Annotated in this window: 25 protein-coding genes (1 of these 25 only partly in view); 5 read left to right on the top strand and 20 right to left on the bottom strand. The window is 38.7% G+C overall.

The genetic code is table 11. The features are described 5' to 3' along the window. Positions 1-44 precede the first annotated feature (44 nt). The 17 genes from Q0W26_RS00320 to Q0W26_RS00240 all read right to left on the bottom strand — a co-directional run bounded on the left by Q0W26_RS00320 (position 45) and on the right by Q0W26_RS00240 (position 51691). Positions 45-12800, bottom strand: coding sequence for an Ig-like domain repeat protein (locus tag Q0W26_RS00320; protein WP_298521339.1), 12756 nt, complete (start codon positions 12798-12800; stop codon positions 45-47). Between the two features lie 438 nt (positions 12801-13238). After that, the gene (locus Q0W26_RS00315) at positions 13239-29468 is read right to left on the bottom strand and encodes an Ig-like domain repeat protein (RefSeq protein WP_298521338.1); all 16230 of its coding nucleotides are present in this window, start codon (positions 29466-29468) and stop codon (positions 13239-13241) included. A gap of 259 nt (positions 29469-29727) precedes the next feature. Continuing rightward, the gene (locus Q0W26_RS00310; RefSeq protein ID WP_298521337.1) at positions 29728-39306 is read right to left on the bottom strand and encodes an Ig-like domain repeat protein; all 9579 of its coding nucleotides are present in this window, start codon (positions 39304-39306) and stop codon (positions 29728-29730) included. Positions 39307-39616: 310 nt separating this feature from the next. After that, on the bottom strand, positions 39617-40198 hold the full coding sequence (locus Q0W26_RS00305; RefSeq protein ID WP_298521336.1) for a 30S ribosomal protein S3ae: 582 nt from the start codon (positions 40196-40198) through the stop codon (positions 39617-39619). Between the two features lie 444 nt (positions 40199-40642). Beyond that, positions 40643-42055, bottom strand: a complete 1413-nt coding sequence (locus Q0W26_RS00300; protein ID WP_298521335.1) for a glutamate--cysteine ligase — start codon at positions 42053-42055, stop codon at positions 40643-40645. Then, entirely contained in the window at positions 42056-43468 is a 1413-nt protein-coding gene (locus Q0W26_RS00295; RefSeq protein WP_298521334.1) for a hypothetical protein, read from the bottom strand. It lies immediately after the preceding gene. Between the two features lie 2 nt (positions 43469-43470). Continuing rightward, positions 43471-44256, bottom strand: a complete 786-nt coding sequence (locus Q0W26_RS00290) for a class II glutamine amidotransferase (protein WP_298521333.1) — start codon at positions 44254-44256, stop codon at positions 43471-43473. Between the two features lie 104 nt (positions 44257-44360). Next, positions 44361-44681, bottom strand: coding sequence for a NifB/NifX family molybdenum-iron cluster-binding protein (locus tag Q0W26_RS00285; protein WP_298521331.1), 321 nt, complete (start codon positions 44679-44681; stop codon positions 44361-44363). Position 44682: 1 nt separating this feature from the next. Next, on the bottom strand, positions 44683-45252 hold the full coding sequence (locus Q0W26_RS00280; RefSeq protein WP_298521330.1) for a flavodoxin family protein: 570 nt from the start codon (positions 45250-45252) through the stop codon (positions 44683-44685). A gap of 7 nt (positions 45253-45259) precedes the next feature. After that, the gene (locus Q0W26_RS00275) at positions 45260-45583 is read right to left on the bottom strand and encodes a hypothetical protein (RefSeq protein ID WP_298521329.1); all 324 of its coding nucleotides are present in this window, start codon (positions 45581-45583) and stop codon (positions 45260-45262) included. A 40-nt stretch (positions 45584-45623) separates the two neighbouring features. Next, positions 45624-46382 carry an S-methyl-5'-thioadenosine phosphorylase gene (gene mtnP, locus Q0W26_RS00270; RefSeq protein ID WP_298521328.1) on the bottom strand — a complete coding sequence of 253 codons (759 nt, stop codon included), beginning with the start codon at positions 46380-46382 and terminating at the stop codon, positions 45624-45626. A gap of 6 nt (positions 46383-46388) precedes the next feature. Beyond that, complete coding sequence (locus Q0W26_RS00265; protein WP_298521327.1) at positions 46389-47837, bottom strand: RtcB family protein; 1449 nt, start codon at positions 47835-47837, stop codon at positions 46389-46391. Between the two features lie 113 nt (positions 47838-47950). After that, on the bottom strand, positions 47951-48391 hold the full coding sequence (locus Q0W26_RS00260) for a hypothetical protein (RefSeq protein WP_298521326.1): 441 nt from the start codon (positions 48389-48391) through the stop codon (positions 47951-47953). Positions 48392-48688: 297 nt separating this feature from the next. Next, positions 48689-49009 carry a hypothetical protein gene (locus Q0W26_RS00255; RefSeq protein WP_298521325.1) on the bottom strand — a complete coding sequence of 107 codons (321 nt, stop codon included), beginning with the start codon at positions 49007-49009 and terminating at the stop codon, positions 48689-48691. Between the two features lie 32 nt (positions 49010-49041). Further along, positions 49042-49455 carry an archease gene (locus tag Q0W26_RS00250; RefSeq protein WP_298521324.1) on the bottom strand — a complete coding sequence of 138 codons (414 nt, stop codon included), beginning with the start codon at positions 49453-49455 and terminating at the stop codon, positions 49042-49044. Positions 49456-49828: 373 nt separating this feature from the next. Continuing rightward, positions 49829-50938: an ORC1-type DNA replication protein gene (locus tag Q0W26_RS00245; protein WP_298521323.1), complete on the bottom strand. Its 1110-nt coding sequence runs from the start codon at positions 50936-50938 to the stop codon at positions 49829-49831. Positions 50939-50971: 33 nt separating this feature from the next. Then, complete coding sequence (locus tag Q0W26_RS00240) at positions 50972-51691, bottom strand: 6-hydroxymethylpterin diphosphokinase MptE-like protein (RefSeq protein ID WP_298521322.1); 720 nt, start codon at positions 51689-51691, stop codon at positions 50972-50974. A 218-nt stretch (positions 51692-51909) separates the two neighbouring features. Between Q0W26_RS00240 and Q0W26_RS00235 the strand changes: the two genes are divergently transcribed. After that, entirely contained in the window at positions 51910-52845 is a 936-nt protein-coding gene (locus tag Q0W26_RS00235; protein WP_298521321.1) for a hypothetical protein, read from the top strand. A 5-nt stretch (positions 52846-52850) separates the two neighbouring features. On the opposite strand, the gene Q0W26_RS00230 is transcribed toward Q0W26_RS00235, so the two are convergent. After that, on the bottom strand, positions 52851-53498 hold the full coding sequence (locus Q0W26_RS00230; RefSeq protein WP_298521320.1) for a YitT family protein: 648 nt from the start codon (positions 53496-53498) through the stop codon (positions 52851-52853). A gap of 273 nt (positions 53499-53771) precedes the next feature. Here Q0W26_RS00230 and Q0W26_RS00225 point away from each other — a divergent pair, with 273 nt between their 5' ends. Beyond that, the gene (locus Q0W26_RS00225; RefSeq protein ID WP_298521318.1) at positions 53772-54914 is read left to right on the top strand and encodes an alanine--glyoxylate aminotransferase family protein; all 1143 of its coding nucleotides are present in this window, start codon (positions 53772-53774) and stop codon (positions 54912-54914) included. A gap of 329 nt (positions 54915-55243) precedes the next feature. Here Q0W26_RS00225 and Q0W26_RS00220 read toward each other — a convergent pair whose 3' ends face one another. Then, positions 55244-55525: a hypothetical protein gene (locus Q0W26_RS00220; protein ID WP_298521316.1), complete on the bottom strand. Its 282-nt coding sequence runs from the start codon at positions 55523-55525 to the stop codon at positions 55244-55246. Positions 55526-55748: 223 nt separating this feature from the next. Here Q0W26_RS00220 and Q0W26_RS00215 point away from each other — a divergent pair, with 223 nt between their 5' ends. The 3 genes from Q0W26_RS00215 to Q0W26_RS00205 are packed head-to-tail and all read left to right on the top strand — an operon-like array spanning position 55749 to position 57005. Beyond that, positions 55749-56168 carry a GerW family sporulation protein gene (locus Q0W26_RS00215; protein WP_298521314.1) on the top strand — a complete coding sequence of 140 codons (420 nt, stop codon included), beginning with the start codon at positions 55749-55751 and terminating at the stop codon, positions 56166-56168. Between the two features lie 29 nt (positions 56169-56197). After that, positions 56198-56758: a DUF2953 domain-containing protein gene (locus tag Q0W26_RS00210; RefSeq protein ID WP_298521312.1), complete on the top strand. Its 561-nt coding sequence runs from the start codon at positions 56198-56200 to the stop codon at positions 56756-56758. Next, a complete protein-coding gene (locus tag Q0W26_RS00205; RefSeq protein WP_298521311.1) occupies positions 56751-57005 on the top strand; it encodes a hypothetical protein in 255 nt (84 codons plus the stop codon). The genes Q0W26_RS00210 and Q0W26_RS00205 overlap by 8 nt, the downstream gene beginning before the upstream one ends. Here the strand turns inward: Q0W26_RS00205 and Q0W26_RS00200 are convergent. Further along, a protein-coding gene (locus Q0W26_RS00200) for a thiamine pyrophosphate-binding protein (RefSeq protein ID WP_298521310.1) crosses the window boundary here: on the bottom strand, positions 57002-57671 show its 3' end. It continues 863 nt past the right edge of the window; only the last 670 of its 1533 coding nucleotides appear in the window; the start codon falls outside the window, past its right edge; its stop codon occupies positions 57002-57004. The genes Q0W26_RS00205 and Q0W26_RS00200 overlap by 4 nt on opposite strands.

Here is a 57671-nt window from a genome sequence, read left to right as displayed (position 1 = left end):
AAAATTATATTGTAAATTTATACAATATATTTTTTTGAAAAATCTTATTTTTTGAATCTTCTGATTTGAGAAGATCCTGCTGCAAGTAAAACCAATAACAGTACTAAAATAGGATTACCAGTTTCATATTGACCTAATGTGACATCATCCCTAGCTTGAGACTTTTTAGCAGGAGTAGTCTTTTTAACAGGAGTTTCATCTAACTCTTCATCACCGTCAGTGTCAATATCCGGTTCATCATCAATTTCAGTGTCATTTTCTTCGGTTTCATTTTCAATTGGAGTTTCGACTTCAGACACTTTGAAGCTGACTGTATTGTTGCTTGGCAGGTATTTGTCATTTCCGCCGTAGTATACTTTAGCGATGTATTCGCCAGCTGGAAGACCATGGACAACAACTTTAGCTACACCATCGTTGATTTCAGTGGTAGTGTAGTTTGTACCTTCGATTTCAATGGTAACTGTTCCGGTTGCATCTTTTGGAACTGTGACTTCAATGACTTCATCATCTCCAACATCAATGTCATTTCCTGTTGCATTTACAGTTGAAGGAAGTTTGTAAACTGTGAACTGACCGACTGTGCTGTTATTTGCGTATACTTCATTACCTGAGTAATTTACATTGACTGTTTTATCTCCGGCGGTTAATCCTTCAACTACAAAGGTAGCTGTACCTTGGATAATTTCAGTAGTTGAGTATTTTACGCCATCGATTTCAATGGTAACTGTTCCGGTTGCATTATTTGGAACTGTTACGACAACAGTTTCATTTTCACCTACGTAAATGTCATGTGCTTTCACGCTTATTGGAGTGTCAACCACTGGAGGATCAGCAATTGGAGTTACGTCTTCAGGAGTTTCATCTGTGGTTTTGTTTTTGGTAGCGTCTCCAAAGGATTTTGCATCAATGACATCGTCATCTTCATAAGGAACCAGATTTACAGGCTCATCTGATGGAACATTGATAGGTTCGGTTTCATTATCCTGTGCCTGTACATTGGATGGTCCGTCTTCGTGGATAATTTCCGGAGGCACATATTGAGTAACTGTAAATGTAGTGTCGTTTACTGATGGCAGGTATTTGTCATCACCATTATATCTTGCAGACACTATGTATTCTCCTTCAGGAAGACCGGATATTACTAAAACACCATTTCCGCCACTGATTGCAACATTGTATTTTTCTCCTTCTGAGTATACTGCTGCCAATACTCCTTCAGCCAGATTGAAGTTGAATACTTCACCGTCAATCACTAAAGTTACGTTTCCGACTGCATCAGTTGGGACTTTTAAGTGGATGTTTTCAAGTTCTCCAACATAAATGTCTTCTGCAATTGGAATTACAAATGATGGAACTTTTGATACATGGAATAAAGTTGAATTGTAGCTTGCCAGGTATTTGTCATCACCTACATAGGTTAAGTTGACAGGATAGGTTCCGTTGAGCATGCGAGGAATTTCAACAGATCCGACACCATCGGTAACGTTTGCATAGTAGGTTACGCCATCGATGTCAATCAGTACCTGTCCGGTTGCATCGTCGATTGTTTTTACAATGACAACTACATTATCACCGACATAAACATCATCAATTTCAGCACTTACGGTTGAATTGTGTTTTGATACTGTGAATCTGTCTGTGACGTTTCTTGGCAGGTATTCATCATCGCCGTCATAGTATGCAACAACTGTCTTGCCTCCTGCATTCAGGTTTTCAACCACGAATCTTACAACATTTTCATCAACTTCCACCGGCTCATAGACATATCCATTGATTTCAATTAATACATTTCCGCTTGCACCATTTGGTAGAGTTACATTAATGAATTCAGTATCTCCAACGTAAATGTCATATGCCTCGAAGGTTATGATAATGTCGGATTTAGGAATTGTGACAGTGCCGTCAGCTGTTGCATTGTTGTAATTTTCATCACCGGAATAGATTGCGGTAATGTTGTGAACTCCAGGAGTTACATTGTCAAGTGTGATTACTGCAGTGCCGTTGATTATTTCACCAGTGAAGTTTTTGCCTTCAACAGTGATTGTGACATTACCGGTTGCATTATCGCCAACAACAACCACTACGGTTCCGTTTCCTTGATCAACAACAACAATGTCAGGAGTTGTTTTGACCTTTTCGACATTGAATCCGGAGATTGTGTAATTTGCAGTGTAGTTGTCATCACCAGGATATTCGACGATCACTGTTTTTGGACCTTCAGTGAGGTTTTCGACAATTACAGTAGCAGTTCCGTTGATTACTTCAGTAACGTACTGTTTTCTGTCAATGGTTACAGTCACATTACCTGTAGCGTTTTCAGGAATGTTAATGACTACAACAGCATTTTCACCGACTTTGATGTCATCCACACTGACTTCTATTGGAGTGTCAAGTTTGGAAGTTTCATTAATAATAATGGTTTCATTGACAATGACTGTCTCGTTGACAACTGTCTGGTTGATGACTACAGTCTCATTGACAACTACAGTCTGGTTAACGACAACAGTTTCATTGACAACTACAGTCTGGTTGATGACTACAGTCTCATTCACGACTACTGTTTCATTGACAATTACTGTCTCGTTAACGATTATTATTGGAACGACTTCATCCGGAATGGTTATTGTTGCATTTGCGGTTGCATCTGTGTGATTTTCATCTCCGGAATATACTACGGTAATGTTGTGAACTCCGGTAGTCACGTTTTCAACGGTTATTTTGGTTGTGCCGTTGATTACTTCACCTGTGAAGTTTTTGCCTTCAACAGTGATTGTGACATTACCTGTTGCATTATCGCCGACAATTACAACAACTGTATTGTTTCCTTGATCAACAACAATAAGTTCTGTTTCGATTGGAGATACTACAAATATTGTGAAGTTTTCGCTTGCTTCGTATTTTCTGTCTCCTTGATAGTCGACATTGACTGTGTAGTTTCCAACTTTGAGATTTGGAACAGCAAGAAGTCCTTTGCCGTTTGCTACATAAACATCGTAATTTTTGCCGTCGACATTAACGGTCACATAACCTGTTGCATCATTTGGAACATTGATTTCAATTATTTCCTTATCACCGACGGTTATGTTTTCTGCTATTGCAGATACGCTTGAAGGGACTTTAGATACAATGAATGTGCCGTTTGCCTGTGCTTTATTGTATTTGTCATCACCAACGTATGTTGCGATTACAGTGTATGAGCCGCTGTCAAGGCCGGTTATGTCTAAAGTTCCTTTGCCGTCAGCAATATTTACATAATATCCTTTGCCGTCAACATCCACTAAAACAGGTCTTGTGACATCTTCAGGTGCTGTGATGCTGATTTTTTCAACATCTCCAACATTGATATCAGTGCCTTCCACAGTTATAGTCAAATCATATTTTGATACTGTGAAATTAGCGGTTGTTGAGTTGAATACATATTTATTGTCACCGTCGTAGGTTGCTACAACGGTTTTGTCTCCATAGATTAAGTCTGATACATAGAATATGGCGTTTCCGCCGTAAGTTTTATTAGTGTATGATTTGCCATCTATTTCAATGGTTACATTTTCTTTTACGTCTTCAGGCACGTTAACAGTTACTTTTACAACATCTCCAACTTTAGCGTCATTTACATCAATGTAAATTGGAGTGTCCCATTTGGATACGTAATAATTGGTTGTGACATTCTTGTCAGCATATTTGCCGTCAGTGAATGTTGCCACAACAACGTATTTGCCTGAGATGTCTTTGACTACATTCAAATCTGCTACACCATTGTTGACTGTTGCGTTTCCAGCCCATGTTCCATTTACATAGATTGCTACTTCTCCTTTAGCGTCAGCAGGAACATTTACAACAATAGTGGAGTTGAGTCCGACTTTAGTGTCATCTGCTGTCACGTTCATGCCGTAGCATCCGAACTTGTGGACATTTACTGCATCTCTAGTTGAAGTTGAAGCGTTGGTGTAGTTTCTGTCACCTGCATAGTAAGCGTAAACTGTGTAGTTTCCGGCATCCATCTGGTCAATGAGGATTCTTGCTATGCCGTTGTTGATTTGACCGGAATAAACCTTATCGTTGACAGTAATGTCAATTGATCCAGTAGTTCCAGGAGTGATGTAAACAACGACGAGTGCATTTCTTGCTGCATTGACTTCAACTGACTCTATGCTGATTTCAGGAGATATCTTTTTAACTTCAAACACACCGGATGTATTATTTGAGTTGTATCTATCATCTCCAGAATAGAATGCATATACTGTGTAGTTGTCAACTGCCAAATTATCAACTAGGCAGTCCACTGTACCATTAAATACTGGCAATTTGATTTCTTTAATTGCTCCACTTTCGTTAACGACATTAACAGTGATGAATCCAGTTGCATCGTCATTTACGTTTACTGTAATATGAGCTGTCTGTTTGTAATAGATGTTTTCAACGACAATGTCTATCGGAGTATCTATTGGGGAGACTTCGAATTCTGCATCTGCCTCACCGACAGTGTAGTTGTCGTATTCATCACCGTAATATTTGATATGCACTGAGTAAATTCCAGCAGCAAGGCCATTGAATGACACATCCGCTTTTCCACCGTTGAATTTTGAGATTTGAATTGAATATTCAGTGAAGTTTCCGGTTAAGACAACATAACCTGTTGCATTTGCTGGAATTTCAATGTGGATGTTTTCAGTTTGGCCGACGTCGATGTTTTGACCTGTCACATTAACGATTGGAGTTCTTTGACCTACATTAAATGTTGCAACTGATCTGTTTCCGTTGTGGTTTCTATCTCCATCATAGAAAGCCCAAACCTCTTTTTCTCCTATGGTTAAATCAGGAATTACAAATCTTGCAACACCGTCAATGACTGCTTCAGAGTATATCGCTCCATTTATGTCAATGGTAATGTTTCCAACTGCATCAGTCATTGTTCTGCCGTTTGCATCTTTGACTGTGACGTTGAGATATTCGCTGTCCCATACTTTGATGTCATGAGGCTCAATGACTACAGATGTGTTTACCGGAATGACTCTGAATGTTGCTTGTGCTGAAGCAGGGTTGTAGAATTTGTTTCCGTTGTAGATTACTTCAACCGGATAGGTTCCTACTTCAAGGTCAAATACGTTCCATACTGCTTTTCCATTGTACTCTTGGTAATGTCCAACGCTTGCTTGACCTTGTGAACCGTAACCGGTGTCTTTAAGTTCAACGGTTTCATTTTTACCATTTACGAAGATTGTTACATTACCTGTTGCTTTTACGAATGTCTGAATGTCTTCGTAGTTGCCGTAGATGATGTCATGGACTTTGATGTCTACGGTTCTGTTGAGTTTGTATACTTCGAAAATGGTTTCATTAGTACTTTCATAATAATATTTGTTTCCGGAGAAGTGTGCTGTGATTGTGTAAACTCCAGGGTCCAAGTCTTTGAGGTCGTAGGATACGCTGCCGTCTAGAAGTATCCTGGTGTTTTTGGCAATGCCTGCGATTGTGGCATTTACTTCTCCAGTTGTATTAACATAAATATATGCGATTCCTTTTTCAAGGAATGTGAAGTTTTGAGGAACAATTATAATTGGTATGTGAGCTTTTGTGACTGTGAAAGTTCCTTTTGTGGAATTTCCATTGTATTTTTTGTCTCCAGGATATATTACTTCCACCGCATAGTCTCCAGGTTCGAGGCCTGTGACATTAAGTTTTGCTACGCCGTTTACTATTGGAACGTTTTCAAATACTCTTAATGTATCGTTTATTTTGATTGTTACGTTTTCGGTAGCGTCGGCGAACTGCATGGTCACGTTAAGCTGCTCTTTTTCGTTGTATGCTATATCAGCGGTTTGAACATCCAAAGTGATGTTGTATTTTGAAACTGTGAATGTGGTTGTGTTCACTGCACTGTACCAGTAGTCGTCACCTGAGTAATTACCCCATACATTGTATGTTCCAGCTATATCAAATATTGGAATTTGGATGCTTCTTTCACCATTGGTTAAGTTAATATAATATTGGGTGCCGTTTACTTTTAGATATACGATTCCAGTTGCGTTTTCCGGAAGGGTTACCCAAATGTATCCATGATCATATACGAAGATGTCATTGGCATGCACTACAAAGTAAGGGTCATGTTTTGTAACTATGAAACTTGAGGTGTTGCTTACAGGTTTGAAGTTGGAATCGCCCTGGTAGAATGCAACGACGTGATGTGTGCCTGCAAGTAAGCCTTCTCTGTTGATTTGTATTTTGCCGTCAACTAACTCGTAGTCTCCAATGTATTTGCTGTCAAGGTATACTGAAACAATACCGGTCACCTTATTTGATGGGAATACAGTAATGTTTATAGGTTCTATTTCGCCCACTTTAATGTCAACTGTATCTACAATGATTGAATCGTCGACTTCACGCACTTTGTATGAAGAGGTGTTCTCTTCAGGCAGGAAGTCATCATCACCGTTGTATCTGACATAAACATCATAGATTCCGGTTGGACATTTAGGAACGATTACTGTAGCAGTAGCGAATCTGCTTCCTTCTTCATGAGTCAGTTCCACATTGTCTGCGAAAAGGTTGCCGTCAATCCACAGGGAGATGTTTCCTGTAGGTGCAACCATTATTGATTTGTCCTGTGCAACGACGGTAATGTTTATTACCTCATCGTCAAGACAGTCGATATCTACAGTCTCAATGAAGACGAATGTAAGGTTTGCGCCTTCAACATGTACAAGATAAGTGTAATAGTCATCTCCAGGATGCTGTATCTTAAGTTTCAATGAAGCCTTGTCGACATCGAGATCATCGTAATATAGTGAGATTTTACCTTCAGAATCTGTTTTCAGCACTTCTCTTGCGACTTCCTTATTGTTGGTTCCGTAAAGGGTTACGTCAACAGTTTGGTAAACTTCATAGTCAGTTTGGTATAATTTGTCAGGGTCCTGTGGAATACCATCGATTTTTTGTGGAGCTACAGCAGCATTGCCTGTATTTTTAACTCCGTTGACTCCTAAATAGTATACGTTAGTGAAGTATACGTTATTTTCGCCGTCATTGTATATTGCGTTGATGATATTGTCGTTACCTCTGAAGTAAGCATCCAAAGTAATGATTTTTTTGTCTTCATCGACATTCAATGATAAAGGATCGAAGCGGTTTGATTTAGCCCTGTTGTCGAAGAATTTTGAATCAATGATGTCCATTCTAGGAGCGGATTCATCGACATACATTGCTGAACCGTTGTCTGCCTTATTGTATCTGAATACTGAATTGTCGATTGCTTTACCGTTAACCCAGTAGATTGCTCCACCTAATTCTGCAGTGTTGTTCATGAATGTTGAATCAGCTACCTCGCTTGAGGATGAATTCCAGTATAATGCTCCACCTAAAGCGTCACTGCCTTTAGCTGCGTTGCTGGTGAACTTGGAATTGGATATCAATCCGTTTTGACCTGCTGATACAGTCTTGTTGTACTGCACATTGGTTTTAGGTACAGTGTAGGTTGCGGTTTGAGTAATGTTGTTCCAGTATACTGCTCCACCCATATTAGCTTCGTTTTCTGTGAATGTTGAGTCTGATATTAAACCGTTGGTACCAGTCCAATAAGCTGCACCACCGTTTTGAGCAGTGTTTCTGGTGAATGTGGAATTGTATACAATACCGTTTTCACCATGAACAACAAAGGTTTTTGGATAATTGAATTTAACGTCCATGTATTCTACTCCACCTTCCCAGTATAATGCACCACCGTCTGTTGCATCATTGCCTGTGAATGTGGAATTTGCGATTGTACCGTTGGTAGCTTGCCAGTAGACAGCTCCACCACGGACCGCATTGTTGTCTGTGAATATTGAATTGGAAACTACACCGTCGATACCTAAATATTTGGTGCTGTGTGCTGAGGCAGGGTCGGTATTCTTGTAGTTCATACCACCGTTCCAGTAGATTGCTCCACCTTCAAGAGCGCTACAGTTGATGAATGTGCTGTTGTCAACTGTAATCTTGTTGTCTCTTGCAAATATTGCTCCACCTTTACCTCTTACTTGTATTTCGACTTTTGGATCGTCTTCAGCAACTGAATTGATGAAAGTACATCCTATAATTTTATTGTTGACAGTCACTGCGTCTTTCATTATGACTGATCCACCGAATTTAGCTTTGTTTCCAATGAAAGTTGAATTGATGAACTGTGAATCTGACATTTGATTGGATAATGCTCCACCTGCATAACCTGCAGTGTTATTGATGAATTTACAATCAGTTAAAGTGATATTTCTACCTTTTCCACCAGTATCACCTATGTAGAAACCTCCACCGTCTTTTACTGCGGTGTTGTTTATGAATGTACAGTTTTGCATTACACTGTTGTATGACCTGTACCAGTCCATACCTCCACCGTGTTTTCCTGCGTAGTTGCTGTCAAAGATTGTGTCTTTTACAAGACCACCAGGAGTTGATGCTCCACCTGCACTCCAGTAAACAGCTCCACCTAGAGAGTTGTCATAGGTATTTGCTCTGTTTTTGGTGAAATTACATCCTATGATTGAGTCTCCACCGTGACCACCGTTCCAGTAGACAGCTCCACCTTTACCGTTAGCTGTATTAGCAACAAATGATGAGTATTGTACTGTAGCGTTTATACCGTCAATGTATAGTGCTCCACCAATTGCTTTGTCATCTCCTCCAAAGCCTGAAGTAACTTTGTTGGTTGTGAACTGGGAACGGTTGATTGTTGTATTTGTACCTGAAACTCTCACTGCACCACCTGAGATTACAGCAGTGTTTTGGTCGAATATACAATCTTCGATATTGGTGTTTTGAGCTTCAACAACAACAGGTTTGCCGTTTACTACATCATCATATTTTGAAATGTATATTGCACCTGCAGAGTGGTCTGCATGGTTGGATGTGAATTTGGAATCTGCAATGTGGGTATTCTTACCTGCTACGTAAATAGCTCCACCGTATCTTTTTGATGTGGAATCTGCAAATTCTGATCCTGAAATGTATGTTCCGTCACCTGCAACATAAATTGCTCCACCGCCGGAATAACCGGTTGCACCTTCTGAGTGACATGAAACGAATGTGTCATCTGAGATTTTGGTGTTGCTTCCTGCAACGTAAATTGCCCCACCGCTGGTATCGGATATGATGTCTGAGAAGTGGGAATTTCTGATTGCTGCATTGTCACCGGTTACATAGATTGCTCCACCCGCTGTGGAATTGCTGTTGGTGAAATTGGAATCTTCGATTGTAGTGTTTTCACCTACAATATTGATTGCACCACCTACACCGTCATTTTCAGTATTGGTTTCGGTGAAAGTAGCGTCTTTGACTGTTGTACGTACTCCATGCACGTAAATTGCCCCACCGTTTTGGGCTGAGTAACTTGATGAGATATCTACGTTTTCTATTTTTGTATCGTTTCCTTCAATGTAGATTGCCCCACCGTCATAAGCGTGAGTGTCTTCGAATTCTGATTCGCTTACGGTAGCTGAAGCGCCTTCAATGTAAATTGCTCCACCTTCACGGGCATTTGCATTGTTGAATTTGGATTTTTCTACAGTGGTATTTACTCCTGCCACGAAAATGGCTCCACCATCACCATCATTTACTGCTGCGCAGTTTATGAATGTGGAATCTTCGATATCTGCGTTGGTACCCCTTACATATATTGCACCGCCGTTTCCTGCAATGTCATCATCACCTGCATTACAGTTTGTAAAGTCAGCAGATATGAATGCGTTTGTACCGTTTACATAAATTGCTCCACCATCGTATTTGGATGATGAATCATTGATGTCTGAAGCCACTACTTTAGCGTTGGCTCCTTGTATGAATATTGCACCACCGTAATCGGCAGCTGATTTTGTGAAACTTGAATCTGAAATTGTGGTATCTGTACCGTTAATGTATATTGCACCACCGGTAAATGCTGAGTGGTTTTCAAATGTTGATGTGGAAATTACTGCTTTTGCACCGTTTACATATATAGCTCCACCATAATTATCCTCATCTGAGTAATCCATGAGGCTGTTTGATTTAAACTCGGAATCGGATATGCCTACATAATCACCTTGGATGTAGATTGCTCCACCGTCAACACTGATGCATGAATCGAATTTTGCGTTTGTTATTGTGGTGTTGTCACCTTCAATGTAGATTGCACCACCTGCACCGTTTTGAGAGGATGCTGCACAGTTGGTGAACTGTGAGTCTTTAATGGAAGTGACGTAACCGTCAATGTAGATTGCACCACCGTCATTGCTGAGTGCTGCACAGTTTTCGAAAGTTGAATTGGAAATGTCTGTGAATATTCCACCTGAAATGTAGATTGCTCCACCGTCATCAAATGCATAGCAGTCAGTCATTTGTGACTCTTTTACTTTGGAGTATCCTCCTTTAATGGAGATTACACCACCTTCACGTGCATGACAGTCAGTGAAATCTGATTCGCTTACTACTGCATCATGACCTGCAATGTAGATTGCTCCACCGCTGGCACCGGTTTCACCTTCAGTTGCATAGGTGTTGTGGAATGTGGATTTTTCAACATTTGCGTCGTTTCCTTCAATGTAGATTGCTCCACCGAATGAATCCATTCCTGCACTACAGTTTTCGAAAGTGGATGCAGTGATGTTTGAATTATCACCGCCGACATAGATTGCACCACCTGAACCGTTGCCTGCATTCAATCCTAATGCATGTGCATTGTTGATGTTAGCTGAAATGAGTGCATTGTTACCTGCAACATAGATTGCTCCACCATCACAATCTGATGTTGATGATGTGATGTTACAGTCAAGAACTTTTGCATCTCTACCTGTTCTGTAACCTCCGATGTAGATTGCACCACCATATTCAGCATGAGCTTCATCGAATGTTGAATCTAAAACGTTTGCGGAGTCACCTGCAATGTAGATTGCTCCACCTTTACCGTCATCCGCTTTTGTGAATTTGAAGTCTGAGTCTTTGATGAGAGTGTTGAATCCTCCAACGAAAACGGCACCACCGTCACCGCCATTTGCGGTTGAGTTGAGGAATGTTGATCCTGTGATTTGGGTGTTGACACCATTTACATAAATTGCTGCACCGCTTCCTATATTTTTCGCATCACCTGCGGTACAGTTTATGAAGTTTGCAGAAATTACTGTATTTGGACCATTTACATATACCCCACCAGCCTCAAAACTTAATGAGTTTGTAATGTTTGATTGGGTAATGTGAGCATCATGACCTTCAATGCAAATTGCTGAACCACCCATAGCTTTACAGTCATTGATAGTGCAGCCTGTAATGACGGTATCATTACCGATAATGTATAGAGCACCTCCACCATGGGTAGCACTACAATCATCAAAACTAGTATCGATTATATCAACATTATTACCGGTAACGAATAATGCACCACCATCAATCTTGGAGACATCCCTGCTTTCATCAATGCTGACACTGGAATGACTGAAGCTTGACTGTGTTACTGTTACATTGGAACCGGTAAGACATATAGTACCACCACGACTACTGGATTTACCCTCACTTGTACCTTTATTATTGATACATGTAATATTATGAATTATACCTCTTTGACCTTCCCAGTATATTGCACCACCATCGTCACCAGCAGCATTATTTATAAATTTACTATTGTATAATTTACCATCATCACCTTCTACATATATACAACCACCATCAAAGGCAGCTTTATTATTTGTGAATATGGTATTATTAATTATAGCAGAGTCACCTTCGACATATATTACACCACTATTATTGTTAGCAGTACAATTACTAAAGGTACAATTATCAACTATAGTATTATCACCTATAATGTATATTGCACCACCATTATGAGCTGCACTACAATCATTGAATGTGGTATCGATGATGTCAACATTATCTCCAGTAATGAATAGTGCACCACCATCTACCTTGAATGGATCTTTACCATCATCCATCCAAGCAGAACATGAGGTGAAACTGGATTTAGATATGGTAACATCTGAACCGGTAAGACATATAGTACCACCACGAGTACTTGAAGTACTACCATCAGGTTTATCGATACTTATACCTTTATTACCAATACAGGTAATATTGTATATAGTACCATTACTACCCATCCAGTTAATTGCACCACCGTCATCACCGGCAACATTGCTCATGAATGTAGTGTTGAATATTCCTACATTGGCACCATTGACATATACTGCACCACCATCATTATCGGCAGTATTGCTAGTGAATGTTGAATCTGCAATTATAAAGTTATATTCAGAAACAGATGAAGTTGAGGTCATTGAGGAAGTGGTAGCTATGTATATTGCACCACCATTATTAGAAGCAGAATTGTTGATGAAGTTTGAATTGAATATCTCTACATTGTCACCAGTAGTCAAACTGATTGCAGCACCATCACTACCTTTAGCATTAACTAAGTTAATGTTTTTAAGCACTACATGTGAATTTCCACTTATAGTGAATATTGATGCTTGGTTTGCACCGTCTATTGTGTATCCTGCACCATCAATAACAATGTCCTTATTAATGGAAATTCCATTGGATACTATGCTGTCGCCACTAGTGTATGTGTAATTTTTATCCAAGGTAACGCTTCCGCCTGCACCCTGAATCTTCTCATTCAATTGTATAAATGTTCCCGCCGTGTCGGTCAGGAGATCTTCTTGGGTGCTGTCAACTTGTACAATATCCTGATTCGCAGATGCTGTGAGATTAACCTCATCAATATGATTGGTTGCTGATACAGCTGAAACTGCTGAAAGGGATATTATGAACAAGCACAGCACAATAAATATCTGCTTTTTATTCATAATAATAACCTCATTTTTTTATAAGTATGACTTCATCGTTTCAAAATCGGCATACTGATTTAATTATTAGATTAAACAAGTATATATCTTTTCCTATTCACAATTTTAGCCTGAATATTAAAATTTATTTAAAAATGGAAATAAAAATTAAACAGTAATTCAAAAAGATACTGTATAAAACTGAATATTTACACAAATTGAGTTGAATAATAAATAAAATTTAATTTGTATATATAGAAACTAAACAAAAACCCTCTAAAAATGCTCCGATTACACATTCAGATAAACTAGTATACCAGTAAACGATGAATGGAAAACAGAATCCTAAAAATATAAACAATGTTCAATGAAAGAAATATTATACCTAAAAAAAAATTAGAAAAATTGAAAAAAATATGAATCTAAAATGAATGGATTTAAGAATTATTGAAGATGAAATCATCTTCTGAATCTTCTTGCATAAATGCAACATAATGACATGATAACAACAACTAACATGCCTATAGGATTGCCTGTTGCATACATTGTATTCGGCACTTCAACTTTGAAGAACTGACCATGTTCACTTTCATTTTTATGGTCACCTTTAGGAGTGACTTTGATTGTGCCTGTGGTATTTGTTGGAAGATACTTGTCATCACCTGAGTAGAACACCTTAATGTTATGTTTTCCTTCTTTAAGGCCAGGTATCACAAATACTGCCTGACCGTCCTTGATTTTTGAGGTGAAACGTTTGCCTTCGATTTCAATAGTAATATAGCCGGTTGCATCATCCGGAACTGTCACTATGATTACTCCATCTTTTCCATAAGTGACGTCAAATGCATCCACATCAATCGGAGGAGTCATCTTAAGGACATTGAATGATGTTGCGTTTTCGCTTGGAAGATAGTACATATTGCCGTTATACCATACTGTGACGTTTTGATCTCCTGCAATGAGGCCGGAAATTGTCACTGTAGCTTCACCGTCCTCAAGAGGAACTGTGTAGTTTTTGCCATCGACATTGACTGTTACGTTTCCGGATACTCCTCTAGGTCCGACAATAACATGGACAACTGCATCCTCGCCTACATAGATGTCATCGACATTGACTGCAACGTTTGTTTGAATCAGGTCTCTTACATGGAATACGTCAGAGGTCTCTGCACTTGTGAAGTTTTCATTTCCAGGATAGCGTGCGTATGCAGGATATGTTCCGACAGGCAGGTTGATTATTTTCCATGTTGCGTTTCCTTTGTATGCTCCATTGGCGGCTGCGGCCAATACATCTGTTGTTACTGTACCGTTTTCAAGTGGAATTTCAACGGTTATTCCGTTTACTGTTACGAATACAGATCCAGGAGCATTAACTGTTACGTTTAGGACTTCAATTTCCCATACCCAGATGTCTTCAACCTCGATTGTGATAATTGGGGTTGCACGGGCAACACCGAATTTGCCGTCTGTTGAATTTGGCAGGAATTTGCCGTCTCCACCATATGCCACATGGACATCATAGCTTCCAGCGCCAAGATCGCTTACCTGAAGTTCAACCATTCCGTTTCTGATTGGAACATTATCATATGTTCTGTTGCCGACTGTTATGTTTACTGCACCTGTGGCTTTTGTAGGCAGTTTGACTGTGAGTATTTCATCTTCACCATATGTAATGTCATAGGTGTTGAGGTCAAGTGAAGTGTAGTAGTTTTCGACAACAACATCTTCTGAAACGTACCTGTTGTTTGTAAGGTTTGTGTCGTTTTCTTTTGAAGCTGCATCGACTGAATTTTCAACAACACCGATTCTTGTGATTTGGACTGTCAGTGTCAGTGTTGCAGATGTGCCGTTTGCAAGCCTGCCTACATACCAAATGTTTGCGGCAACGTCATAGCTTCCTTGACTTGCACCATATTTAACGAAGCCTACACTATTTGACAGGTGTTCTGTGACAATTACCTCTGTTGCATCGCTTGGCCCATCATTTTCAACGACAATTGTGTAGGAAATAATCTCATTGAATTTGGCTTCGGTGACGTTTGCTGTCTTGATGACTTTAACGTCAACTACAGGCAATGAGGTAATGTTGTCGCTTGAAGCCCTGTTGTTGGATTTGTTTGTATCGATTCCGTCATAGGTTACGTTTGCTGAATTGGAAACTGTGCCGTCTCCAATCACTTGGGCAATGATTTTCAATGTTGCTTTTGATTGGTTGACCATTTTTCCAATGTTCCAGACTTTGCCGTCATAGCTTCCTGCACTGGCTTTATAATCGATTAATTTTAGGTTTGATTCAAGGACTTCACTGACATTAACACCTGCAGCATCACAAGGACCGTTATTGACGACTTCAATTGTGAATTCTACGAGGTCGGATACATTGACAAGGGTCGCATTTGCAATTTTTGTGATTTTAAGGTCAGTTATGGATACTGAAGTAATGTTGTCGATTGAAGCGTTGTTGTTTGATTTGTTGGTATCGTATTCGTTGCTTGTTACGTTTACATCATTTGTGATTATGCCTGCAGATATGACTTCAGCAAAAATTGTCAAAGTTGCACTAGATTTATCGTTTAGTATACCTATGTTCCACATTTTACCGTCATAACTTCCAACAGTTGCAATGTAGTTTATGAGTTTGAGATTTGAATTGAGAACCTCACTGACATTTACGTCTGTAGCATCGCAAGGACCGTTGTTTGTAACGGTCACAGTGAATCTTATGCGGTCGGTTACGTTGATGACACCAGATACATTAGATGTTTTTGTGACTTTCAAATCAACACTTGGCAAAGCGGTGATGTTGGTAACATTAGCATGATTGCCTGATGTATCGTTGTCGTATTCGTTTCCTGTGACGTTGACGGCATTGGAAATGTCACCATATGCAATTACTTCAGCGATTATTGTCAGATAAGCATAAGTGTTGCTTTCCATATCACCTATTGTCCAGACTCTTCCATCATAATCACCGAGAGTTGCATCATATGATTTCAGTTTAAGGTGTGAGTCTAAAACTTCACTGACATTTACTCCGGTCGCATCACATGGACCGATGTTGTGGACAGTTATTGTGAATTCAATAATGTCATACATGTCAACATAGCCTGATACGTTGGAGGATTTAGTGATTTGCAAATCAGTGATTTTAAGTGCAGTAATGTTTGTAATGTTAGCATGATCGTTTGATGTATTTGTATCGTTTTCGCTGCAGGTTACAGTTACCTCATTTGTGATGTTTCCTTCAGATATCACTTTTGCAACGATTGTTAATGTGGCGGTTGAATTCCTGTTGAGATTGCCTATCACCCAAGTGTAACCGTCATATGTGCCTACAGTCGCATTGTATGAAATCATTGACAGATAGTAGCTTAAACCTTCGCTGACAAGAACGTTTGTAGCATTGCAAGGACCTGCATTTGAAACTTTAATTGTAAACTCGATAATGTCATTGACACTGACTATTGGTGTAGCGTTGGTTTCTTTTGTGATTGAAACGTCAACAAATGCATATGCAGTAAGGTTAGTAATGTTTGCATGATCGTTTGATGTGTTTGTATCGTTTTCTGAGTATGTTACTGTCACTTCATTGGAGATGATTCCGGTTGAGATGACCTCAGCAACGATTGTGAGTGTAGCGTTTGCTCCGCTTTCAAGGTTGCCTATCACCCATGTGTAGCCGTCATATGTGCCGACAGTGGCATTGTATGATACAAGTGAGAGGTGATAATCAAGACCTTCACTTACAAGGACGTTTGTAGCATTGCAAGGACCAGCATTTGAAACTTTGACAGTGAATTCAATTATATCAGTCACTGAAACGATTGGAGTTGCATTGGTTTCTTTTGTGATTGACACATCAACGAACGCATATGCAGTAAGGTTAGTAATGTTTGCATGGCTGTTTGATTCATTTGTATCCTTTTCGCTGCTTGTTACAGTTACTGTGTTGGAAATGTTACCTGTTGAGATGACTCTTGCGACGATTGTGAGTGTAGCGTTTGCGCCTCTGTTGAGGGTTCCGATTACCCAAGTGTAGCCGTCATATGTACCCACAGTCGCATTGTATGACACTAACTCAAGATGGTAGTCAAGGCCTTCACTTACAAGGACGTTTGTGGCATTGCAAGGACCTGCATTTGAAACCTTGACAGTGAATTCGATTAAGTCAGTCACTGAAACTATCTCAGTCGCATTGGTTGTCTTTGTAATTGACAGGTCAACATATGCTGTTGCATTTAGGCTTGAAATGTTGTCATAATTGTTGGATTCGTTTGTATCGAATTCCATACCTGTGATGAATGCCTCATTGTCGATGATTCCCTCTGCAATTATTTCCGCAACGATTGTCAGGGTTGCTGTTGTGTTGGCGTTGAGTCTTCCGATGTTCCATGTGAATCCGTCATAGTCGCCTATGGTTGCATTGTATTTAATCAGTTTGAGGCTTGAGCTTAGGATTTCCTCCACATACACTCCGGTAGCATTGGACGGACCGTCATTGTGAGCGGTTATTGTAAATTCGATTATGTCGGTTACATTGACATTGCCTGAAACGTTTGAAGTTTTGCTGACGCTTAAATCAACAAGGGCGATTGATTCGAATGCGACTTCAGCATGGTTGTTGTATGGATTTGTATCGTTTTCATATGAATATACCACTACATTATTTTCAATAATGCCGTCTCCGATGACTTTAGCGTCGATTGTTAAAACAGCTGTTGAGCCACGGTTCAGATTGCCGATATACCAGATTCCTGCAATCTCATCATAGTCTCCACGGTCTGCAGTGTAGTTGATGAACCTGAGGCCAGAACTTAACTTTTCAGATACGCTGACTTTTGTAGCATTGGAAGGACCGTAATTGCTGACAGTTACAGTGTATCTGATTTGATCTGTAATGTTGACGTATCCTTCAGTGACGTTTACTTCCTTGAATATCTCCAAATCGACAACCGGACGTGCTGTAATGTTTTTGGCATCGGCCCTGTTGTTTGATTTGTTTGTGTCATTCTCATTTGAATGGGCAATTGCCACATTTGAGATTGTGCCGTTTGAAATCACCTGTGCCTGAATGATTAAATCCACGTAATAGCCGCTAGGCAAGTCTCCAATATGCCATACGCCTTCGTTTACATCATAGTATCCCATCCAGGTGAGATATGTAATCATTTCAAGATGAGGGCTTAGCACTTCAGTAATGCGCACATCGGTTGCATCGCAAGGACCGTTGTTTCTGACTGATACTGTGTACTGGATAATGTCATTGACGTTTACCGCATCGCCTTCAAGTTCAGCAATCTTGGTGACCTGCAAATCAACGATAGGAAGTGCTGTGACGTTGTCTATGCTTGCGTTGTTGTTGGATGTGTTGGTATCGTTGTCGAAACCAGATACTGTAGCCACATTTGTAATGTTTCCAGCTGCGATGACTTTGGCAACTATAGTGAGTGTGACTGTTTCGTTGAAGTCCAGATATCCGATGACCCAAGTGAAGCCATCATAGGTACCTTTGTCTATTCTTTTGACTGACTCGATTTCCATAAGGGAATCCAAAGCTTCTCCGACATATACACCGGATGCATTGCACGGACCGTTATTGTGAACTGTTATTGTAAATTCAATGAAATCTGTTACATTGACAGGACCTGTTGTATTTACTGTCTTATTGATTGTTAAATCGACATTAGCGGATGAGGTGATTGTACCGATTCCGTCATAGTTGTTTGACATGTCAGTGTCGTTTTCATTGCAGTAAACGATTACGTCATTTACAATGTATCCGGAATATGCAACTCTTGTAATAAGCTCAAGGGTTTGTGTCTCTCCGACGCTCATGTTGCCGATTACCCATGTGTAGTTGTCCTTGTAGACCCCTTTGGTTATATTAATGTCTATTATTCTTAATGCAGGGTCAAGCGCCTCTTTGACATATACGTTTGTGGCATTGCACGGACCGTCATTGTGGACTGTAACTGTGAACTTGATTATATCTGTAACTTCCACATCACCTGATACGTTTACGGTTTTTGTAATGCTTACATCAACGATTGGGAACGCTTCAATGGTTATGTTCGCCCTGTTGTTGTCAGGATTGGTATCGTTTTCATATGAGCTGACAGTAACGACGTTTTCAATGGTTCCGTTTTTAAGAACAGTCGCATAAATGTATAAAACAGCTGAGGACTGGTTGGCCATGGTGCCTATGTGCCATATGTCTTCACTTTCATTATATTTGCCGCAAGATGTAGAAATGCCTGTGACATTCAGAAGTGAGCTTATCACTTCGGACACATTGACGTTGGTAGCTTCGCAAGGACCGTTATTTTTGACTGTTATTGTGTATGTTATTGCGTCTGTAACGTTTACCTTATCGCCTGTGTTGACTGTCTTTGTGATTTCCAGGTCAACTATAGGAAGGACAGTAATGTTTTTGATTGAAGCGTTGTTGTTGGATTGATTTTTATCATCATCGAAACCTCCGACAACAACCACGTTGGACACTATGCCTTTTGAGATTGCTTCTGCAATGATTGTCAATACTGCAGATTCATCGCTGTTGAGATATCCAATGTTCCAGACAGTGCCGTTGTATGTACCGTTGGTTGCACTATGTGATACCTCACGCAAGTGGGAATCCAGTTTTTCAATTACATATACTCCTGAAGCGTTGCACGGACCGTTGTTTTTCACGGTTATTGTAAACAAGATTTGATCTGTGACATTTATGCTGCCGGATACGTTAACCATCTTAGATATTGCCAGATCGACATGTGCTGTTGAGTTGAGGGCTGTGATGTTTGCCCGGTTGTTTGTGAGGTTTGTGTCGTTTTCATTGCTGTGTGCAACAACCACGTTATTTATGATACCTGAGTAGTCGACTCTTGTAAAGATTTCAAGGGTTTGGGTTTCGCCGACACTTAAATTGCCTACATACCATCTGCCATTAGTGTAGTTACCTTTGGTAGTAGTGTTTGAAAGTATTGTAAGTGCAGAGTCGATGCCTTCGTCCACATATACGCCTGTGGCATTGCACGGACCTGCATTTGTGACAGTTATTGTGAATTTGATTTTTTCTGTAACCTCAACGTCACGGGAGCTTGCATTATCGGTTTTGGCTACTCTCACATCTACAATGTAGAATGCTTGAAGGATGACTTCATCGTGATTGTTTGTGAGATTTGTGTCGTTTTCTGTTGAAGTGACGTTTACGAAATTGTCGATTATTCCTTCATCTGTGACCTCAACGACAAGGGTTAGTTTTGCTGAGGACTGGTTGGCCAGATTGCCTATATGCCAGATTCCTGCGGTCTTGTTATAGTAACCCGCATTGGTATTGTTGCTTATAAGCTTGAGATTTGAGCTTAACACTTCGCTTACATTGACGTTTGAGGCATCCCACGGACCGTTATTTTTCACTGTTATTGTAAATTCAATTCTGTTGGTTACATTGACATTACCGGTCAGGTTGGACTTTTTGGTAATGTTTAAATCAACAATTGGCAGGGAGATGATAGTTACCTTATCCCTGTTGTTGGATTTGTTTGTGTCGTTTTCTGTTGAATTTACAATAACAACGTTGTCAATTGTTCCGATTGAGATGACTTGAGCCCTGATTGTCAGATTAACGGTTGTGTGATTGGTCATGTTTCCGATATACCATACTTTTTTATCAGCATCATAATATCCCGCATTGGTTGTGTTGGACAATATTTTAAGCTTGGAGCTTAACGGTTCTGATACATTGACGTTTGTTGCATTGCATGGACCTGCGTTTGTGACTGTTATTGTGTAGACGATGATGTCTGTGACATTAACGTATCCTCCTTCAACGTCAACAGTCTTTTTGACAATCATATCAACGATTGGAAGAGCTGTGATGTTATCTATGCTTGCGTTGTTGTTGTTCAGATTGGTATCGTTGTCGAAACCTGTTACGTGAACTGCATTAGAGATGTTTCCAGGTGTGATTACCTCAGCAACGATTGTCAAGTATGCACTAGTTCTACCAGGCAGGTTGCCGATATACCAAATGCCGCTGGTTACATTATAGTCCCCATCAGCAGAAATCAGCTTGAGATGTGAATCCAGTTTTTCTATTACATATACTCCACTTGCCGGGTTTGGACTTATGTTGCGAACGACAATAGTGAATGTGAGCTGGTCGGATACGTTTACAGGACCTTTGTTATCGACCATTTTGCTAACTGCCAAATCGACTTCGGTTGTTACTAAAATTGTGGAAACGTTAGCCCTGTTGTTTGTGAGATTTGTGTCGTTTTCATAGCTGTATGCGATAGCTTCGTTGTCTATTTCACCTGAAAACTCGACTTGTGCATAAATGGTCAATGTTTCGGTTACGCCTACATTCAGTGTGCCTATTCCGCTCCATACCTTGCCGTCATAATCCCCTTTGGTTGCAGTGTAATCAAGCAATTTGAGAGAGGAGTCCAATACATCGCTTACATTTACATTGGTGGCATTGCAAGGACCTTTGTTTGTAACTGTTACTGTGAATGTTAGCTTGTCTGTAAGATTTAAGGTTTTAGTAGTGACATTGACCTTTTTAGTGACCAGAAGATCAACGATTGGAAGTGCAGTAATGTTTTTGATTGTGTAGTTGTTGTTTGATTTGTTAGTGTCGTTTTCATAGCTTGCAATAGTGACCGCATTTGCAATTGTACCGTTGGATTTGACTTTTGCAAAGATTGTTAAAACGGCAGTTGACTGGTTCTGCATGGTGCCGATGCTCCATACTCCAGTAGTCTTGTTGTAAGTGCCGTATCCTGGAGTTATTGTGTAGGTGTCAAGTTCAAGATGTTTGCTTAGGACTTCACTGACATTGACGTGGGTCGCATCGCTAGGACCGTTGTTGTGAACGGTTATTGTAAATTTAATCTTATCTGTCACGTTGGCCTTGCCTGTGACGTTGGACACTTTGACGATGCTTAAGTCAACGATAGGAAGAGCTGTGATTGTTACGCTGTCCCTATTGTTGGATTTGTTGGTGTCATTTTCTGTTGAATTGACGCTGACAGCATTGACGATTGTGCCGTTGGATTTGACTTTGGCAACAATTGTAAGAACAGCTTTTGAGCCGTTTTTCATGTCTCCAATATGCCAGATTCCTTTGCCTGCATCATACTGGCCGTAGCCTGGAGTTACTTGAGATGATATTAATGTTAAATGTGAGCTTAAAGATTCATTTACATATACCCCAGTTGCATCACTAGGACCGTTGTTGTGCACTGTAATTGTATATGTTATTGTGTCTGTGACATTGACATAGCTGCCTGCATTTACATTTTTGTTGATTGTAAGGTCAACTATGTTTAATGCAGTGATGTTTTTAATCTTATCCTTGTTGTTTGTGAGATTTGTGTCGTTTTCATGGGATGTGACATTGACTGCATTTGCTATTGTGCCGTTTGAGATAACTTTGGCAATTATGATGAGTTCTGCAGTTGACTGGTTGGCCAGATTGCCAATGTACCAGATTCCAGTATCCCTGTTGTAGCTGCCGTATCCCGGAGTGACAGTAGCGGATTCGAATTTAAGATGAGAGCTTAAAGTCTCGTTTACATATACATCGCTTGCATCGCAAGGACCGTTGTTGTGAACTGTTATTGTGAATTTGATTTTGTCGGTCACATTAACGGAAGATGTTGTTATGTTTACCTTTTTGGTGACCTTGACGTCAACGATAGGAAGTGCAGTTATGTTTTTAGCTGAAGCGTTGTTGTTTGTGTAGTTTGTCTCATCCTCTGATCCGGACACATTGACCTTATTTGAAATTAATCCTGCACTGATTACTTTGGCCTCGATTGTCAATGTTACTGTTTCACCGCCTCTTAAAGTGCCGATATACCAGTATCCTCCTTTTTCATTATATTCTCCTCTGGTTGGAGTTGCTTTGGTTAGGCTTAAATGTTCGCTTAGCTTTTCAGTCACATTAACGTCATTGGATTTGCTTAAACCGGTATTTTTAACTGTTATTGTGTATTTTACTGTATCTGAAACGTTGAGGAGTTCCTTTTGAGTGTCCAAAGTTTTGGAGATTACAAGATCGACTATAGGACGTACTCTGAATATGCACCAGTCTGTATCACCTGAGTGAGTTGCATCGCCTGGGAAGTTGGCTGTTGCATTGTATGTTCCGGCTTCAAGACCGGACACGTTATCGCAATATCCTGTACCGTTTATGACCTTGATGACGATAGTGGTATGTCTGGTGTCGTTGAATGTGACAGTGACATCTCCGGACATCCTTTTCCATGCACCGTCGGTTAAATTGAGATTAACGGTTGCATTTTCACCGTCAAATATGTTGTCCACGAATATTTTAACGATTGACCTGTTGGACAGTGTGTCTGATAAATTGGTGTAGTATCTGTCTTCAAGGTGGTAGAACCTGAATGAGGCGATAGATTCATCTGCAGCATTGAAATCATATCTGAACATTCCGTTTGAATCTGTTTCGACAACCTCACTTTTTATGAACTTACCGTTATTGTCATAGATGTCAATGGTAATGTTTATTCTTGTTTCATTGTCGTTTCTGTTTGGAGATTCCTCTCTTCCTGTTACGGTTCTGCCGTTGACACCCCAGTAGGTTACATTTGTAAAAGCATAATATTTGTTTTTAACAACAGGATTGTCATCCCAGATTCCATTTAATAAGTTGTCATAACCGACGAATACTGCACTGATGTACTTTCCGGTTCCTTCTTCGCCGATTTTCTGATTGATGAACTTGTTTGAATGTGCCTGGTTATCTAAAAGAACCACGTTTTCCAGATTGCATCTTAAAATAGTTGCATATATTCCTGAACCCTGGAAAGCTGTATTGTTGATTATATAGGTGTCTTTGATTGTGCTTCTGGAGTTTGGATGATTATAATAATAAATTGCCCCACCATGTTCTTTTGCACTGTTATTTTTAAATGTGGAATTGTAGAAGCTTGCGACCGCTCCTTTGGCATAAACTGCCCCACCATCAACGGTAGCAGTATTGTTAATGAATTTAGTATTATAAACTAATAAAACACCATTTTCCTTGTAAACCGCTCCCCCGTAGCCTGCAGTTGCATTGATGAATGTGGAGTTATATATGTACCTATTATTTTGAGATCCCCAATAAACTGCACCTCCATAAGAAGAATCACCACTTCCTTTGGCTGTGGAATTGATTACAGTGACATTGTATAAATTAGTACCAGTCCAGTAAATTGCACCACCTTTAACCTCTTTATTGTCAGTAGCTGAAGAATTGATAATGAGGATATCCCTTAAATCAGGTACATTGTTTGAATAAATCGCTCCACCATTAGCAGTATAAATGCTGTCTTTCACTTGTGTAGAGGAATTGATAATTGTGATATTTCTAATGACAGGTGAGTTTCCTCCAGACCAGTAAATTGCACCTCCCTGACCGTTTGCAAGAGTATTTGAAATTGATGCATTAAGGAGATTGCCATAATTACCGCCCCAGTAGATGGAACCTCCATGGGCATTGCCGTTATCAGCGAAGGCAGATGAATTGTCTATAGTTACATTAGTTAGCCATGCATTAGAATTGGAAATGTAAACAGCTCCCCCATCAGCTCTTTTATCTCCGTTTGCATAGCTATAGTTTACAGAGGAATTGCAAACTGAAAGGTCATTCAATTGGCAATATTGGCCACTTAAATAAATAGCTCCTCCTAAAGCATCCTTATTTTCTGTTGATTCAAGAGATGAATTTATGATGCTCACATCATTGAGGGAACCTGATGATCCTGACCAGTAAATGGCTCCTCCTGAATTAGCATACAAATAAGAGTTGTTTATGGACGCATTATATAATTTACCGTTGCTTCCAGACCAATAAATTGCGCCCCCATTACCTATTCCATTATCTGCGATAGCTGATGAGTTGTCAATGTTCACATTAACTAACTTATTGTTTACATTATTCACGAAGATGGCTCCACCATGAACACCATTAGAACCGCTGGCATAATTATAATTGGCGGAAGAATTGGAAATGTATATATTTGTCAAATTAGAATTCGCTGCAGTCCAATAAATCGCCCCTCCCTCTGCATTTTTATTTATTGCTGCTTTAACAGAGGAATTTATGATACTGATATTCTCAACATTGGCATTTCCAGCATGCCAGGAGATTGCTCCGCCTGCAGTACCATATACATAGGAATTATTGATAGACACATTAATTAAATTATCATTGGAAGTACTGGTAACACGATAAATAGCTCCACCAAATCCCGCACCATTATCGGCGATGAGTGAAGAATTATCAATGTCCGCATTTGTTAATTTGACATTAGAACCAGTAATATAAATAGCACCACCATAAACGGATTTGGAACCGCTTGGGAAATGATATTCAACAGTGGAATTACTAATGGAAACATTATTTAAATTAGAATTATCACTATACCAATAAATAGCGCCCCCAGCCACATCAAAATTTGCAGTAGCAATTAAAGATGAATTTGTAATATTGATATTGTTAGCAGAAGCCCCTCCTCCACCAATATGGATTGCACCACCCTGATATCCGAATGTGGAGGAATTGGTTATGGATATGTTTTCCAATCTGGCATTTGCAGTACTCCAAAAAATAGAACCTCCCCTGCCATATCCTTTTGAGGAATAAACTGAAGAATTGATGATTTCAACATTGGTCAGAATAGTATTTTCAGCAGCGATAGAAATTGCTCCTCCGGAAACCTGCTTATTGCCGCCTGTAGTGAAATTATTAATTGAAGATGAATTGATGATTGTCAGGTCATTTATGCTTCCATCTGAACCCACCCAATAAATGGCGCCTCCACTTATGTCTCTGGCATTATTTTTGGATTTTACTGAAGAATTGGTAATGTTTACATTGTCCAAAGTACCTCGTTGACCGAACCAGTATATGGCACCTCCATTATCATTGAGTGCTGATGAATTGATGATTGTAACATTAATCATGGATGAATCGGCACCTCTAATGGAAACTGCTCCTCCATATCTTTCATGAGTTGTGGTGTTTATAAAAACACTATTGGAAATTGTAATGTTTGTATCAGTTTTACCTATGGAAATCGCTCCACCACAACCATCATCCCAAGTACTAGCTCCGAGAAGAACATCGGAATTGTAAAAACGGCAATTATCAATGATTGAGTTATCTCCAGAATCCTCTTTCATCACTATGGTTCCTCCACCATGATTAGCATAATTGTTATCAAAAGTACAATTATAGATTACAGAAGAGGACATTTGATTTGCAATAGCTCCACCGTGTTTATTAGCATGATTGTTATAGAATCTTGAATTGGTAATTGTTAAATTCTTACCTCCACCGTTCTGGTGTCCTGAATAAATGGCTCCACCATCAGAAGATGCAGTGTTGTTAATGAAAGTACAATTGTCAAATTTACTGTCCACTGCATGGTACCAATTAATGGCACCACCGTGCTTGGCAGTTGCAGAGTTATTGATGAATACAGTATCCTTGATTAAACCTCCTGAAGTAATGGTTCCAGTACTTGCAGCCCAGTAAATTGCACCTCCCCCTCTACTACCACCAATACATTTGTTATTTGTGAAACGGGATCCTACGATTGAATCGTCCCCATGACCACCAAGCCAGTTGATTGCACCACCGTTTTGAACTCCACCATTGTTGTCAAACCAGGAGTAATATACGGATGCGTTTTGACCACCAATATTCAAAGCGCCTCCTTCAATACTGGCTGAATTATATGTGAAATTATTGTATATTAAAAGTACATTCTTTCCTAAAACATGGATTGCGCCTGCAGAAGTTTTTGCAGTATTATGATCCAAAACAGAATGTTCAATAGTAGTGTTTTCACCATTGATTGAAATGGCCCCCGCAGTATTTGCAGAACATTTAGTGAAATTAGAATACGAAATTGTAGTACCTACGTCCTCAATGTAGATTGCCCCACCATTTTGGGAAGTAGTGCAATTGAAAAATGAGGAGTGATCGATATCAGTAAATGACCCTGCAACATAGATTGCACCACCATTAGCCTTATTGGATTTTATATTTTCAAAATCAGAACCCACTATTGCTGCATTATTACCATTGACATAAATAGCTCCGCCAGACTCGGATGATGAGGAATTGGATAAAACAGATGAAGCGATTGTGGTTCCTTCACCAACAATAAACATTATGCCTCCCATTTTTGTAGCAATACAGTTGTCAAAACTACTTTCATTAATTTCTGCATCATCACCTGCCACATAGACTGCACCACCGTTTTCTGCATTTGAAGTAGAAATTGTTGAATTTAGTATAGTTACCCTATCCCCTTCGATGAAAATAGACCCACCTTTTTCAGTTGCAGATGTTTTTTCAAAATCAGAATGTTGAATATCAGCATCCAAACCGACAACATATATTGTACCACCATTAACTGCATGAGTATTACTGAAAGTACAACCGACAACATCAGTTACATTACCAATAATATATATTGCACCGCCACCATTAGTAGCATTACAATCATCAAAAGTAGTACCTGTAATATTTACATTATTTCCAGTGATGAATAATGCACCACCATCTACCTTAGTTGGTTTTTTACTACTTTCCATCCAAACTGAAGAAGACTTGAATGAAGATTCAGAAAGAGTTATATTAGAACCGGTTATAGCTATTGTACCACCACGGCTACTAGAAGTCTCACCATTAGGCTTATTAATACTTATACCCTTATTATTGATACATGTAATATTATAGATAGTACCATCATTACCTCTCCAGTTAACAGCACCACCATCATCACCTGCAGTATTGTTTATTAATCGAGTATTATATAGTTTAACACCAGTACCATTAACATACAATGCACCACCATCTTCAGTACAATAGTTATTAATCATATTGGTATAATTGATTATAGCATTATTACCTGCAATATATATTGCACCACCACTATATGCCTTACATGTATCAAAGCTACAAGTAGATATGTTTGCATCATCACCTAAAACATATATTGCACCACCATTTTTAGTAGTGGTAATGTCTTCAAATGTAGTGTTTTTGATAGTTGACTTGTTACCCTGAATGTAGACTACACCATCACATGTGATGTCGTGCCTGTAGAATCTTGAATCCCTAATGGTAGTGTCATGACCTTCAATGTATACTCCTGCACCACGACCGTCACCAAGTATATTGTTGTTTTTGAAAGTTGTGTTTATGAGCTGACCGTTGACTGCACCATGGTACCAGTCTATTGCACCACCGTCACTGTATGCTGAGTTGTTTTCAAATTTTGAATTTTTGACTGTACCGTTCTGGTTTCTTTCGAATTGGATAGCTCCACCACGCTGGGTAGCGGTGTTGTTTAAAAATGTTACATTATCTACAGTACCGAATGATCCCATCCAGCAGATTGCACCACCGTTACCGCCTATTGAGGTATAGTTTGATACGTTTGTACGGTTGTCGTATTTGTTTTCTCCGGTGACTTTATTGTAGTTGAATACAGTATCCTCAATGTCCAGATTGTTTCCGCTTACATATATTGCACCGGCTGACCTGCCTGCGGTGTTTTTGATGAAATCGGATTTGAGGATAGTTGCGTTATTAGCTCCTTTAGACCAGTCAAGGGCACCACCGTTCAAACCAGCATAGTTTTCTGTGAAGTTGCTTGATTTGATTGTTATGTTTTCACAGTTTTCATCACCGAGATTTGTGAAGAATATTGATCCACCCCTATATGATGCAGTGTTTTTATAGAAGGTTGTATTTTCTATTGTAGCTTCGGAACCTTTCCATTCAATAGCTCCACCGTCACCACCAAGAATGTCATAGTGGACCTCATCGATTCCTGTGTTGGGATTTGTATAGTCAACTGTCGCAGATGAATTCAAATATCCTTTTGCACGGTTGAATCTGAAAATTGAGTCGTTGATTACGCCAATGTGGCCTTCCCAGTAGAGTGCACCACCGTTCTGATAGGCAGTGTTGTTTTCAAAGGTTGCCTTTTTGAAGGTTACCCTGTCGGCACTGATGTAGCATGCCCCACCGCTTACTGTAGATGTACAGTTTATGAACTTTGAATTTTCTATTGTTGATGAGTGGGATGCACTTTCATTGAGATAGATTGCACCACCAAAACTGGCAGTGTTGTTGATGAAATTTGAACCTGTAATTTTCAAGGTTGAAGATGCAGAACTTGAATCAAGAAGGTATATTGCAGCACCGCTTGTTGCATTGTTATTGATGAAATTACAATTTATGATTTCGACTGTGGATGTGGAGTCCACCTTAATTGCCCCATAAGTGTTTCCGTTTGCATTGACAAAATTAATGTTCTGCAAAACTACGCTGCTATGGGCACCAATTTCAAAAATAGATGCGGCATTGGAAGCATTGACTGTGAATCCATTACCATCTACTGTAATGTTTTTGTCAATTAAAATACCTTGGGATAAACCCTCATCACCACTGGAATAGGCATAGTCGCCTTCAAAACTTGCAGTACCATCATTAGCGGTGTCATTTATCAGTTTATCCAAATTTTTAAAGTTACCGGCAGGGTTTCCTAGAATTTCTCCTTGATCATTTGTTACAGAAATAGTGTTTAAACCGTCGTTTGCAGCTGATATCGTATCATTGCCCGCCAAATCACTAGCGGATACAACTGAAAGCATGGAAAAAAACACTATGAACAAACAAATACTGAGAAATATTTGCTTTTTCATCAATTTTATTTACCTCGAACTGTCTATCCAACTTTCACGATAAATTCAAACTGACGATATAACTGAGAATTATAATATATATTATATATATTATATAGGGTGGCAATTATATATATGCTTTTTTGTATAGTATATTTTTAAAAAAAGAGCGAATTCAAAAGCCATTCTTAAGTTAATGATTGAAAAATAAAAAAATAAGAAAAGAAGATTATTTTTTAAATCTTCTTACCTGTACTAAAAATATTGACATTAAAACAACAATCAAAGCCATCAATGGGTTTCCAGTTGCAGGCATTTTATTGTCTATTGTAGATTTTTTGGACGGATGTTTATGTGTTTTGTTGTCATCATCCGGTTCATCTTTAGGGTTGACCTTGATCTTTCCGGTAGTGTTTGCTGGAAGATACTTGTCGTCACCTGAATAGAATGCAAGGATGTCATGCACGCCGACTTCAAGGCCAGGAATGATGAACACTGCCTGACCGAACTGGATTATCGCAGTATGGCGTTCACCGTTTATTTCTATTGTTATTTCGCCTGTTGCATCGTCCGGAACGGTGACTATGATTACTCCATCTTCACCCACTGTGATTTCAGGAGCTTCAACATCAACCGGAGGCTTGATTTTCCATACCTCAAATGAGCTTATGTTTTCGCTTGGAAGATAGAGCTCGTTTCCGTTATACCATGCGGTTACATCCTTCACGCCTGCCTTGAGGTCAGGTATGGCCAATAATGCATATCCGTTTTCAAGAGGGCATGTGTAGTTTACGCCTTCAACATTGACAATGACGCTTCCGGTCACTCCTGAAGGACCAACGTAAATCTCCATGAACTCATCATCACCGACATAGATGTTTGACGGAATTATGACGATTGTTGTCGGAATGCGGTCTTTTACATGGAAGACATCTGATGTGTCCACGCTTGTGTAGTTTTCGTTTCCAGGATACATTGCGTATGCAGGATATGTTCCCACAGGCAGATTGATTATGTTCCATGTTGCCCTTCCGTTGTAGTCGAATTTTGATGCTTTAAGCACATCGGTTGTCACTACACCGTTTTCAAGAGGGATTTCAACAGTGATTCCGTTTACTGTCACGAACACTGTTCCAGGAGCGTTGACAGTGACGTTTAGGACTTCGATTTCCCATACCCAGATGTCTTCAACCTGAATTGTGATTTTTGGAGTCAGTTTGGCAACATTGAATTTGCCGGAAGTTGAGTTAGGCAGGTACTTGTCGTCTCCGCCGTAGACTACAGTGACGTCGTAGTCTCCACCGGCAAGATCTGTTACCGGAAGCTCCACAATTCCGTTGTTAATCGGAACGTTATTGTATGTCCTGTCTGCAACGGTAATGTTTACTGTTCCTGTTACCTTTTCAGGCAATCTGACAACCAGAATCTCATCCTCACCGTATGTGATGTTGTAGGTCACCAGTTCGATTGGAGTGTCGAGCTTGGTTACTGTAACGTTGTCGCAGGCGTAGTTGTTGTTGGATGTGTTTCTGTCCTTTTCTGTTGAATTGACGATTACTGAATTTTCAACAGTGCCAACTTCAACCGCCTGGACTGTCAATGTCATTGTCGCAATTGAAGAGTTGGTGAGTTTACCTATATACCAAATGTTTTTGGCTGCATCATAACTGCCTTGACTTGCAGCAGATGAAATGTAGACCACATTATTTGATAGTTTTCCAGTGACATTTACATTTGTTGCATCGTTCGGTCCATTATTTTGCACCTTGATTGTGTAGACCATATTGTCGCCGACTTTAACCTCAGTTGCGCTTACTGTCTTGTTGACTTTGACGTCAACCAAAGGAAGTGCAGTGATGTTGTCGGATGACGCATTGTTGTTGGATGTGTTGGTGTCCTTTTCGTTTCCTTTAACTGATACGAAGTTTGCAACAGTGCCGTTGGATTTGACTTTAACGGTTATGAACAATCCTGCATTGCCTCCGCTTTCCAAAGTGCCAATTGTCCAGATGCCTTTGATTGGATCATAGCTTGTGCCGACGCTTGGATTGATACTGATGATTTCAACAAGGCCAGTTACGTTTTCGCTGACCACAACACCTGTAGCTGTGCAAGGACCGCTGTTATGAACATCAATGGCGAATGTTATCTCATCACCCACATAGACTGTGTCACGTGCAGGTATTGTGATTGCCCTTTTGTGTATGTCCAAATCGACAATAGGAAGTGCTGTGAAGTTATCGATTTCATCCCTGTTGTTTGACTCATTTATGTCCTTTTCTCTGGATTTTACAACAACAACGTTTGAAATAGTTCCGTTGGACATTACCCTTGCCTTGATTGTAAGGGTTGCATCTGACTTTTTGGCCAGAGTTCCTATATACCAAATGCGCTCGGTTTCATTGTAGTATCCGTTTTGTGTTGTGCTTTCCTCGACTTTAAGGTGGGAATTCCAGAATTCTGTCACATTAACATCTGTAGCATCAAGGTCTCCCCTGTTGTGGACGCGTATTGTGAATACCACAGTATCATTCACATAAACGACATCCGCTCTTGTGACCTCCTTGTCTATGACCAAATCGACAAAGGATGCTGCAGTGATGTTTGTGAGATTATACTCGTTGTTGGTAAGGTTTGTGTCATTGTCTGAACCATTTACGAATACATAATTGCTGATGTCACCTGAAGCGACAACTTCTGCAATGATTGTAAGGTTGTGGACCTCACCTTTGTTGAGGTTGCCGATAACCCATGTTGCATCCTGATAACGTCCGATTGTGACATTAGCTGAGATGAATTTGAGAGGATGCTTGATTTCTTCACCTACAAATACGCCTGTAGCGTTGCACGGACCGTCATTGTAGACTGAAACTGTGAATTTTATTCTGTCCCCAACAGCTACAGTGCCAGATACATTTGCCTTTTTGGTAATCTGCAAATCAACATTTGCCACTGCCAAATTGGTGACATTAGCGAAGTTGTTTGTAAGGTTGGTGTCATTGTCATAGGTTGTTACGTTAACCTTGTTTATAATAACACCTGCATATCTGACTTCAGCATCAATTGTCAGTGTTGCATTGGCCCCTTCATTCAAATCACCTATATTCCAGGTACCGTTCTCATATTTGCCCACACTAGCGACGCTTGAAATCAATTTAAGACGAGCATCTAAATTTTCACCGACATATACTCCTGTAGCGTTGCACGGACCGTCATTAAATACGGTAATCACATATCTGATCCTATCACCTATCGCCAGGACTTCTGAAACATTGCGCTCTTTGGCAATGCGCAAATCGACATAGGCGACTGCAGTGAGATTGCGTGCTGATGCGACATTGTCTGTGAAGTTGGCTTCCCTACCTGCGCCATCCACCCAAACGTTGTTGGCTATAAGGCCCTTATGAATTACCTGCGCTTTGATTATCAGTGAAACATTCTCATTAACGGCCAGATCACCAATAAACCAGGTGCCGTTGGTGTAATTATAATAGCCTTTAGATGCTGTGCTGTTTATCAGTTTAAGATAAGGTGTCAGAATTTCAGTGACATTGACATCCCATGATTCTGTAGGACCCTTATTTGTCACGTTTATTGTGTACATGATATAATCAGTGACATTGACAAAATCGCCAGTCACATTGACCTCTTTTGTAATATTCAAATCAGTGTACGGACGCACTACAAACAGAGCCCAGTCAGTGTCTCCCAGACGGGTTGAATTGCCTTTGAATGTAGAGGTTGCCTTATAATGGCCTACAGGCAATCCTGAAATGTTATAGTACGTAAGGGTACTGTTAATGATTTCGACTGTGAAAGTGGTATGCTTTGTATCGTTGATTTCAACTGTGACGTTTCCGGACAGATTACCCCATGCCCCATCGGTTAAAGAGAGGAGTGCAGAAGCGTTTTCGCCGTAAGTACAGTTGTTAACCCAAATTTGGACAAGACTGCTGTTGGAGGAAGTGTCTCTTAAATAGGTATAGTACCTGTCGCTTTTATGTTCATATGCGAAGTTGTAGATTTCTCCTTTTTCAGCCTTGAAGGTATATACGACCTTACCGGAACCATCGGTGACTAAATCTTGCTGATCTATTAATTCACCTTTTTTATCGAACATGTAGATGGTGACATTCTGCCTTACTTCCTGATTGCTCTTGACAGGAGTTTCATTAGTTACGGAAATGCCGTTTGTTCCAAGATAAGTCACATTAGTACATGAAAGGTCTAACCTGTTGCCCTGAAGCCATATTGAGTTCAATAGATTATCATTTCCTAAAAATATTGCACTTGTGTAATTATATGTGTCATTATATACGCCAATTGTTTTATTGATGAATTTATTGGCGTTTGCCTGGTTATCCAGAAGAACAACATCCTTCAAAGAGAACCTGACGAAGTCAGTGGCATAGATTGCAGAACCTCTGTATGCTGTGTTGTTTACCATATCAGTGTTTACGATTTCGCTGTTTGCAGCTTTGTTGACATAGTTATGATAAAGGGCAGCACCGCTTTCTTCAGCAGTGTTGTTCTTAATGGTGGAATTATACATCTTGATTTGAACATTGTTTGTAAAGATTGCTCCGCCTCTTTTTGCGCTGTTGGACTCGAATGAAGTTCCATTCAATGTGACATCATTACTTGTAGCGTACAAAGCTCCTCCATCCTCAGCAACATTGCCTGTAAATGAAGTGTCATAAACCTTGGTTGTTCTGACGGTGTATACTGCACCACCCAAATCAGCATGATTTTCTTCGAATGATGAATTGTAGAGGTTAGGATTTACTCTACCATCCAAATAAATCGCTCCTCCGTAGGATGTTCCATTATCTGTTGAAGCACGTGACATGAGTACCGTGACATTGTTCATGTTAGCGCCAGTGTAGTAAATGGCACCACCTTTAACGTTTCCGTTATCTGTATAAGCAATTGCATCAGCCACATATACATTATTCAGATTGTTAATGCCTGTTGAGTAAATGGCTCCACCATCTGCAGTATTTGAGGAATTCATCACGTTTGTTCTGGAGTAGTCTATAGAAATGTTTTCAACAATATCTGAACTTCCAGACCAGAATATCGCTCCACCTTTACCGTTTGCAAGAGTGTTTGAAATTGTTGCATTAATCAAACTGCCTGATTTTCCAGCCCAATAAATCGCTCCACCATCAGATTTGAAATTATCGGATGACGATGTTGCATTATCTATAATGATGTTAGACACAACATTGTTAGTTCCAACATTATTACCACCAGCTACATAAATTGCACCTCCATGAGCTGATTTTGTACTTCCATTATTAGGATTATTTGAAGAGGAAGAAGTTATAGTAATCTTGGTAAAATTACAATTGATACCAGATAAGTATATAGCTCCACCATTCGCATCCTTTTTACCTAAGGAATTTGATGAAGAGTTGAATATAGTAGCATTCTCCATATATCCATTATTACCTGCCCAGTATATTGCTCCACCATTATCGTTAAGAGTAGCAGTATTTTCGATTGAAATATTGATTAAAGAGGCATTTACACTTTTTACGTATATTGCTCCACCATAAGTACTGTTCGCTACTGAATTAAAGATTGCACAATTTGTGATTGTGATATTGTCATCATCAATACGGATTGCTCCACCACCTTCACCATACCTGTTGTCATCATAACTTTGATTGACATAGGAATTGTAGATGTAACAATGGTCAATTACAGAATTAATCGCAAAACTTTCTTTCATCACTATTGATCCACCACTGGCTTGAGCTTTATTTCCATCAAATGTATTGTTATATATCCAGGACCCTTCCATTTGATTTGCAATAGCCCCACCATGTTTATGGGCGGTGTTATTGTAGAACTGACAGTTGGTCATAGTTAAATTAAAACCACCACCAGTTTGGTGACCGGTATAAAGTGCACCACCATCAGATGCAGCAGTATTGTTAATAAATAGACAATTATTGATTACACTGTCTTTTGCGTGATACCAGTTAATAGCACCACCATGTCTTCCATTAGCAGTGTTGTTAATGAATTTTGAATCCTGGATTAAACCACCAGCTCCGATGTGGCCAATTTCACCAGCCGTCCAGAAAATGGCGCCTCCACCTTGTTGAGTGTTATTACAATCATTATTGGTGAAAGTACATCCTACAATTGAATCAGAACCGTGACCACCATCCCAGTTAATGGCTCCACCATTACTGTATGCCCTATTTTCATCAAAGAAAGAGTAGTATACAGACGCATTGTCTCCACTCATATCTAAAGCACCACCGGAACCAGATTTTGCAATGTTATCAGTGAAATTGCTATTAGAGATCATGGTATCATTTCCTGAAACTTTAATTGCACCTGCAGAATTTGCAGTGTTTTTTTCCAAATTACAATAGGAAATTGTTGTATTTTCACCGTCTATATAAATTGCTCCTGCAATACCTGCCTTGGAGTTGGTGAAATTAGAAAATGCGACAGTGGTTCCCACATTCTTGATAAAGATTACACCACCATTAGCATTGCCAACGGTACAATTATCAAATGAAGAATGTAAAACACTAGTATCTTTACCATCAACATATATAGCTCCACCGTTACCTCCTGCCTTGAAATTTTCAAAGTGAGACCATTCGATTACTGCATTACTTCCAACAACGGAAATGGCCCCTCCGACAGATTTTGATGAACTATTTGAAAATGTGGACGCATTGATAATGGCATTTCCACCTTCAATGTGAATTATACCTCCCTGATGAGCAATACTGTTATTAAACTGAGATTTTTCAAGGAATATTCCTTCACCTTTAATGAAAATTGTTCCACCACGGGCACTGCCCAAATTAGCACGATTGTTTGTGAAGTTAGATGAAGCAATATGTGTATCAGGACCTTCTACATAAATGGCCCCACCACCATTAGAACTGGAAGTACCTATAGCAGCACAACTGTCAAAATTGTCATTTACAATATTTGTACCTCCACTTTGAGTGGTATAGATAGCCCCACCGCTCTCAGAAGCATTACAGTTTGTGAAATTTGAGTTTTCTATTACAGCACCCCAACCCCAAACGAAAATAGCTCCACCTTTAACAGCAGTATTTGAATCAAATAGGGAATTCTGCATTTTTACGTTATTACCGAATACATAAATATCCCCACCATTAGGAGAATAACATTCTTTAAAAATGGAGTTATCCACGATTGTACGATGTCCTTGAATATCAATGGCTCCACCACGAGAACTAGAGGATGTGGCTTTACATGCAGTGAAATTACAATCTAAAATATGGGCATCGTCGCCTTCAACACCAATAGCTCCTCCATTACCTACTTTAGAAGTGTCTCCGGAAAAATTGGATTTTGATATTGTTGCATTTACACCTTTAACAAATATTGCTCCACCATCAAATTCATTTACAGAACAATCTTTAAATTCATTAGAGGTAATGTTTGCATTTGCACCCCATACTGCAATGGCACCACCATAACGAACTGCATAACCTGAATCAAAATCAGAGTTTGAAATGGTTGCTCCTTCACCATCTATATAAATTGCACCACCGGAACCTCCATCAGCAGTTGTCTTACCTTTACCGTTGTTGGATTTGAATGAGGAATTATCTACAACAACATCATCTCCTGCAATGTAGATAGCTCCACCGATAAGGCCAGTGTTACTTGTAAATGTGGATTTATCAATATAAGCCCCATATCCTTCAACATAAATTGAACCCCCTCTTGTATTAGCATTGTTTGAAGAGGATTGTAACTCTGAGATGACAACATCATGTCCTTCAATATATATTGCCCCTCCGTTTTCAGCTGAATTCTGAACTGTAGAGGAATTTAAAAGATTGATTCTGGAACCATTTATGAATAATGCTCCACCGTCGCTGGCTGAAGACTTATAGATATAACAGTTTACGACTTGAGTATCGTTTCCGATGATGTATAATGCTCCACCATCATGTGCAGCTGAGCACTCATAGAATGAAGTTTCAAGAATATTTACATCATTTCCTGTGATGAATATGGCTCCACCGTCGACTTTAGAAGCATCTTTATCTTTGCCTATATTAGCCTGACTCTTAGTGAAACTGGATTTAACAACAGTTACATTGTCTCCTGTAAGACAGATTGTACCTCCACGAGTACTGGAGTTTCCTTCACTTATTCCTTTGTTATTGTTACAAGTGATATTGTACATATATCCATTGTCACCATTCCAGAAGATTGCACCATCATCATTTGCAATATTGTCCTTAAAGGTAGAATTGATTAATTTACAGTCAGTACCATTTACAAACAATGCTGCACCGTCCAAACCTTTGTTATTGGTAAATGTATTGTTTATAATTTCAGTATTGTTTCCAATGACATATAGGGCACCACCGTTATTGGCTGCAGTACATTTATCAAATGTGGTGTCAATGATAATAACATCATTACCTGTAACGAACAATGCTCCACCATCAACTTTAGAAGAGTTTTTACCGGCATCGATTGTAGCAACAGAAGAAGTGAATCGTGATTTTGCAACAGTTACGTTGTTTCCTGTAAGACAGATTGTACCTCCACGGGAATTTGAACCTTGACTTACTCCTTTGTTATTAACACAGGTGATATTATACATATATCCGTTATCACCTTGCCAGAAAATAGCACCGTCATCATTAGCAGTATTGCCATTAAAGGTAGAATTGATTAATTTACAGCCAGTACCATTTATAAATAATGCCGCACCGTCTGAACCTGTGTTTTTAGTAAATGTACATTCAATAATTTCGGCATTGTTTCCGATTACATATACTGCACCACCGTTATTGACAGCACTGCACTGGTCAAAAGTAGTGTTTTTAATAGTTACATCATTACCTGTTACGAATAAGGCTCCACCATCAACTCTAGTAGTGTTATTCCTATTAGCGTAAGAAGAGCCTTTTGAGAATTTAGAGTTGGAAACAGTGATGTTTGATCCAGTAATGATAATTGACCCACCACGGGTATTTGATGTACCGCTGCTGTTTCCTTTGTTGTTTGTACAAGCGATATCAATAATGATACCGTTATTTCCTTCCCAGTATACAGCACCACCGTCGTCTCCTGCGACGTTGTCCTGAAATACCACACTTTTCAGTTCTACATTATCTGCACTAATATAGGCGGCTCCACCGTCGCCTGTTGAAGTACATTTTATGAATTTTGAATTTTCGATTATAGATAACTCGTGAGAATTTTCAGTTAAGTATAACGCCCCACCAAAGCGTGCTGAGTTTCTATTAAATTCTGAACCATTTATAATCAAGTTTGAGGTTAGTGAACTTGAATTGGATACGTAAATAGCACCCCCGCTCATTTGGGCTACATTATCATTAAATTTACAATTTATGATTTCAAGGTGTGTTGAGGGATCAAGCTTGATTGCACTACCGTTAACACCAAAAGCATTACTAAAAATTATATCCTTTAAAATGACCTTAGAGTTACCCTGGATATTGAATATAGAAGCCTTTTTCTGTGCATTTATAGTATTACCTTGTCCATCAATGGTTATACTCTTATCAATAATAATCCCTTCGGAAAAATCGCCATCACTGTCTGAATAGGAATAATCTTCATTCAAAGTGATGGATTCCCCAGCCTGAGAATCAGAAATTGTAGTATTTAAACTAGTGAATCCGGGGCTAGCTCCCAGATTATGATCTTGATTGTTTGTTACAGAAATAGTGTTTGAATCATCACTAACGGCCGTAATAGTGACGTTATCTGTCGTGTCACTCGCTGAGGCAACGGAAAGCAGAGAAAAAAACACTATGAACAAACAAATACTAAGAAATATTTGTTTTTTATTCATGAATATTAACCTCAATTTTTTTATCTTACTTTCACGATAATTCAAAACTGACGATACAGTACATATATATAATATATAACATATATAATGCTTTTCTTCCAATATATTAAAAAAATATTAAAAAAATTTCAGAATTTTTAAAGAAAAGTAAACAAAAAATTAAAAAATGTCACTAAAGAAAAAGAGATATGAAAAAATATGAAAAAATTAAATAAAAAGTATTCATTCTACAATAGAAACAAAAAAAGAAAAAAAGTGAAAAGCAATCCTATTTGATTACTTTACTTTTGATGATTTCAACCCTTTTGAGAGGGTAAATCTTTTTAGCGTTGTGGTAAATTTCAGATGCCAATTTACCGTTGACACATACTTTTACCAAATCGTCGAATGATCTTTCAGCTGCTGCTTCGATGAGTAAATCTTCGATTGTTTTTCTCATGTATCTTTGTTGAGAAGATTTAGCTCTTCTGATGGTTACAGCCAATACTTGGAGTTTTAATTTGCGGTCATCTTTTGTTTTTACGATTGCTGAAGCGTCGATTCTTGAAGTTCCTCTTCTAATCATGCTTCTGACATAATCGGTTGTGGTTTTGTGACCTGTGAATTTTGTGTTTGCAACGTCTCCTGCAACGTTGTCGATTTCAAACCTGAGTTTGATGTATTGTTTTGAGAAGTCTCCGGTTAATTCTCTCATGGTAACTTCTACACCTCTTCCAATGAGAAGTTCTGGATCTTTTGCTGGAGTTTCTCCGATTTCTTTGTCTTCAAAGTTCACTGGTGTTTTGATAGTGTACCAGGACTTTTCTTTCCATGTATCACGTACTCTACGTCTTGATTTTGCTTTTGCCATTATATCTACCGTTAATAAAATTTATCTAATAATCTAGCGTAACGCCATTAAAATTTTAAAAATAGCCTTAAATTTTGTAGTTTATGAAATACTTTACAAAATAAACCCAAAAAACGATTATAAATTAGTATTGAATTATAATCGTTTATTCGACTATCGAGAGTTGTACTCTCTTTATTTAAAGAAATATTTGTAATTTAAGTTTTAATTTTTAAAACCCGCCCATAAAGGTTATAATTACATATTTTATTCATGATATATAAAGATTATTGAATTTTTAAAAATTAGGCGAAAATTTGGAAATGATTTGAAAAATAAAATTTTCAACCATTTCAGAAGACCTCATGAAACTCGAATTTAAATGCTCCGATTGGAAAATTACCCATTTAGAAGAGGTTTTGAAAAATGCTACAATAGACTCGAAAAAAGTTTACAATATATTTTCTAAAAGAAGCATATGGGATAATATTTGCCCCTGAGGGCGCTATTTACATACTTGCCGAAACCCTTGTATGAATCCGGGTCGACATTTTTGATATTATTGACACTTGTCCTTTTGTTGTTTATGGAAAGCTTCACATGGGTGTTAATGTAGCCATCTTCCCTAATCATTTTCAAAAGTCTCTGGCCATATGTGAGACCTGGGTCCCTTATGCGGTTGCACATCATCTTCAGTGTCGGCCTTCCTGCGTCGATGCCGAAGACCTCGCACATCCCATACATTTCATTTATGATTTCTGAAGCCCAGCTTTTAAATGTTACTTCCTCACCGTCCCTTATCAGTCTCATTGACTCATCATAAGCCATCTCTGCAGTATTCTCTTCGTTGATTCGAGCTTCCTCCTGCCATTTTTCATATGATGACTCGTCCTTGACGAGCATATAGAGCAGGAACATGTGCAGAAACTTCATGTCATGTCTTACAAGACCGCACTGATAGAACGGATTGATGTCCAATGTCCTTATTTCAATATACTGTATCCCATCTTCTTTTAATGAATTTAAATAGTCTTTAGGGTCTTTCGGCTTCAGCCTGATTTGGGTGTAGAGTTCCTTTGCCTCTGAGAGATCGCCCTTTTCGATGAATCCCTCAACATCAGCTATGAAATCCTCAACTGATGCATATGAAGGATATAAGCTTTTGAGGTTCTTGTATCCGCAGGAAGAATTCCTGAATGAAGGCCCTTTGGTTGAATAATGGCTTCCGTAATCATCCTCTGCATCCATCAAGTGAATGCAGTCCTTTGTAAAGGTATTGTGAGAACCTATTGAGCAACCTGTAAGATATATGATCAACCAGCAGTGCCGGAGGTAATTTCTGGTGATTTTAAGATAGACTTCGTTTTTGAACTCCTGAAAGCTCAAATCAGAGTTTGAAATCCTTTGAAGTTTCCTTAAAACATCATCGTCAAAAGAAAAGTTGAAGTGAACACCCGAAATCATCTGCTTTTTGACGCCGTACTTTTTAGCAAGCTCTTCACGGTATTTTTGAGAACTCATTCCTTCATCGGAGTACTGCGCTATCGGTATTTTATCATTATAAGGCAGTATGCATGGAATTGACTGAAACCAGAGATATTCATCATCCGGAAGGGATGAATTGACCAGGTCAGCCAACAGGGAAAAAGTATCGAAAGCCTTGTCTATAGTGTCAAATGTCGGAGTAATCATTTCAATTTGGCTTTCCGAAAAATCAGTTGTAATCAGCGGATTTGTAAGCTTATCTCCGAAAACCTTTGGATGCGGCGTTAAAGACAACTCACCTTCACCGCGAGCCCTTAAGCTCTCCCATTCAATCCCAAATGAACCAGCCAATAATTCATCTGTTGATAATTTTGATAGATTCAATAAATTCATTCACATCCCACAATCAATAGTACCATAATCATTTATTAACTTTTCTATAGATACTCCCTTTTGCAATGATTCTATAATGTTTTTTCCTGGATTTGTATGTTTTTTGATGCGCAGATATAACGGTTTCAGGAATTTCTCTTCACCGATTCCCCTTTCCGCTAAGCCGTCATCAGCTAAATCGACAATTTCCTTGGTCAGCTTGCATAAACCTCCCTTATCAATGAAAGAAGGTATTTCGTCACATACCAACAGTTTTCTAAGTTCACTTGCTGTGTATCCCTTATGATATATTATGTTATCATTACTAATTAATTCTTCCAGTTCATCCAATTTATCCTTAAGACCCAAATGGAATGCTGCCACAGTCATTGAATCTTTAATTGGTTGTGTGCATACGCTTCTAAACTCAACAGTTCCTCTGAAAGTTAAGTTGATGAACTTGAATGGCCTTAGATATTTAATATCATCCAAACAGGGTTTTATTTCAATTTTCCTATATGTCCCATTGTCATAAATCTCACCTGTTATGGATTCCTTTGAAAAGTAATCCCTCAGGTTCATTGTTTCGAAGTTGATGTATGCGCCATCTCTCATTACGCAATACATATTTAACGATTCCATATATGCTCCAAGGTCATTTAAGTCCTTGAAATCAACATCGTACATGCCCACGTTATGAGGGTTTATCCCATGAGTGGAATACTCCCATAAGTCATCACGGCAGCATGCCTTGCGGGACTTTGCACCAAAAAGCACGGAGTTTGAAAACAGCAATGCCTTGATCGGTTCTATTTTTGAAAATACGTTGATTGTCTTAACCAAATCATCTCGATAAACGTCCAGCTGCACCTGTGAAGCGGATGAAAACATTCCATATTCCGGATATTTATGAAAATGCATCGGAAGGTCATCGTAGCGTGTAAAGGATTTCAGATGATGATAAAGCATCAGGTATCTTTCGGAAGGAATTGGGCTGAAATTATTATATTTTCTATAAGGATTTATCCCCATTCCAGTTAATGTATGATTATACTGCTCGAATGCTTCTTTTGTGAATGTATAATATTCACAAAAGCGCTCATGAATTGAAAACAGGTCCTTTTCACGGCCCATTGCAAATTCTATGTTGTTGTATGAACAGTCATAGCAGAATATGTCATCATTTCCATCGTTTTTAAGGGCGAAGGTGTTGCCGTCATAATCTATTCCCTCATCATTAAAATCAGAATATTGCTTTTTGAATTCTGATGTGACATTATGGACAACTTCAAAATCTACCGCCTCTTTGTTAAGATTTACTATTGGAATTTCAATTTCGACTCCAATGAAATTTTTTATTTGATCCGTTGGCTTAATAAACTCCTCATAGAGCTTGCTTCGAATCATCTTTTGAGTAATCTCCCCTTCTAGCATATTTACTCCCCATTCAATGAATCCAAGTAATCCTGTAAAATTTTTTCATGCACTTCTGTTAAAATAAATTCATTATCATGCTCTTCGCTTTCAAAAATGATATTTCCATCAATTAGGCCAAACAGCTTGTTCAGTTCAACCTCAAGCCAGCCGTCATCGTCAGTCAATGGAGTTGTGGCCACTAAAAAGCCGTCATCATTTTTCAGATAATAAAGAGATTTTCTCATATTCGAATGGATATAAGTCAAATCCCCATCATAAATCATCAAATTAAGCTTGTTGTTTTTGGACAGATCAGATACAATCTCAGTTAATAAGTTAAATCGCTCCTTAATTGTAGATAATCCCCCTTTAGCATCTTCAAACTCATTAACCTTATCGATTATATGGAGAAGTATTCGCTCAGAATCAGTATCTCCATTCTCAACATTCTTGTATCTGTCAAGTTCGGGATAGTCAAATATGGTTCCGTTGTGTATCAACATCCAAGACCTATTGTTATCATCAGCTTCCGTAAAAGGGTGACAATTGGGAGATATAATTTCACCAACAGTTGCTAATCGGATATGAGCGAATACATTCTTGCCAACAACGGGGTTGGATAATATATCTTTCAAATGTTGACTACATGTTGCTTTTATAGGCTCTTTAGTTATAACAAATTCATCAGATTGCATTGTAGCCAATCCCCATCCATGCGGATGTTGATCGGAATGATTATAGAAACATTCCAAACATTCATTTACTTGTTTTGGCGTATTAGAGTTAAAACAAAAAATTTCACACATACATTATCCCCCCATCATTGATTATCACAATTGTTATATTGCAACATGATATATTATATAACTTATGTTATATAAAGATTATCGAAAAAAGAAATGAAAAAAAGTTAATTTTTCATGAAGTTGTAGTGGTCAATGTACCTTTTTAAGACATCATCAACAGGACCTTCATCGGTTACGAGTTTGATGCCTGCATTTTCAGCCTTAATTTTTGATTTAAAACCATATTCAACAGCAATCAAAACGTCACAGTCTTCACATGCTTTCAACACTTTGCTTCCCTGATGCTTTGATTCGACATCAATGTCAACGGTCCTGTGTTCAACAAAGGTCAGTTCATCTTCATAATCGTAAATATAAAGGGAACTGCCTTTTCCAAGGTGCAAATCCACGTTTTCTCCATCAGATGATACAACAGCCAATCTCATTTTAATCCCTTACCTTTTTGATGATTTTAGCGACGTTCTCGCCGAAGAGCCTTATTGTCTGGATTCCTTCTTCGTCTTCCATTGCGGTTCCTTCCGCTCCTGCAATAACCATGTTCCAGTATGTGCTTCCTGCAACAATCATGTTGTTGATTGCAAAAAACATCAGCATTTCCTGAAGCGTTAATGTGACTCCTCCACGTCTTGCAACGGCAATCGGGCCTCCGACCATCCAGTCAAGGAACCTGTCTCCTCCACGGGACACTTTTCCGATTCTCTGAAGTGCGGCCATTATGTCGCCTCTTGCTGTTCCGAAATACACCGGCGCTGCAGGGATGAATCCGTCTGCATTCCGGATTTTTTCGATGATTTCATCAAGGCCATCCGGAAGCACGCAGTTTCCAGTTTCTGCGCATTTTCCGCATGCTATGCATGATTGGATTTTCATTCCCCTTAGTGAAATGATTTCAGCCTCGACTCCTTCCTTTTCTATCTCCTTTGCACACTCTTCAAGCACGATTTTGGTGTTTGAGTTTGCCCTTGGAGATGCGTTCAGTAAAATAACTTTGCTCATTTTATCATTACTCCCATGTCAATGCTTCCATTTCAAGATTATAACCTAACCTTTTGAGATTTTCAATTCCGTAGATACATTCTGCCAGAAGTTCTTCAAAATCCCTGTCAAGACGTATGTAAGCGGACAGCTGATTGAAGGCATTCCACAATTCAAAATCATCATCCTTATCATAGGGATTTGGCGGAATTGTTTGTTTTAACTCATGATTTGCGTCATAGAATTTGACAGCACCTTCCTCTTCAAAGAAGTCCATGTCGAATACGCCGCTTATTTCAACTTCCCTGAATTTGTGATGCCTGCAGAAGAACACTACCATCCTGTTTGTCATGACCTCACCATTTTAATGGAAACATCAATAATTGTGATATTTAAACCTCTGCACCATCCAATGCGTGGCGGCACATGCAATCTTTTGACTCGTCAACGTTTTTTATAAAATTATAAATCAGTTCAAGTAGCTCGTCTTCCATTTTTGCAACCATTTCAAAGACTTCGTCAATGGTTAGCTCATGTTCGGATATTCCTGATGCGTAATTGGAGACTATGCATATTGAATTGTAGCACATTTCCCTTTCTCGTGCCAGTGTGACTTCCGGAAGGCCTGTCATTCCGACAAGGTCTCCTCCAAGCATCTTAAACATTTTGATTTCTGCAGGAGTCTCGAATCTTGGCCCTTCAGTGCAGACATATGTTCCTCCAAGAATAACGTCACCGCATTCAGCCAATGCATCCCTTATGGATGGGCAATACGGTTCTGTCACGTCCACATGGACGACCTTGTCCTCAAAGTATGTTTTTGCACGGTTCTGTGAGAAATCAAGAAAGTCATCAGGTATTACGAAAGAGCCAGGAGGCATGTTTTCGTTCATTGAGCCCACAGAGTTTGTTGCAATAATTTTAGTGACACCTACTGCCTTTAATGCATCAATGTTTGCCCTGAAGTTAATTTTATGTGGAGGGATGGAGTGTCCTTTGGCGTGGCGAGGGATAAATGCCACTTTCTTTGAAAATATCTCCAGAAGGGAAACTTCCACTTCCCCATAATCTGTTTTTATTAATTTCTGCTCGCAGGAGTCTGCCTTTTGAGTGATTTCATATACTCCGCTGCCGCCGATTATGCCGATCATTTAAAACTACCCTTTACATACTGATAATGGTTTGACCTTTGCAACCAGTTTTGCGATTCCTGTACTGTCAGATACTCTGACTACACTGTCTACATCCTTATATGCACCAGGAGCTTCCTCTTCAATCACGCTTTTGCTTGTAGCCTTGATTTTAATGCCTTTTGAAGCAAGGTCATTGGTAATGTCATCTGCGTTGAAGTCCTTTTTAGCTCTTGATCTTGAAAGCACCCTTCCAGCACCGTGTGCGGTGGAGCCGAAAGTCTCTTCCATTGCAGTTTCGGTTCCGTGCAATACATATGATGCTGTTCCCATTGTACCTGGAATAAGCACAGGTTGTCCGACATCCCTGTATTTTTCAGGAACTTCTTCTCTTCCAGGACCGAATGCACGGGTTGCTCCTTTCCTGTGAACCAATAAGTCCTCTTCACGGTTAAATACCTTATGTCTTTCCATCTTGACGATATTGTGGGCCACGTCATAGACAATGTCCATTTCCATTTCCTTTGCGGTTTTTCCCATGACGTCCTCGAAGGTTTCACGAATCCAGTGAGTCATCATCTGTCTGTTTGCCCATGCATAATTGGCCGCTGCCGCCATTGCCTGAATGTAGTTTTGAGCTTCTTTTGAATCAAGAGGAGCGCATGCAAGTTGCCTGTCATCAAGCTGGATTTTGTATTTTTTGTAGGCCTTGTCCATTACTCTAAGGTAATCTGAACATACCTGGTGTCCGCAGCCTCTGGAACCTGAATGAATCATTACGACAACCATTCCCTTTTCAAGTCCGAATACCTTTGCAACCTCTTCATCGTAGATTTCATCAACGTACTGGACTTCCAGAAAGTGATTTCCGGAACCAAGTGAACCCAGTTGCGGAATTCCTCTTTTTTTAGCCTTATCTGAAACTATGCTTGAGTCGGCGTCGACCATTCTTCCGTTTTCTTCAAGAACTTCCAAATCTTCCGGCCATCCGTATCCGTTGTTTACTGCCCATTCAGCACCGTAATCGAGCACATCGTTAATCTGGTTTTCGTCAAGCTTTATTCTTCCTTTGCTTCCGACACCGGACGGGATGTTTTTAAACAACTTTTCTGTAAGCTCATCCAATTGCTCTTCGATGTCCTCTACTGTGAGATTGGTTTTGATGAGTCTGACTCCGCAGTTGATGTCGAATCCGACACCTCCAGGAGATACGATACCATTTCTCATGCTGAATGCTGCAACGCCTCCAATCGGGAATCCATATCCGAAGTGGATGTCCGGCAGTCCGATTGAGTACCTTTGAACACCCGGAAGGCAGGCCACATTAACAATCTGTTCGACTGCTCCTTCCTCCAGATCTTCAAAAAATTCATCAGCAATGTAAAATCTTCCGGAAGCCCTCATTTTCTTGTTGTAAGAGCCCGGAATTTCATAAACATTATCCCTAACTTTTTTAATTTCATCTTTAATAGTCATAAGCATCACTAAAATATTATGTATTAATATTTATATGTGACGATTAAATAATGTTTTGGTAAAATTGCATATTTCTTTTCAATTAGTAAATGCAATATGAAAAAAAGCAGAAATTATTGATTATAATATCCGGAATAATGTCTGGAAACTTCTTTAAGACTTAAAGCAGATTTTCCAGCAGCATTACAGCTGGTATCAAATATGAAAAATTTCCTACTCAAATTAAGTTTTAAGAGCAAATCATCAAGTTCACTGTCAATGAATTTGATATAGTCCTTAAATCCATTATTGAAATCATAATCCAATGCTTTAACAACCAAAAGCAATTGTGGAGTAACCAATGGATCAACATCCAATTCCAAATGAAATGAGGCATATGGGACATGTTTTTCTAAAAGAGGCCTGGTTTTTTTCAAAATAACGATTAGCCCCCTATTTTCACTGAAAAAATCATGAATTTCCTCATAATCTTCAAAAGGAAAATCATCAATTAAACTAGAAAATTCCTCCTCAAATAACCCCTTATCCTCATTTAACAAAGAAGCATAATCCATTTCTTTTTTAAATCGTTTTTAAACATATCCTTCTCCATCCTTCATAAGCAACAAATATCCCAATAATACAAATTCATTCCAATCAAACATTATTTCAACAATTAGCAAAATTATCGTCAGAGCATAAAATTGCTTTGACTTTGAAATATTGTTCTCACGTGAGAAAATTGACTTCAAATAGAAGTAATTTTACTTGAAATTTCAATTTAAGATATACTATGAACATAATACTTAAAAAAGGTTTTGATATCCATCAGATTAATAATATAAGAAAAAATCAATATTGTAAAAAAAGAGTTATTTTCTAAAGAGAGCGGATACACCTGCAAGCATCAGGAATAATGCGCTTAAAATGTTGATGTAATCAGAACCTATTATAACAAACATTGTTGCAACTATGAATCCTACGCCTGCAAGTTCATGATTCTTTTTAACGTAGTATGAAGAAGCAAAACCTAAAACGGATGCTATAATAGCCACTATGCCTAAAAATGGAGCGTGTGCTTGGCCAATGTGTTCCAAAAATATCAGGAAGGAACCTGAAAACACTCCTATGACTGACCCTATGAGACCCATCGCCATCTCAAAGTTTCTTGTTACGGTTCTTGTCCTTTTCATAATATCACTTATGTTACCTATATTATTTATAGTTATAAATCCAAAATTGCATGGACTTCAACGAAATCTCCTTTTATGACTTCCATCTTATGGAAGGTTATTGCCTTTATTTCGGTTTTTCTCTCATGCTTGTCCCAGTCGATGGCCTCTCCTTTTATTGATGCCTTCAAATTCAATTTTTCATCAATTTTTACATGAAATTCGTTGAATAACATGAACTCTATCTCGTGGTGGAACAGCAACTCCTCCAAATAGTCATAGAGAAGCGAAACTTCGTCTTCAGAGGTTATTTCAAATGATATTTCCTTTTCAGCACTGACATCCTTTGTATCCGTTATGATATTAAACATTGCAGTTCCTGCATTTTCAAAGGCTTCATTTAGGTCATTACCATATGCCTTAATGCCAATGTCGGCAGTTACTTCGAAATAATCATATTTTTTCATGAAAATTTACCTCCAAATAATACTTTTCAAATGCTCTCTCGCCTTTTGTTTATATATGGACTTCAAACAATTTAAAATATAGTGATAAAAATGTTGAGAAATAATAATGACACCACAATTCAAGCGGACTTAAGAAAAAGAAGTTCAATAGTAGATGAAGTTTTATACAGCGGTTTAGATGTTCAATCTTGCATGGTAATGCTCGTGGTCATAGCAGCATTACTTTTATCTGTTATTTCTGTTGTAGCAGCGCAAAATCCGTTTATTATCTAGGATTAATTGATTTTACAATACCAAACCCTTAGCTGCACATTAGATGAGCTTACCATGCAAACACTCTAATGTTAACAGAAACTAATTTCCCCAGGAAAGGTCAGATTTGATAATCTTCGGGGTTGAAGCGCAATATGATTTGCCTGGATTGACCCCTTGATCCTTTTCCTGTAAATTTGGTATCGATTAATCTTACGAATTCAAGTTTTTCCAGGGTCCTGTTGAATGACGCATAACTGGAGCCTGTCTTTTGTTTGTATTCCTCTGAAAGATCTCCTGCCGTATATATGCCATCATAGTCAACAATCATTTTCAAAAGCTCTTTTTCAACGTCGTTGAGAGATTTCAATGTTTCGGAAACGTTGATGGAAACCAATGAGTCTATGGCCTTGTCGAAGTGCTCCTGAGTTATTTCACGGCTTGCTGAAGCTTCCGCAATATTGCCGCATGATTTCAGAAGATTGATTCCAACTCTCAAATCACCATTTTCCAGCGTATACATGGCAATCTGCTCCAGAATGTCATCACTCAGCACTCCTGGGAAAAATCCTGCCTTTGCCCTGTCCCTTAGGATGTCCTCGATTTCGGAGTATTTGTAAAGCGGAAACATGATTTCCTGAGGAATGAACACGGTATTGACGTTCTTGTCAAAGGCATACTTGAACTCCAAATCAGAGAGGATTGCAAAAATAGATGTTCTGACTCCAGGATATTCCTCATAAGCCCTGAGCAAATCGTACACTACCTTGTTTGCGTTTTTTGATTGGAAAAGATAATTGATGTCGTCGAATGCTACAATCAGGGACTTTTCATTTTTTTGAAGATTTTTCATGATTTCGGCATATATTTTTGAAAACGGAATTCCGGTTTCAGGGGGAAGGTATCCGAATACCTTTTTATAGACCTGTGAAAATATTCCGAAACGGGTTGTATGAATCTGGCAGTTGACATAAACACATATGACTTTTTCTGTAGTCTTTTCAACCATTTCAAAGACTTTCTTAATGGCTGTTGTTTTGCCTGTTGCCGGTGAGCCCAATATGATTGCATTTGACGGCTGGCCTCCTCTCATGGCAGGCCTTATTGCCATTGCCATGCCTTCCATTTGAGTGTCCCTGAAATTGTAGTTCGGAGGCATATAATCCGGGTCAAAAGCGTTTATGTTATTAAAAAGGCTTTCATCATACATCAAAATATCTTCAATTCCCATATTATCTACTTATATACAAATTATTATAAAAAATTATTCTTTCATGTTGATGATTTCAACGTTTTCGTTTTCAACCACCCAGTCGGTGAACTTTTCGGCGTAGATGAGCTTTTTCCTTTTGAAGTCATCAGCCTTCTCCAGGGCGTTTTCCAAGTTAGGTCTGGAATACTTTGTAACCACATCACCGAAATCCATTCCGGCAAGGATGATCTGTGATGCTCCAAGGGCCACTGAGAGAAATATTGCCCTGTCGCCGTCTGTGAATCCGCCGAAGTTGTAGAGGTTTCCTATAGGCTGAGCCTGGGTTGTGCCCAATACGTTGTTGAAAAATGGAGTCAAGGAAGCTATCTTTTCAATGTTGTCTCCATGAGCGTGAATTGCTATATTGGCTCCCCTGATATTGGCGAGCATGATGTCATCAAGGTTTCCGTCAAGGTCTGTTACAACTATATCCGGAGAGATTCTCTCTTCAATCAGTGCGGTTGTTGCACCGTCTGCTGCCACAAGAACGTACTCTCTCAAATCATAATTTTCCTTCAAATCCTGTATGTGTTCGGTGATTGAAGGTCCGGCACCAAATACGATGAACTTGTCTGAAAAGCCCACGATTTCAGCCAGATCATTTAAAGTCAAACATCCTTCGGTTGATAGGATTTCATCCAATAGCTTTGCTGATTTTTCATCATTTTCACGTGAAAACCCAAAATCATCTAGAATTTCTGTGTAATATTTTTCCCAGAGTCCAAATTCCATATTTAAACCTCACTGATATTAATTTTAGCTTTAATTAATTAAATAATTTATTGTTTATGAGAAAAAATAAATATTGATTTAAGAGCGTAAAATTACAAACAAAAGTCAATACTGCTTTTTTAGCTTGAAAAGCTTATATAGGAATGGTTAAAAACTATTATTTGCATTAATGTAGTTTAAAAAAAATTTCCGGAAATTTCAAATATGAGAGGAATATCATGAAAATTAAAAAACCATTTCATATAAATGATGCAACGATTAAATATTCATCATTAGCGTTTAGAAAACGCCAACATCAATATTTGAAGTTACCAGGAGAATATATAAGAAGATATCCCACAGAAGTCGTCCTGCCCAATATGGAAACTGGAAGAATGGATGAATTATATTCCGTGAGAGTAAAAGAAGGAGAAATGTTAATAAATCTTGAAGAAGAATCAGAAAAAATAAATGATGAAACTTTAAAGAAATTTGGAAAATACAAAACATTTGGAAGTTTCATATACGGATTGCCTTTTTTAACTGCAGTAATATGTATGAAAGATCCCATTGATTTTCCAGAAGAGTATGGAACAAGTCCAACAGACATTATTCGTCCAATATACGTATACTTCTCAGAAAAAGAACTTTTAGAAAAATATAAAAACCTTATTAAGAACATTAATCAAAACAATATATTAAGTAATGATGAAGCACTCTCTATTGCATTCATTCCAAAATATATTTCAAAAGAACGTGCCCCTTCAATTTGTGAAACATTGGCAAGTATATTTGAAGATGCAATAATTCCAGATAAAGCATTAAAAAGAGATGTTGCAGTCATATTAATGACAATGATTTTAAAACATGTTAACGGAACAGAAAAACAGAATAAACTAATCGAGATGATGAACATGAAAGAATATGAAGACGAAATAGATGAAATCGTGAATGATAAATATGGAGATGAACTCTCAAAAAAAGACCAAGAAATAAAAGAATTAAATCAAAAACTAACAAATAGCGATATAGAACTAGCAAAAACCGATGCAGAACTAGAAAAAATTAAAAAAGAGTACAAATCAAAAATTGAAAAATTAAATGAGATGGAAGATTTAAATACTCCTCAAGCTAAAAAAATACTCAATTCATTGTTAGTTTTATTAAACAGTTAATTTCTTCATTGATTAACCACATTAACGGCCTCACCGGTCACACGAGCATAGAGATTGTTGATTTGCCTTAATGTAAAGCCTATCATGAATGCTGAAATCACGGTACCGATGTATACAGCTCCAAATACGTTGCTATACCACAATCCGCACATTACCAGAGCGATTGTAACCATTGATGCATCAACAGCAATCTTTATTGTTGAAAATCTCCAGTTTGTCACTATTGCTATTGATTCGACTACGCCTTCGCCCGGAAGAGGTGCGATATTGGCAGGCATGTACACGAATATCCCGAATGCTATTAATATGATGCTTGCAATCAGATAAAGTGTGCACATCACTGCAGAACCGTCAAATGGGATGAATGATACAACATAGAGTGCCACGTCAGTGAAATATCCGAAAAGAACGCAGTTGATGAGCTGCAGCAGCCTCTTTTTTTGAAATCTTGAGCGCAATATCAGAAACTGCAGGAAAATCAGGGCGGCATTGAATACGAATGTGGTTATTCCTATGTCAATGTTTGTAATCAGTGCCAGAGCATAGGCAATTGAGCTTATTGGAGTTGTTCCAAGCATTGAGGTTATTGAAAACGCCACTCCAATGGACATTATGAACAGTCCCCCAACAAACAGGCAAATCCTTTTAATCATATATTTAATAGAATTTAACCTACTATAAATAGCTTTCATGCACTCGAGTTATGCAGACGATAGCAATATGGAAATAACCTTCCACTAAATCATATGCAACTTGACATATCATAACCATTATATAAAAAATTCATTATAAAATTGAACAAAATTACAAAATGTACCCTTCAATTGTCCCATAATTGAATAAATCTGCATATTAAAAATATTTAATAAGTATAAAAACAAGAGATATATATAGCTTGCAATTAAGCTAATACACGGAGGAATATAATGAACGATATTTTATTAATGCTTCCTGGACCGACAACAGTAGACCCAAGAGTACTCAATGCAATGTCCAAAGCTGTTGTTAACCACAGAGGCGCTAAATATGGTGAAATCTTAACTGAAACCACTGAATTAATGAGTAAAGTTTTCCAAACCCCAAATGATTCTTATTTATTAACTGGATCTGGAACTGCAGCAATGGAAGCCGGAATTGCCAACACTGTAGCTCCTGGCGAAAAAATGTTAAATGTCGTCGGCGGAAAATTCGGAGAACGTTTCATGAAAATAGCACAGACCCATGGAATAGAATCCAAAGAATTGGCAGTTGAATGGGGAACAGCTGTAACTCCTGAAGCTATCGAAGAAGCATTGGAAGCTGATGAAGACATCAAAGCTGTCAGCGTAATCCACAACGAAACTTCCACAGGTGTTGCTGCACCTATCGAAGAAATCGGTAAAGTCATGAAAAATTACGACGCATTATACATCGTGGACACCGTATCTTCCCTTGGAGGAGACTATGTTGATGTGGAAAAGTTCGGCATTGACGTCTGTCTTACCGGATCTCAGAAATGTTTGGCTGCACCACCGGGCATGGCCGCAATTACCTTAAGCGACGATGCATGGGCTGCAGTTGACAAAGTAGAAACCAATACATTTTATTTAGATTTAAAAGCTGCTAAAAAAAGCGGAGACAAAGTTCCACCTCAAACTCCATACACCCCATCCGTTACACTTACATATGCAATGAACGAAGCGTTGAAGATAGTTATGGAAGAAGGACTTGAAAACAGGGTTGCACGTCACCACAAAGCTGCTAAAGCAAGTGTAGCTGCTGTTAAAGCTTTAGGACTTGAATTGTTCGCTGATGAGGCAGTGTCATCTGCAACAGTAACTGCTGTAAAAATGCCTGAAGGAATCACCGATGACCAGTTCAGAGGCACAATCCGTGACAAATACGGCGTTGAATTGGCTGGAGGCCAAGACCACCTGAAAGGAAACATTTTCAGAATCGGACACATGGGATGCATTTCCTACAAGGAATTGACCCAAACATTCGCCGCTATCGGTATGACCCTGAAAGGTTTAGGCGTAATCGACGATGCAGGCGCTGGTGTTGCATCAATTGCAGAATCATACTTATGATTCTGTCAACTTTTCTTTTTTTGTTGAAATTTTAGTTATAAGTTATAATTTCTAAGAAAGCGATTTTTGTAATAAGTTATAAGTAATATATTTTTTGCATTGCGGAAAATTTTCATGATAAGTTATAAGGAATATATTTTTTACATAGGATAAGTTATAACTGAGAAGTTACACTTGAAATGCACCTCTTATGGTAAAAGTTACAAGTTATAAGTGAAAAGTTACACTTGAAACATATGTCTTTACAGTTGAAGTATATCTTATAAGGGAAAAGTTACACTTGAAAAGTATGTCTTATAAGTAAGAAAAGTAATACTTAAGGAATGTTACTATGCACTGCTGACAAGATTAATCAAAATCTGAATGTCCCCTTGATTATACACTACACCATTTAAGAAATCATTATCCTTATCTTTCTTCAGCATGCACCTAATTTCATCATGGCTTAAATGCTTAGAACTAAACCTTTTTTTATCAATTAAATGTTTTAATCCTAAACAGATAAGTTTATCAATTAAATCATTCTCAGAAATACCTAGAACCAATGCTTGTTCTTTTAATCTCTCTTTTAAAGTATTATCATTAACATCACTTATTTTAAACTCTGACACTGAAAACCACCCTATGAGTGTAATTTTTTGAATTAAAGAACCGATTTTCTTTAGCATATATTTAAAAATGAAACAATTAATTAAATATAATATCTCCACCTATATAAACTTTAACATCGAAATGAACCCCATTAATACGATTGAACCAATGAAAAAAAAGCACAATATAAAAATATTTTAAACATTAATGCCAAATATTAAATCAACAATAGGATGTGAAAATATGTCAGAAAACATTAGAACAACCGTTGAAGAATTGCACAAACTAATTAATGTAGACAATGTAATCGGTTCACCAATCGAAACAGAAGACAAAATCATAATTCCAGTAATGAGGATGGGAGTCGGATTCGGTGTTGGAGAACATCTTATCGGCAATGAAGGAAATGCAGCAGGTGCAGGTGCAGGTGTTGAACCAATATGCATGGTAGTAATCCCTAAAAAAGGAACCAGTGCAGACGGCATCCGTGTACTTGGCTTAAGCAAAGGAAACGACACCAACAAGGCACTGACCGATTTAGGTTTGATGATCAGTGACCTGATTAAAAGCTACATGAACTCAGACACCGAAGAGTATGACGAATCAGAATACATTGAACCGGAATTCACCACTAAAGACATTGAAATAGACGACGAAGAATAGGGATTAAATATATGTTAAACATCCTAGGGATGATTATCTTAATAATCATCTTATTCATAATTATCCTATTATATTTGGGGGTCCGAATCACGTTCATTTACGATAAAACCGGCCCCAAATTCCAGGGATGTTTAAAGATACTTATTTTAAGAAAAATCAAGGTCTACTCAGTCCACATTCCCGATGAAGATGAAGACAAGAAGGAAGATGAGGACAGAGAGCATGAAAGGCACGACGTCAAAAAGATTCTCGAGTTGGCCAAGCCGTGCTTTGGATACTTCAAGGACTTTCTTGAGTCATTTACCAAATGCATTCATGTTGCAAGACTTGAAAACCATCTCATTTTTGGCCTTGACTCCTATGTGGACACCGCCAAATACATAGGATACATTTGGAGCCTTATGATTATTTTAAACAGTTCGCATGAAAAGGCAAGACTGTCTGCTGAGCCTTCATTTAATGGAAGCGTCATTGACGTGAAAGGAGATAACGAACTTGACATCAATCTGCTTAAGGTCATACCTCCGGCAGTCAGGCTGATTTCAAAAAAGGAAGTTCGCACATTAATAAGGGGGATAAGAAATGGATAAGCATATCCAGAATCTGATGGAGGAGCACCTGAACTTCACCGTGAAAAACAAATACCTTTTCCATGAACTTTGCGGCCTAACATTTGTTTTCAGAAGGGAGATCCTATGCCTGAATGACCAGGCAAGTTCATCTGAACTTCGGCCGGTCGGAATAATTTATGAAGAAAATAATGAATATTACTATGCCCCCCTACATGAAGGGGATGAAATAGATGAAATTGTCAAGGCTTTTGTTGAAAAAATTTAGCGGGGAAGGGGAATATCCTCACTTCCAACGACAACCTCAACCACCAGCGGACCTGCCAGATTACTCTCAAGGACATATTCCAAATCGCTGATGTTGTCCACACGAACGGCATCGATTGAATAGCTTGAAGCCAGCTTCACGAAATCCGGATTTTTCAAGCTGACCTGATATGGTTTCATATCATATAACTGCTCCTGCCATTGCCTTATGATACCATACTCTGAATTGTTGAGGATAAACACTATGACATCAAGATTGTTCTCTTTTAATGTTGCAAGTTCCTGAAGGTTCATCTGAAAGTCTCCGTCACCGTTAATGACAATGATCTTTTCACCTGTTGCGATTGCAGCTCCGATTGCAGCCGGAAGACCATAACCCATCGGCGCAAGGCCGCCTGAAAACAACAGCTGCCTTGGCTTTAGTGATTTTTTAAGAAGGGTTGTCCATGTGGTGTGGCTTCCAGCATCCGAAACTATGACATTGTCATCGAACTTATCAAGAATCCTTTTAATGGCCGCTTGAGGTGACATGTCATCGTCAAGACCATCGATTTCGATATTATTATCAATCTTAAGAATTTCGCCAAGCCAATCTACCTTCTTAAACCTGGCTTCTGCCAAAAAGTCTGAAACCTTGCCGTGAATGGAGTAATTTCCTACCAATACG

The sequence above is a fragment of the uncultured Methanobrevibacter sp. genome (assembly GCF_947169325.1).
Lineage (GTDB): Archaea > Methanobacteriota > Methanobacteria > Methanobacteriales > Methanobacteriaceae > Methanocatella.
The sequence above is the reverse complement of the archived record's forward strand: the minus strand, read 5'-3'. Positions and strand labels throughout refer to the sequence as shown.

Bases quoted from the DNA above. Each gene is read 5' to 3' on its own strand.
- Q0W26_RS00320 (WP_298521339.1), bottom strand. From the start codon at position 12,800: ATGAATAAAAAGCAGATATTTATTGTGCTGTGCTTGTTCATAATATCC.
- Q0W26_RS00315 (WP_298521338.1), bottom strand. From the start codon at position 29,468: ATGCTTTCAGTTGTATCCGCTAGTGATTTGGCGGGCAATGATACGATA.
- Q0W26_RS00305 (WP_298521336.1), bottom strand. From the start codon at position 40,198: ATGGCAAAAGCAAAATCAAGACGTAGAGTACGTGATACATGGAAAGAA.
- Q0W26_RS00300 (WP_298521335.1), bottom strand. From the start codon at position 42,055: ATGAATTTATTGAATCTATCAAAATTATCAACAGATGAATTATTGGCT.
- Q0W26_RS00295 (WP_298521334.1), bottom strand. From the start codon at position 43,468: ATGCTAGAAGGGGAGATTACTCAAAAGATGATTCGAAGCAAGCTCTAT.
- Q0W26_RS00290 (WP_298521333.1), bottom strand. From the start codon at position 44,256: ATGTGTGAAATTTTTTGTTTTAACTCTAATACGCCAAAACAAGTAAAT.
- Q0W26_RS00285 (WP_298521331.1), bottom strand. From the start codon at position 44,681: ATGAGATTGGCTGTTGTATCATCTGATGGAGAAAACGTGGATTTGCAC.
- Q0W26_RS00280 (WP_298521330.1), bottom strand. From the start codon at position 45,252: ATGAGCAAAGTTATTTTACTGAACGCATCTCCAAGGGCAAACTCAAAC.
- Q0W26_RS00275 (WP_298521329.1), bottom strand. From the start codon at position 45,583: ATGACAAACAGGATGGTAGTGTTCTTCTGCAGGCATCACAAATTCAGG.
- mtnP (WP_298521328.1), bottom strand. From the start codon at position 46,382: ATGATCGGCATAATCGGCGGCAGCGGAGTATATGAAATCACTCAAAAG.
- Q0W26_RS00265 (WP_298521327.1), bottom strand. From the start codon at position 47,837: ATGACTATTAAAGATGAAATTAAAAAAGTTAGGGATAATGTTTATGAA.
- Q0W26_RS00260 (WP_298521326.1), bottom strand. From the start codon at position 48,391: ATGGATTATGCTTCTTTGTTAAATGAGGATAAGGGGTTATTTGAGGAG.
- Q0W26_RS00255 (WP_298521325.1), bottom strand. From the start codon at position 49,009: ATGAAAAGGACAAGAACCGTAACAAGAAACTTTGAGATGGCGATGGGT.
- Q0W26_RS00250 (WP_298521324.1), bottom strand. From the start codon at position 49,455: ATGAAAAAATATGATTATTTCGAAGTAACTGCCGACATTGGCATTAAG.
- Q0W26_RS00245 (WP_298521323.1), bottom strand. From the start codon at position 50,938: ATGGGAATTGAAGATATTTTGATGTATGATGAAAGCCTTTTTAATAAC.
- Q0W26_RS00240 (WP_298521322.1), bottom strand. From the start codon at position 51,691: ATGGAATTTGGACTCTGGGAAAAATATTACACAGAAATTCTAGATGAT.
- Q0W26_RS00235 (WP_298521321.1), top strand. From the start codon at position 51,910: ATGAAAATTAAAAAACCATTTCATATAAATGATGCAACGATTAAATAT.
- Q0W26_RS00230 (WP_298521320.1), bottom strand. From the start codon at position 53,498: ATGATTAAAAGGATTTGCCTGTTTGTTGGGGGACTGTTCATAATGTCC.
- Q0W26_RS00225 (WP_298521318.1), top strand. From the start codon at position 53,772: ATGAACGATATTTTATTAATGCTTCCTGGACCGACAACAGTAGACCCA.
- Q0W26_RS00215 (WP_298521314.1), top strand. From the start codon at position 55,749: ATGTCAGAAAACATTAGAACAACCGTTGAAGAATTGCACAAACTAATT.
- Q0W26_RS00210 (WP_298521312.1), top strand. From the start codon at position 56,198: ATGATTATCTTAATAATCATCTTATTCATAATTATCCTATTATATTTG.
- Q0W26_RS00205 (WP_298521311.1), top strand. From the start codon at position 56,751: ATGGATAAGCATATCCAGAATCTGATGGAGGAGCACCTGAACTTCACC.